Origin of the sequence: Sphingomonas sp. LaA6.9 (genome assembly GCF_022601895.1) — a bacterium.
Lineage (GTDB): Bacteria > Pseudomonadota > Alphaproteobacteria > Sphingomonadales > Sphingomonadaceae > Sphingobium_A.
In genome coordinates, this window is sequence record NZ_JAKVIO010000003.1 from 54,809 (window position 1) to 111,191 (window position 56,383).

Genomic DNA, 56,383 nt, shown 5'->3' on the forward strand with positions numbered 1-56,383 from the left:
TTGGGCGGCGCTGGATGACATCAAAACGGCTCCGAGAAAAAACAGGAAACGCATGGGGAGAACCTCCCGTTCGTGTTGGCCGTGCTCTTAGAGCACTTCCCGAAAAAGTGGGAACCGGTTTTTCGGTCGGGAAGTGCTCAAGATATTTGGTCGGGAGCCTTTCTGGTCCGGCAAGACGATTCCGGCTTCCCGGGAAAGGTTCTGCCAGAAAAGGGGGCGCCCTCAACACGCTATCGCCACGCGCATGTTACCGGCTATGTCGGAAATCAACGGCGGTAAAGACCGGGCAAGGGAGTGGCGAATGACGGGAGCGATCGAGGTCGAAGCAAGCAAGCCGCGCGGGCAGAGCGAGAGGCTGGTCATTCTCGCCTCGTCGCTCGGCACCGTATTCGAATGGTATGATTTTTACCTGTACGGGCTGCTTGCGACGATCATTTCGGCGCAGTTCTTCTCGGGTGTCAACGAGACGACGGGCTTCATCTTCGCGCTCGCCGCCTTTGCCGCGGGCTTCGCGGTCAGGCCCTTCGGCGCGCTCTTCTTCGGGCGGATCGGCGATCTTGTCGGCCGAAAGAACACCTTTCTGGTCACAATGGGGATCATGGGGCTTTCGACCTTCGTCGTTGGGCTGTTGCCCAGCTACGCCGCGATCGGGGTTGCAGCGCCGATCATGCTCGTGCTGCTGCGGCTCCTCCAGGGGCTGGCGCTCGGCGGCGAATATGGCGGAGCGGCCACCTATGTCGCTGAACATGCCCCCGCGAACCGGCGCGGCCTCTTCACCAGCTTCATCCAGACCACGGCGACGCTGGGGTTGTTCGCGGCGCTGCTGGTCGTGATTGGTACGCGCACATGGCTGGGAGAGGCCGCCTTTGCGGACTGGGGCTGGCGCATTCCCTTCCTGATTTCGGTGGTGCTGCTGGGCGTATCGCTGTGGATCAGGCTCCAGCTCGAGGAGAGCCCGGTTTTTCTCGCGATGAAGGAGGAAGGCAAGCAATCAAAGGCGCCGCTCACAGAAGCCTTTGCGCGCTGGGGCAATCTCAGGATCGTGCTGATCGCGCTGTTCGGCGCAGTGGCCGGACAGGCGGTGGTCTGGTATGCGGGGCAATTCTATGCGCTCTTCTTTCTGGAAAAGACGCTCAAGGTCGATGGCGCGACCGCCAATATCCTGATCGCGATCGCGCTGGCGATCGGTACTCCTGCCTTCATCTTCTTCGGCTGGCTGTCGGATCGCGTGGGCCGCAAGCCGATCATCCTCATCGGGTGCACGCTCGCGGCACTCACCTATTTTCCGCTGTTCGATGCACTTGCAAAGGCCGCCAATCCGGCACTCCATGCGGCGCAGCGAATGGCGCCAGCGATGGTGATCGCCGATCCTGACACGTGCTCATTCCAGTTCGACCCAATCGGGCGCAACAGGTTCGAAAGCTCGGGCTGTGACGTCGCCAAATCGTGGCTGGCGCGCGCCGGGGTCAGCTATGCCAACAGCGAGGCACCGGGCAGCGAGGCGCGCGTCGTCATCGGCGAGGAGTCGATCGCCTATGCCGGCGATCCCAGGGCATTCCGGCAGGAGCTGGACGGCGCGCTTGCGCGCGCGGGCTATCCCGCCAGCGCCGACAAGGATGCGATCAACAAGCCGCTGGTGGTGGCGATCCTCACCATCCTCGTGCTCTATGTGACGATGGTCTATGGCCCGATCGCGGCGCTGCTCGTGGAGCTGTTCCCGACGCGGATCCGCTATACGTCGATGTCGCTGCCCTATCATATCGGCAATGGCTGGTTTGGTGGTTTCCTGCCCACCACGGCCTTTGCGATGGTCGCCGCGACAGGGGATATCTATTACGGGCTGTGGTATCCCGTCGTCATCGCCGCGCTCACGGTGGCAATCGGCCTGCTACTTCTACCGGAGACCTTCCGGCGCGCGATCGACGAATGAGCGAGATCGGGGTGGTGGCCGGAACCCTTTGAGGCCGATCAGCAGCCGGAAACCGGGGATTGCGCGCCCGATCCGGTAGAAGATCCAGCATCCCGCGACCGTCGCGACGACCAGCAGTGCGAACTGTATCGATGGCGCAAGGTGCGCGGGGATCATCCACCAGCCGACAAGCACGATGATCGTCTGGTGGATGATGTAGAAGGGAAACACGGCTTCGGTCAGCATCGGGCGCGCGGGGTGGTCGCGATTGAGGAAACGGTCGGCCAGCCCGATCAGGGCGATGATGGTGCACCAGGCCTGGACGATCCGGGCGACCTCGATCGCCATGTCGAGCATCTCGGGACGCGAACTGCCAGCGGGCCCGTCGAACAGGATCGTAACGACCACGGCGTAGCTGAGGATCGCGAGGAGCCCGGCCGCCTTCCAATGGCTGCGGATCGCGCGCCAGAGCGTGTCGCTCTGCGCGAGGAGATAACCGAACAGGAAGATCGGGAAATAGGCGGCGTGCGCCCCCCAGTCGTCCACCAGCGCGTGCGTCTCGTCTGCACCGGGAAACAGCACGAATGCGCGCAGCGCAAGTAGCAGCAGGGGGACGATCAGGATACGTCTGCCCGACAGCAGCGATTCCGCGCCGTGCACGGCGGCGTTACGGACGCGCGCAGGTGCCAGCAGGATGAGCGCGAGCAGCATCGAATAGGCCCAGAGATAGACGACGAACCAGAGATGATTCCAGGTCGGCAGAATGATGCCGTGGAGCGCGCCGAGGCGGAAATAGTCCTGCATCCAGAAATATGTGAAGCCATGCGCATAGCCATGCTTGAACATCAGCTCCACCCACGCCTGGGGCGGTACGATAACCGTGACGCCGAAAATGAGCGGAACCAGCAAACGCGCGGTGCGCGATGCGGCGAAGCCGCCCGGGCCACTCAGCTTGGTCATCAGCTTGCAGCTCGCATAGCCCGAGACCGCGAAGAGCAGCGCGAGCCGCCAGGGATTGACCGCCATCATCGGCAGCGTCGCCCCGTCGATGGGGTGCGCGGTCTTCACATGCCAGTCCCAGGGCACGAAAAACATGCCGATATGGTATAAGATGAGCAGGCCGAAGGCGCCGATGCGCAGCCAGTCCACCCCGTAGTGCCGATCCGTCATCCCACCATGTCTATCCGGCTTGCGATTACGGAGCCAGCCGTCCTGGTTACCGAACCGCCTAGGTTGCGGATGCAATGATGGCCGGGCGAATCCGGGACCTGGCGTTCAGGCCGATCAGCGGGCGCACCACGCCTATCTGTGCGCCTATGGCGTAAAAGACGCCGCATGAAATAACCGTCCCCGCAAACATGAGGATGAACTGCGTCGTGTTCGACAGCCCCGAAGGCAGCAGCCACCATCCGATCACGACGATCATCGTCTGGTGGAGGATGTAGACGGGAAAGACCGCTTCGCTCAGGGGCGCGCGCCATCGTGCATCGCGGTTGAGCCATGTGTTGGCGGCGTGGAGCAGCACGAGCGTCATCGACCACATCATCGCCATCATGGCGGCGCGATCGAGCGCCATCATGTCGTGTGGCGGAATGGCCTTGCCGGGGTAAAGCGCCTCGACCCATGCGAGCACCGCATAGGCGGCGAAGGCAAGCACCAGCGAAGGCTTCCAAAGCCGGGCAATTGCGGGCCACAGCGCGGGAGTTCGTGCGAACCCGAAACCGAAAAGAAAGGCAGGGATATACATGGCATCGCCGGTCCAGTCGTCGAACAGGCCGTGCGCCTCGCTGACGGTGAAGGTCATCGCGACGCGGACGCAGATGAAGAAGGCCAGCGGTATCCAGAGCAGGCGCCACCCCTGCGCCAGCGTCTCGAACCGACGTGCGATCTCAGCGACCAACTGCGCGGGCAGCCATGCGACCGCGCCCGTCAGCAGCATGGTATAGGCCCAGAGATAGGCCACGAACCAGAGATGCTCCCATTCCGGAAGCGCGATGCCGTGCAGCGTGCCGAAGCGGAAATAATCGCTCAGCCAGAAATGCAGAAAAGGGCCGTCATGGAGCCCCAGAACCTTCAGCCTTATCCAGCTCTGCGGCGGGATGATGACCGCCATGGCAAAAGCGAGCGGCACCAGCAGACGGAGGCTGCGCATCCGCGCGAAGGCTCCGGGGCTGACAAGCTTGTCGAGCATGGCGTGCGAGGCATAGCCCGACACGACGAAGAGCAATGTGAGCCGCCACGGTGTCACGAACAGCATCGGATATGACACCCAGCCCACCGGCTCCGCGCTTTTCACCAGCCAGTTCCACGGCGAGAAATACAGGCCGATATGATACAGGATGAGCAGCAGGAAGGCGCCGATCCGCAGCCAATCGAGTCCGTAATGCCGGGAGATGCCGGCAGCCCTTGCCACGCCTATATTGCCTTCTATCGGTGAGCGCCCGTCGGCGCTATAAGCCGGGCCGGCTGATAATCGCAGAGTAGTTAAGAATGTCCGTTCGTCCCTGGCGCGATATCGCGCGCCGCCAGTCGCGTCAGATCATGGTGGGCAACGTCCCCGTCGGCGGTGATGCGCCCGTCAGCGTTCAAACGATGACCAATACGCTCACGTCCGACGCGAAGGCGACGATCGACCAGATCCGCCGCTGCGAGGATGCGGGCGTGGACATCATCCGCGTGTCGTGTCCCGACGAGCAATCGACCGCGGCGCTGAAGCAGATCGTGCGCGCGGCGCGCGTACCGATCGTCGCGGACATCCATTTCCACTACAAGCGCGCACTGGAGGCCGCCGACGCCGGCGCGGCCTGTCTGCGCATCAATCCGGGCAATATCGGCTCCGAAGCGCGCGTGAAGGAGGTTGTCGACGCGGCCAAGGCCAATGGCTGCGCGATCCGCATCGGCGTGAACGCGGGCAGCCTCGAAAAGGACCTGCTCGAAAAATATGGCGAGCCCTGCCCCGAGGCGCTGGTCGAAAGCGCGCTCGACCATATCAAGCTGCTCCAGGACCAGGACTTTCACGAATACAAGGTCGCGGTGAAGGCGTCCGACGTCTTCCTTGCAGTCTCGGCCTATATGGGGCTGGCCGAAGCCGTGGATTGTCCGCTGCATCTGGGCATCACCGAGGCGGGTGGGCTGATCGGCGGCACCGTGAAATCCGCGATCGGCATCGGCAATCTGCTCTGGGCGGGGATCGGCGACACGATCCGCGTCTCGCTCTCGGCTGAGCCCGAGGAAGAGGTGCGCGTCGGCTATGAGATCCTGAAATCGCTGGGTATCCGGTCGCGCGGCGTGCGCGTCGTATCATGCCCGAGTTGCGCGCGACAGGGCTTCGACGTGATCCGCACCGTCCAGGCGCTCGAAGAGCGCCTCCAGCACATTCACACGCCGCTTTCGCTTTCGGTACTCGGCTGCGTGGTCAACGGCCCCGGTGAGGCGCGGGAGACCGACATCGGCATCACCGGCGGCGGCAACGGGAAACACATGGTCTATCTGTCGGGCGTGACCGATCATCATGTGCAGGACGCCGACATGATCGAGCACATTGTCAGGCTCGTGGAGGCCAAGGCGGCCGAGATCGAGGCAGCGAACACCGACGCGACGCTTGCCGCCGAATGAAGCAAGCCTCTCCGGCAACCGCCTTCGGCGTGGCAACGCTTGGTATCGCCGTGTTCTCGGCGATGGACGCGATCATGAAGGGACTGTCGATCGAGATCGGCGCCTATAACGCGATGCTCTGGCGCTGCATTTTCGGGCTTGCGATCGGAGTTCCCATGTTCGTGCTGATGCGCAAGCGCTGGCCAGCACGGCCCGTGCTCGTGCTGCATTTCTGGCGCGGCGTAACCGCGGGCGGATCGGTGCTGCTGTTCTTCTGGGGGCTGGCGCGCGTGCCCATCGCGCAGGGTGTCGCGCTCAGCTTCGTCGCGCCGCTCGTAGCGCTTTTCCTTGCCGCCGTGGTGCTCAAGGAAAAGGTCGGGCGCGCCGCAATATCGGCCTCGGTGATCGCCTTTGCGGGCGTGCTCGTCATCCTTGCGGGGCAGGCAGAGGCGGATATGGGGCCTGATGCGTTTCGCGGCGCTATCGCGATACTGATCGCCGCGGTGCTCTATGCCTTCAACCTCGTCGTGGCGCGGCGCCAGTCGCTCGTCGCCGATCCGGTCGAGGTTGCGCTGTTCTTCAATATCGTCGCCGGTGCCCTCTACGCCTTCGCCGCACCATGGCTCGCGCTTGTTCCCAGCGCGGAGCAATTGCCGTTGCTCGCGGTCTCCGCGCTCTTCGCCTTCGTCTCGATGATGCTGCTCGCCTGGGCATATGCGCGCGCCGAGGCGCAATATCTTCTGCCCGTCGAGTATACCGCGTTCATCTGGGCGGCGCTGCTTGGCTGGTGGTTCTTCGACGAAAGCGTGTCCGCGCTCACCATCATCGGCGCGCTGATGATCGTGGCCGGGTGCCTGCTAGCGGCGCGCAAGCGCCCCGAACCCGTCACCCATGCGGAGGCCGCGTTATGATCGAGGAAATCAACTGGCACGTGAAACAGGCGCTCTACAAGCGGCTGTGCCGGCCGGTGCTGGCAACCCCGCCGATCCGGCCCGCCGATGACGGCGTGGTGCTGTTCTCCATGATGGGCTCCGCGGTGCTCATACCCTATCTGGTCGCGGTCAAGTCGCTCCACCATCATCTCGGGCGCGGGCGCGTCATGCTGCTCGATGACGGCACGCTCACGGCTGACGATCGGGCCATCCTCAAGGCGCATCTGGGCGATCCCGAAATCCTCTCGATCCATGATGTCGATGTCGGCCCATGCCCCAACGGCGGGACGTGGGAAAGGTTGCTGACCTTGCTCGATCTGAGCGCCGGCAACTACATGATCCAGCTCGATTCGGACACGGTGACGGTGGGGCCGGTGCCTGAACTGATCGAGGCGATCGATACCAATCGCAGCTTCACGCTGCTCGGCGAATCCGACATCGCGCCCGCGGTGCTTCCCGCGCCCGAATTCGTGCGCGAGAATTTCCCGCAGGGCACCGGAGCCGTTTCGCTGAGCGGGAGCCATGTCCAGCGCGCCACCGAGTCGGTGATGGATCGGCTCGCAATACCCGGGCTGGCATCGCCGCGCTATGTCCGCGGCTGCGCGGGCTTCGCTGGCTTTGCACGCGGCGGCGATCGGGGGCTGGCCACCCGTTTTTCGCAAGCCGCCGAAGCCGCCGTGGGGCGCTCGAAATGGTACCAATGGGGCAGCGAGCAGGTGGCGTCGAACTTTGTCGTCGCGAACGCGCCCGATCCGCTGCTGTTGCCCGCGGACCGTTACGTCAATCACTGGAACATGCCGCTTCCCGAGGATTCGCGGATGATCCATTTCATCGGCACCTATCGCTTTCACGGCATGGAATATCTCGCACGATCGCGCGCCGCGATCCGCGCGCTGAACGAAAGCGTCGCGGCATGAGTGTTGCCATTCGCGCTGCCACCCGCCCCGACCTGCCGGTCATTCACGGCTTCATCGTGGCGCTCGCGGAATATGAGAAGCTCGCGCATGAGGTCCGCGCCGACGCGGCCCTGCTTGAACGCAATCTCTTCGGGCCGCACCCCCATGCCGAGGTTCTGATCGCCGAGATCGACGATGCGCCTGTGGGATTTGCGCTGTTCTTCCACAATTTCTCGACCTTCGAGGGCAAGCCCGGCGTCTATCTCGAAGACCTCTTCGTTGCGCCCGAGGCGCGCGGGGCAGGGGCAGGGCGCGCTTTGCTCGCGCGACTTGCCGCGATAGCGATCGAGCGCGACTGTGCGCGTCTCGAATGGTCGGTGCTTGACTGGAACGCACCCGCGATCGGCTTTTATCGTGCGATCGGCGCGCGGGCGATGGATGAATGGACCGTCCAGCGGCTCGATGGCGACGCGCTCCGGGCGCTGGCCGCCCCGTGATCGTAAGGGCGATGGCGTCCTGACGTCATTCGCGCTTCCAGTCGGTGGACAGTGGCGTCTATAGGGCGAACGGCATAATTGGAGTTCATCATGTTCCGGCGGATTGACGACAGCTTTTCGGTGGCCCCGCAGATCACGCCCGATCAGGTCGCGGCGGCGAAGGCGGACGGGGTGACGATGATCATCAACAACCGCCCCGACGACGAAGAGGCGGGCCAGACCAACGGCGCCGAAATCGCAGCCGCCGCCGAAGCCGCGGGTATCGGCTATCGTGCGATTCCCGTCACCCATGCGGGCTTTTCGGCGAATCAGCTCGACGAGATGAATGCTGCGCTCGACGCCGCGGGCGGGCAGGTGCTCGCCTATTGCCGTTCGGGCACGCGCTCGACCTATCTCTGGGCATTGGCGCGTGCGCAGCGCGGTGACGCGCCCGATATGCTCGCCGAAAAGGCTGCGGCTGCGGGCTATGACCTGTTGTCGATCCGGCCGATGCTAGACGCGCTCAGCGGAGGCCGATGAACTGGCTTTTGCTGGCGGGATCGCTGGCCGGGGTATTGGGGCTCGCGTTCGTTGCGCGGCTGCTCGGGCTGGGTGAGGAAGCGCGGATCGTCAATCCGGAACACGCCCTCGCGGTGGCGGACGAAGTCGACAGCGGCTTCGAGCCCGTCGCCGTGGTCGTTGATCGCGCCGGCTATGCCGCGCTGCTGCGTGATCGCGAGGGGCGATTGCTGCTCATACGCGCCCATGGGGCGCATTTCGTCGGGCGGCGGCTGACACCGTCGGTGGAAGCGCGGCTTGATCGCAACCAATTGACGCTGATCCCCGATGATCCGATGTTCGGTTCTGTGACGCTCAATCTGGGTTCGCAAGCGGCGGAGTGGGCCAGCCGCATGCGCGATCTGGTCAATGTGGGAACGATGACCGATGCCTGATCTGCCCGATCCGGTGAACCTTGCGGTTCCCGCGTTCATTGCGCTGGTGCTTGTCGAGATGCTCGCCGCACGCATCCGCGGACGGCATCGCTACGATCCCAAGGATACGCTGACCTCGCTCTCGCTGGGGCTAGGCAGTACGATCGCGGGCGTGCTCAGCGCGGGCGCAGTGATTGGCATGGCCTGGTGGTTCTGGAACCATCGGTTGTTCGACATCCCCTATGTCTGGTGGGCATGGGGCCTGTGCTTCGTGCTCGACGACCTGGCCTATTACGCTTTTCATCGCTCGGCGCACCGCGTCCGCTGGTTCTGGGCGAGCCATGTCATCCATCATTCGAGCCAGCATTATAATCTTTCAACCGCGCTGCGGCAGACCTGGACAGGCTTCCTCAGCCTTGCCTTCATCTTTCGCCTGCCGTTGTTTCTGATCGGCTTTCCGCCGGCGATGGTGCTGTTCTGCGGCGGCATCAACCTGATCTACCAGTTCTGGATCCATACCGAAATGATCGGACGGATGCCGCGCTGGTTCGAGGCGGTGATGAACACGCCCTCGCATCACCGCGTCCATCACGCGACCAACCCGCGCTATCTCGACAAGAATTACGCGGGAGTCTTCATCATCTGGGATCGCATGTTCGGCTCCTTCGTCCGCGAACGCGACGACGATCGTCCGCGCTATGGCATCGTCCGGAATCTGGGCAGCTACAACCTGCTCTGGGCGGCGTTCCACGAATGGGTAGGCATCGCGAAGGACGTATGGAAGGCGCCGGGGCTCGGCAACAAGCTGCGCTACATGATCGCGCCGCCGGGCTGGAGCCACGACGGATCGCGCGATTCGAGCGAGACGATCCGCGCGCGCTGGATGGCGCGGCAAACCGTTCCCGAACCCGCCGAGTAATCAGGCCGTCATTTCCAGCACGTCGGCCAGCAGCGCTTGCCAAGTCCTCGTATGACGTTAACGTAAACGTCCAATGCCGGGTACATGGCGCGAGCGGAGGGGCTGATGGACGAAGTCGATATCGTGGTGATTGGCGGCGGTTCGGGTGGCAGCGCGGTCGCGGGACGGCTTGCCGAGGGCGGCCGCTTTTCGGTCGCGCTGCTGGAGGCGGGCGGCACCAACGACAACTGGCGGGTCAAGGCGCCGGGCATGATGCCCTTTCTGCCCGACGCTTCGAACTGGCGTTTCGAAACCGTGCCCCAGCTCGGCCTCAACGGTCGCGCGGGCTATCAGCCGCGCGGGCGGGGGCTTGGCGGGTCGAGCGCCATCAACGCGATGATCTATATCCGCGGCAATGCCTGGGACTATGACAATTGGGCGGCGTTGGGTTGCGATGGCTGGTCCTGGGCCGATGTGCTCCCCGTGTTCCGGGCATGCGAGGATAACGAGCGCGGCGCAGACGCATGGCACGGCGCTGGCGGACCGCTTTCGGTCAGCGACCAGCACAGCCCCAATCCGGGAAGCCTCGCCTTCGTCGAGTCCGCTGCAAGCCTGCAATTGCCGCGTACCTCAGACTTCAACGGCGCGCAGTTCGAGGGTGTCGGCATCTATCAGGTGACGCAGCGCGGCGGCGAACGCTGGAGTGCGGCACGCGCCTTTGTCGAGCCCAATCGCGCGCGGATCGACGTACGCACGAATGCGCTTGTGGAACGCGTACTGATTGAGAACGGTCGGGCGACGGGCGTCGTCTATCGTCAGGGCGGGGCGACGCGAACGGTGCGGGCACGCGGCGCGGTGGTTCTGGCGGGCGGCGCCTTCGGATCGCCCCAGACGCTGATGCTGTCGGGAATCGGTCCTGCGGGACATCTGCGCGACCTGGGCATCGATGTCGTGCTCGACCGGCCTGCAGTGGGCGCCGACCTGCAGGACCATATCGATTATGTCGCGGGCTATGAGACCGCCGGGGCGCCGTTCATGGGCCAGTCGCTAGCGGGCATGCTCGGCGCTCTCAAGGGCATGGTGCAATGGTTCCGGCATCGTTCGGGGCCCTTCACCACGCCCTATGCCGAGGCCGGCGGCTTTGCGAAGACGCGTCCCGACCTGCCCATCCCCGACATACAGTTCCATTTCGTGCCTGCGTTGCTTGAGGATCATGGGCGCACCAAGGTGAAGGGGCACGGCTTTTCCTGCCATGTCTGCGTGCTCAGGCCCGAGAGCCGCGGAAACGTGCGGCTCGCCACGCCCGATGCCGCAGCAGCGCCCGCGATCGACCCGGGCTTCCTGACCGACGATCGCGACGTGCAGACGCTGCTCGCGGGCGTGAAGCTGATGCGCCGCATCCTCGAAGCGCCGCCGCTGTCGGACTATGCAGGACGCGACCGATACATGGCAGGGGTGAGCGACGATGCGGCGATGATCGAGATCATCCGCAGCCGCGCCGATACCGTCTATCACCCGGTCGGCACATGCAGAATGGGTGCGGATGAAGCGTCCGTCGTGGACACGAGTCTCCGCGTACGCGGCGTGGATGGCCTTTATATCGCCGATGCGTCGATCATGCCGCGGCTGGTCAGCGGCAATACCAATGCGCCATCGATCATGATCGGGGCTCGCTGCGCCGATTTCGTGAGCGCCGATCTGGAGCCTGATCGTTTGAGGTGGAAGCGCGACGCGCTTCCGCCGAAAGCGTGAATCAGGCTCTATTTCAACAGGCGAGACCTTGATCGTTTCAAGCTGATTCAGCCTGAAAGTCTGGCGGCATGAAATAGGGCCGGCGCCTTTCAGCGCCGGCCCTCCTCCCCCAGAGTGTGTTCAGAAGCCCTTGCGGACGGTGAGCCCGATCGTGCGGGGCTGGCCCACCTGGAAGCCCAGGCGCGCGCGGCCGCCGCGCTCGCGGTCGAACGACAGCAGCGCGCTCTCGTCGAGCAGGTTGTTGACATAGAGCGTGATCCCGAGCTCGTTGTCGAACTCGAGGCCCGCGCTCAGATTGATGAGCTGGTAGTCGGGCAGCTTGAGGTCGAGCGTTGTTGCCGCAGTTGCGGGCATGCCCGCAAATGCAAGATTGTGGACGAAGGTGCGCGGGTTGTTCTCCTGATCGCCCGGCTGCGTGAAACGGCTGCCGACATGCTGGAACGACGCCGAGACGAAGGCCTCGTTGCCGTCATTGTCGATCGGGAAGCTGTAGGTCGCCGCGGCCGCCATCTGGAATTTGGGCACGGTCGGCAGGCGGTTGCCCTCGCGGATGCCGGTGTTTGTGGCAAATGGTTCGGGCAGCGAGGAATCGAATTCGGCTTCCACCCAGCTTCCGGAAAGCGACAGGTCCAACCCGGTGATCGGGGTCGCCGAGAGTTCGGCTTCGAGCCCCATGGTGTGCGCCTTGGGCACGTTGAACACGATGCGCGAGGAGCAGGACCCCGCATCAACCGTTACCTGAAGGTTCTTGATGTCGGTGTAGAAGCCTGCCGCGTTGAAGGTGAGGATGCCGGTTTGCGCTTTCACGCCCGCTTCGTAGTTCCACAAGGTTTCGTCGTCATAATCCTGGAAACCGCCGAAGATATCGCGGTCTGCGGGCGTACAAAGCGGTACGTTGAGCGGATCGTTGACGCCGCCGAGGCGGAAGCCCTTCGATACCTGTGCGTTGAGCGTGACATCGTCCGATGCCTCGTAGCTCAACAGAAAACGCGGCGTGATGCCGGTCGACGAGGTCTTGTCGCGACGGTTGTCCTGCCCGGAGAAGACGCCGCCCGAAATGAAGCGCCGTTCTTCATTGTATGTATAGTAACGGGCACCGGCGGTGGCCGTGAGAGCGCCGAACTCGTAGCTGGCCTCGCCGAAGATCGCCAGCTGTTGGAGGGTGTAGGGCAGGTTGGCGTTGTACGGTGAATCGGCGCCAAAGCCGTTGGCCGCGGCGGCAGAGTCGCCGGGGTTGTTGGCGGCGTCGTAGAACGCGTCATAGCCGGGCGTTGGCAGCCGCTGCAGATAGTCGCGATTGGCGTCGGTGTAGAAGCCGCCGATCAGCCACTGGAAGGGGCCCGTACCGTTGGAGGCAAGGCGCAATTCCTGCGAAATCTGCTCGAGACCCGTCGTGTCGAGAAGATTTGACGGAAGCAGGACCGCCGCATTGGGCAGGCCGAAGTCGATCGTGATGCTGCCCGTGAGCGCGCTCGCGTCGCGGCTGACGACAATGTCGCGATTGATGTAGCTTGTGATCGAGGTGATATCGACCGGCCCCGCGCTGACGTTCATCGTCAGGTCGGCAAGCAGGAATTCGTCTTCGAACTCTTCCTTGAGCAGCAGATATTGCTGCCGCTTGTCGAAGATCACCTGGGGGCGCGTCGTCGTGAACTGGTTGGCGTAGAGGTTGTAGACCTCCTGACGGTTGAAGCCGTCGGTCGCGATCTTCTGATATACGATGCGGGGTACGATCGTGAAATCGTCGCTCGGCTGGATCAGGAAGGAAAGCCGCCCACCCGCGCGCCAGCCGTCATTGACGTTCTGCACCTCGCTGTCGCCTTCGCGCAGCGCGTCGATGAAGCCCGCATATTGGGTGTAATAGCCCACGGCGCGGACCGCGAAGCCGTCGACGATGGGCAGGTTGATGGCGCCCTTGATATGGCCGCCGAAATCGTCCTCATCGACCATGTTCACATTGGCTTCGACCTTGCCTTCGACCACGTCCAGCTTGGGCTGGTTCGTGATATAGCGCAGCGTACCGCCCACCGAGCCCGAGCCGAACAGCGTGCCCTGCGGGCCGCGCAGCGTCTCGACGCGGTTGAGGTCGAACAGATCGACGTCGGGGGTGAACAGCGAGAGCGAGATGACCGATTCATCGAGATAGATGCCCACCTGCTCCTTCACGCCGGGCTGGTCGCGCACGATCTGGCCCGCCGAGACGCCGCGTACCGACACCTGGCTCTGGCCGGGACCGAGATTCTGGATGGTGAGGCCCGCGACGTTGCGCGACAGATCCTCGATCGTGCTGGCATTGGCGCGTTCGATATCGGCTTCGGTCTGCGCGTTGATCGAAAAGGGAACATCCTGGATCGTCGAGGCGCGTTTGGTGGCGGTGACGATGATATCGCTGCCCTGATCGGCGGCTTGGGGCTGGGGATCCTGCGCTGCTGCCGGCGTGGCCGCGACGGCCAGCGCAATTGCACAACTTCCTGCAAAAAGAAGATATTTTGCAAAAGTATCGGCCTGCGATGCAGACATAGTCATCCTCCCTGTGCTTATTTTGTTGTCTTGTAATAAAATTATGCCGGCGCGGTCACAAGTTGGCCGCACCGATTTTGGCCGGGCGTTGCATTTGTGCACCAAATAAAAAAGGGCCGGTGTGTCGCCACACCGGCCCAGTCAGTTCGCAGGAGGAACTCCTTGAGGAAGGCGGCCCGGGGAATAAGTGGGCCGCCCTCCAAACTTGTCAGTAGTTGTAGGCGCGTTCGTTGTGCGACGAGAGGTCGAGCCCTTCGCGCTCGGCTTCTTCGCTCGGGCGCAGACCCAGCGTCTTGTCGACGATGAAGTAGAGGATCGCGGAGCCCACGCCGGACCAGACGAGCGTCAGCGCCACTGCCTTGATCTGCGTGATGACCTGTGCGCCCATGTCATAGGTGCCGACGACTGCGGGCATTACGGTATAGTCGAAGAAGCCCTGGCCGCCGAGTGCCGGGTCGGCGACGATGCCAGTGCCGATAGCGCCGATGATGCCGCCGATGCAGTGAATGCCGAACACGTCGAGCGTATCGTCATAGCCAAGCTTGTTCTTCACGGTCGACACGAAGAAGAAGCAGATCGGCGAAACGATCAGGCCGAGCAGGATCGAGGTCATCGGTGCGGCGAAGCCCGAGGCCGGAGTGATCGCGACAAGGCCGGCAACCGCACCTGACACTGCGCCGAGCAGCGAGGGGCGGCCATGCTTGATTTGCTCGACGATGGCCCAGCTCACCGCAGCGGCGGCCGTGGCGACGAAGGTGTTGATGAAGGCGACCGCGGTCACGCCATTGGCTTCGAGATTGGAGCCGGCGTTGAAGCCGAACCAGCCCACCCACAGCAGCGAGGCGCCGATCATGGTCATGGTGAGCGAGTGCGGCGGTGTTGCTTCCTTGCCGAAGCCGATGCGCTTGCCGATCATGAGGCAGCCGACAAGACCAGCGATGCCTGCATTGATGTGGACGACGGTGCCGCCGGCGAAGTCGAGTGCGCCCCAGCCCCAGAGCAGGCCGGTGTCGGTCGGTGCGTCCTTCAGGAAGTCCGGACCCGCCCAGTACCAGACCATATGCGCGATCGGGAAGTAGACGACGGTCAGCCAGAGCACCGTGAAGATCATCAGCGAGGAGAATTTCACGCGTTCGGCAAAGGCGCCGACGATGAGCGCTGGCGTGATGCACGCAAACGTCATCTGGAACACGACGAACGCATATTCGGGTATGTAGACGCCGTTGGAGAAGGTGGCGGCAAGGGTCGTGCCGTCAACACCCTGAAGGAAGAGCTTGCTCAGGCCGCCGATGAAGCTGTTGCCGCTGGTGAAAGCGAGGCTGTAGCCCCAGCTGACCCAGACGAGCGCGGCGATCGAAACGATCATGAAAACCTGCATCAGCACCGAGAGCATGTTCTTGGTGCGGACGAGGCCGCCATAGAAGAGCGCGAGGCCCGGGATCGACATCATCAGCACGAGTACCGAGGAAACCAGCATCCAGGCGGTGTCGCCCTTGTTGACCATCTCCGCGGTCGGCACGAAGGCAGCGGCTGCGGCCGGTGCGGCCTCGGTGGCCGCTGCCGCGGCATTGCCCGCGGCTTCTGCTACATTGGCCACCGCGGTGTTCGCCCAGGCGGGCAATGCGGCGAGGAACGACGCGCCGATCGCGCCCGCACCCGCCACTATCTTTCTGGAAGTCGTCATCTTTCCCCCTTTGTGATTAGAGCGCGGTCTCGTCGGTCTCGCCGGTGCGGATGCGCACCGCCTGCCCGACATCGAGCACGAAGATCTTGCCGTCGCCGATCGCGCCGGTGTTGGCGGATGCCTGTACGGCTTCGACGACGCGATCGGCCAAGTCGGAGGTGCAGACCACCTCGATCTTGATCTTGGGAACCATGTTGGTGCTGTATTCAGCGCCGCGATAGATTTCGGTCTGGCCCTTCTGGCGGCCAAAACCCTTTACCTCGGTGACGGTCATGCCCGCCACACCAAGCTCGGAAAGTGCTTCGCGCACCTCGTCGAGCTTGAAGGGTTTAATGATGGCTATGACGAGTTTCATTCGGCCCCCTTCTGAATGTGTCCGGAATATTACTCCGCAAGGGGTGTGCCAGATTCGAAAATTGCCCGAAATCAGCCGTGACGCACAAATAGTGCGCGCAAGCGTGGCGGGAACGGTTCTATTTATTGTGCAGTTGCGAAGTGATGCCTAAAAATCAGGCAATATCTTGGAGCAGCAGCCGACCGCGCTCCGCATCGTCCTCATCGACCATCAGCCGCGCCGGGGTCATCATGCCCAGACCCAGGCTCGCCATCCCGCCATCGAACAGATAGGCGGGGATTCCCGCGGACTTGAGCTGGAGCAAGGCGAGATCTGCGGCGATGCCGTCCGGAAATTCGGCGATGGTGATCAGGGCCATCGGTCGCTCATTCTCGCATCGTGCGCGAAATGATTGACCGACATCGGGCCAACCTGCGGCCAAGTCCCGTAGCCGTTGCGCGTCACGCCGCGGTGCCGCCGACCGTCAGGCCGTCGACGAGCAGGCTCGGCTGTCCCACGCCCGCGGGGACCGATTGGCCGCCCTTGCCGCACATGCCAATGCCCTCGTCGAGCGCGAAGTCGTTGCCGATGCCCGTCACCCTGGTGAGCACGGTCGGTCCGTCGCCGATCAGCGTCGCGCCCTTGATCGGCCCGCCCAATCGGCCGTTCTCGATCAGATAGGCCTCGGTGCACGAGAAGACGAACTTGCCCGAAACGATGTCGACCTGCCCGCCGCCGAAGCTCTTGGCGAAGATGCCTTTCTTCACGCGGCCCAGCAGCTCGGCGGGATCGTCATTGCCCCCCTTCATGAAGGTATTGGTCATGCGCGGCATGGGCGCGTGCGCATAGGACTGGCGTCGGCCATTGCCTGTGGGTTCGACCCCCATCAGCCGCGCATTGAGCCGATCCTGCATATAGCCCTTCAGGATGCCGTCCTCGATCAGCACGGTCTCGGCGGTGGGCGTGCCTTCGTCATCGATCGAGAGCGAGCCGCGCCGCCCGCCGATCGAGCCGTCGTCGACCACCGTCACGCCCGGCGCCCCGACGCGCTCGCCGATCCGCCCCGAAAAGGCGCTGGTGCCCTTGCGGTTGAAATCGCCCTCGAGCCCGTGGCCAATCGCCTCGTGAAGCAGGATGCCCGGCCAGCCGGGGCCGAGCAGCACCGTCATCTCGCCCGCGGGAGCTGCGACCGACTCCAGGTTGACCAGCGCCTGCGCCAGCGCCTCGTCGATCGCGCGGTTCCAGACAGTTTCATCAAACATGCGGTCGTAGAGCTCGCGCCCGCCAATGCCGAAACTGCCCGTTTCGCGCCGGCCATTCTGCTCGGCGACGATCGAGACATTGAGGCGGACGAGCGGGCGGATATCGGTGGCGGTGAAGCCGTCGGCACGGACGATCTCGACCACGTTCCAAGACCCCGAAAGGCCGACCGATACCTGCGCGACGCGCGGATCGCGCGCGCGCGCCGCCGCGTCGATCATCTGGCACAGCGCGACCTTTTTCGCGAAAGGGACAAGGCTCAGCGGATCGGCATCGGTGTAGAGGTGGCGATTGGTGCGCTGTGGCGGCGTTGCTGGCTGCCCCTTCGCGGGGTCGAGCAGCGTCATTGTTTCCGCGGCGCGGCGAATGGCCGACTCGCTCAGTTCGTTGGCGTGCGCGAAGGCCGTCGTCTCGCCGCTCACGCCGCGCAGACCGAATCCCGATTCGCTCGAATAATCGGCGGTCTTCAGCCGGCCGTCGTCAAAGCCGAAGCTCTCCGAGGCGCTGTATTGAAGATAGAGCTCACCATCGTCGCAGCCCTTGAGCGCGTCGGCAGTGAGCGAGCGGGCGGCGTCGGGATCGAGGCCGTCGGGGCGGTACAGGAAGCTGCGGGGATCGGTCTGCATGCGACCGATATAGGCATGTCCCGAGCAAAGTCGAAGGGGCGATCAGACCGGGCTGGAACCTTCTTGCGTGTCGGCGGGGCCGCCGATCAGCACAAAACGCTTGTCGCAATAGCCACAGTCGACGAAGCCCTTCTCGTCGATCTCGAGGAAGACGCGCGGGTGGCCGAGCGAGGCGCCCCCGGGGATTTCACTGGCGCCGTCGCAGGCGACGCGGGCGGTGCTGACGCGGATGGTTTCGGGCGGTGCGATCATGACGGCGCGCATAGCAAGGCCCGTTTGGCCATGCAACGGCGTGCGCGATCAGAAGTAGTTGACGGTCAGCGTGAACTGCCCTGCATAGCTGCCCGCGGCCTGGTTGGCACCGACATTCAGCTGTCCGCCGACATGGAATGTGTGAGGCCCCGTGCCCGGAAACAGGCGCCATCCGGTGCCGCCATCGACCTCGAGGGCAGTCGACATCGTGCCACCACCCGCACGCACCAGCGTCGGTGACGCACTGATCTGGACGTTGAGCGCGATGCCAAGCTGCGATGCGCCGAGGAAGGTCGCCCGTGACGGGGCGCCGCCGCTGGCTATCGCGCCGCCGGTGGTGGTTCTCGCGCCCGTGGCGGGGTTGATCCGCACCGTACCTGGCGTCGGGCCTGCAGAGATGATTCCGAAATCCAGATCTTCGGTTTTGATTAAGGTGAGCGGTCGGACCATCGTCGCGCTCGCGTCGCCCGGTGTCTGCGCCGCAAAGGCGAGCCCCGGAATGCCGGCAAGCGTCAGCAGCAATGTCGTGCGCAACGCCAGGCCAAGCGCATTTTCGAGCGGGCTCGGGCATTGGGCGGAACGGCATGAGAGCAGGGAAACGGCATAGGCCGAATCCCTGCTGGTCCCCGGATGCGTCCCCCCACAGGCTGCCTCCGGTCGCCGCGACAGGCCCCCCGCCCGTCGCCACATTCGATGAAATGATCTGGTCCCCACATGCCATCCACTAGGCGCGATTGGTTAAAACTCTCCCAATCGCGCGGGTTAATTTGCGTTGAAATGCGTTGGCCGTCTTTGCGCGCGCACCGCAAGCCGTTATGCGCTTGGGAAATGAGCGACGCAGCAATCGAGATCGTCGGGCTTGAGAAAGTCTATGCAGGTGGCAAGCGCGCGCTGGCAGGCGTCAGTTTCGACGTGCCGCGCGGGCAGATTTTCGGGCTGCTCGGCCCCAATGGCGCGGGCAAGTCGACGCTGATCAACATCCTGGCAGGGCTGGTCAACAAGACCGCGGGCAGCGCGTCGATCTGGGGCTTCGACATTGATCGCCATCCGCGCAATGCCAAGGCGTCGATCGGCATCGTCAACCAGGAGATCGTCTTCGACCCCTTCTTCACCCCCTTCGAGACGCTCGAGATCCAGGCGGGGCTGTTCGGCATTCCCAGGGGCAAGCGGCGCTCGATGGAATTGCTGCGCGCGATGCATCTCGAAGACAAGGCAAGCGCCTATTCGCGGACGCTGTCGGGCGGCATGAAGCGGCGGCTCATGGTGGCAAAGGCGATGGTTCACGCCCCCCCCGTGCTCGTCCTCGACGAGCCCACCGCGGGCGTCGATATCGAGCTTCGCCAGCAGCTCTGGGCCTATGTGCGCGGACTGAACGAGCGTGGCGTGACCGTGGTGCTCACCACCCATTATCTCGAGGAAGCCGAGGAACTGTGCGATCGCATCGCGATCATCAACCACGGCAAGCTCATCGCCAATGAACCCACGCGCGCGCTCGTCGGCATGGCGCAGGAAAAGGCGGTGGAGGTCACGGTCGACCGCGACGTGCCGACGCTGCCGTCCAACCCCTGTTTCCAGAAGATCGAGCTGAAGGGCAGCCGCACGCTCGCCATTACCTATTCCAAGGACAAGGTGAATGCCGGGCAGGTTCTCGATGCCGTGCAGGCACAGGGTTACGGCATTATCGACGTCGTCACGCGCGAGGCCGATCTGGAGGACGTCTTCCTCAACCTGACGCGGGCGAGCGCCAATGGCTGAGCACACATATGACGTCATCGTCATCGGTTCGGGCGCCGCCGGGCTGACCGCGGCGATCAACCTGGCCGAGCATTGCCGCGTGGCGGTAATCGCCAAGGGCGCGCTGTCCGACGGATCGACCGCCTGGGCACAGGGCGGCATCGCGGCTGTGCTCGAGCCAGGCGACACTTTCGATAGCCATATCGAGGATACGATGGTCGCGGGCGCGGGGCTCAATAACCGCGCGACGGTCGAGTTCGTCGTCGAGAATGCGCCCGCCGCGATCGAGCGACTCGCCGCACTTGGCGTGCCCTTCAATCCTGGCGGCGAGGACGAACGCTGGCACCTTACGCGCGAGGGCGGGCACAGCCACAGGCGGATCGTCCATGTCGACGATGCGACGGGCTGGGCGGTGCAGCAGGCACTTGAAGCCGCGGCCAAGGCCAATCCCAATATCACACTGATTCCCGACATGGTCGTGATCGACCTCGTTACCGGGCGTCATGGCGAGCGTTATTCGGGCGAGGGACATGTCTGGGGCGTCTATGCCTGCAATCGTCGCACCGGACGCGTCGAACTGTTCACCGGCCGCGCCACCATCCTGGCGACGGGAGGGGCGGGGCGCACCTATCTTTATTCGACCGCACCGCGCGGCGCCACGGGCGACGGAATCGCGATGGCCTGGCGCGCGGGTTGCCGCATCTCCAACATGGAGTTCATGCAGTTCCACCCGACCTGCCTCTACAATCTGGAGGTCAAGAATTTCCTGATCACCGAGGCGGTGCGCGGCGAGGGCGGGCATCTGTTGATACCGGAGACGGGCCACCGCTTCATGCCCGATTTTGACAGTCGTGCCGAACTCGCGCCGCGCGACGTCGTTGCGCGCGCGATCGACCATGAGATCAAGCGGCTGGGGCTCGACTATGTCCATCTCGACATCAGTCACAGGCCCGAGGAGTTCGTGAAGGAGCATTTCCCGAACATCTACGAAAAGCTGCTCGGCCTCGGCATCGACATGACGAAGGAGCCTATCCCCGTCGTTCCCGCGCAGCACTATACCTGTGGCGGCGTGGTCGTGGATCTCGACGGACGCACCGACCTGCCCGGGCTTTATGCCGCCGGCGAGGTAACGCAATCGGGACTGCACGGCGCCAATCGCCTTGCGTCCAACTCGCTGCTCGAATGCTTCGTTTTCGGTGAGGCGGCCGCGCGCCACATTATCGCCAACTGGGAGGATCTCCCCGAGCCGCCGCCGATCCGGCCCTGGGACGAGAGCCGCGTCACCGATTCCGACGAGGAGGTCATCGTCGCCCACAACTGGCGCGAGATCCGCCGTTTCATGTGGGACTATGTCGGGATTGTGCGCACGACCAAGCGGCTCGAGCGCGCGGCGCACCGCGTGCAACTGCTCCGCCAGGAGGTCGAGGACTATTACGGCAATTTCCGCGTGGCGCCCGACCTGATCGAGCTCCGCAACCTGATCGAGGTCGCCAACCTCATCGTCCGCTCGGCGTTGCACCGCAAGGAAAGCCGCGGGCTGCACTATACGCTCGACTATCCGACAACCTTGCCGCAGGCGATCGATACCATTCTGGTACCTTAAATTTCGCCTCGCCGATTTTGCGGCGCAACAATTGGCTCCCGGTGGCGTTCAGCTACGTCGTCACTCGGGGAGCCCAAGCCATGTCCAGCCTCATCACCCGCCGGCAGCTTGTCGCAGCAGGCCTTGTCATGCCCATGGCTGCGCGTGCCGCGCCGACGCGGCGGATCATCGAGGGACAGCGTTTCACGGGGACGCGTCCGCTCGTGAATGACGGCTGGCTCGACGGCGGCACCGCGCTTCTGGCCGAATCCTACACCACCATCCGTAATTGCACCTTCGACAATTACGGTAACGGTGCGATCCGTGCGGCACAGGGCGGCGTCGACGGGCTGGTGGTCGAGGATTGCAGCGGCAGCAATTTATTCCGATTCTTCGAGAATTCGACCTGGGACAGTTCGCCCGCGACGGTTCTCAGCAATTTCGTCTTCCGCCGCATCACTGCGCAGAAGATCGATCGCGGCATGATCCAGCTCAAATATGGCTCCAATAAGGGACTGATCGAGGATTGCATCGCGCTCGCCGCGGACGACGCGGTCACCTATTCGGTCGGCTTCGCGCTCGTTGGCGAGGCCAGCGACATCCAGTACCGCCGCTGCGAGTCGCATCGCTTCTTCGAGGTCGGCCGCAAGGCGAGCCAATATTGGAATGGCGACGGCTTTTCGGACGAGCGCGGCAATGCGCGCATCCGCTATCATGGCTGTGTCGCGACGCAGAATGCCGATGGCGGTTTCGATACCAAATCGGAAGGCGTCTACCTCGCCGAATGCAAGGCGCGCGGCAACAAGCGCAACTATCGGCTCTGGAACACCGGGCGGCTCGAACATTGCCAGAGCGAGACCCCTGTATCGCGCGGCGGCATCGGCGGCACCGCCCATTTTTCGTTCCATGGCGGCGCCGGCTCGCACTATGTCATCAGCCGGCCTTATGTCCGTGCGACTGCGACGAATGCGTCGCCGGTCTTTCTGTTCGAGACCACCGAGCCCGTCGTCGTCGATATCTATGATGCCGACATCAAGGCGCTCGGCGCCCCCCTGATCGTCGTCAATGGCCCTGAGCCTGTCATCAACTGGTATCCCGCGCGTGCCAGCCAGAAGATTTTCGTCAAGACCGAGCGCGGATAGGACGACCTTCTCGGAACATTTCGCGGGGACGGCTGGTTGGTCCTCAGCCTACGAATGGAGGACGCGTCATGGTATCGAGAAAACTTGCTCTTCTGGCGGCAGTTCCGCTGGTGATTTCCAGTTTCCCCGCGATTGCCCAGAGCAACGCCGCGCAAAGACTGAGCGTGACCAACCACCCCTCGGTAGCGAAGAACGTCCGCTCTGGCGCTGCCCTTGATCGCAAGAGTTCGGTCGCGGGCGGCGACGCCATGCTCTATGTGATCGGAGCTGTTGTGGCCGGTGCCTTTATCTGGGGTGCAATCGAACTGATCGGCGGGGACGACGACAACGAGCCCGCCAGCCCCTGACCAATTGACCGAAGCCGCGGCTCAACCGTCGCGACAGGCGACCGGATCGGCCGTCTACGTTTCGGTCGGGCACAGTGGCCGGAGCGATGTTGCCGCGCCGCACGACTGATCGTCGTCCCCGGGGTCGAACCAGTGACGAACTGGTATTCGCGTCGTAACCGCATGCGGTGGCGGCTGACGAGGCGCTGGCCCGGTGGAGCGCCAGGCGCTAGGACATCCGATCCAGTATCGGAGTGTCCGCATGATCGCCATCACAACCAGGCATCGCAACGCCGCGATCGCCTTCATCATGGTGACCGCGGTTCTCGACATCATGTCGATGGGGATCGTCATCCCCGTGCTCCCCTCGCTGATCGAGGAATTTTCGGGTTCCAATGCCAGCGCCGGCGTCTGGAACGGCGTGTTCGTCGCGCTCTGGGCAGCGATGCAGTTCGTCTGTTCCCCGATCATCGGGTCGCTTTCGGATCAATATGGCAGGCGTCCCGTCATTCTGCTCTCGACTGCGGGGCTTGCCGCCGATTTCGTGCTGATGGCGCTGGCTCCCGGCCTGTGGTGGCTGGCGCTCGGCCGCGCAATCGGGGGAATGACCTCGTCCAGCTTTACCACGGTCTTTGCCTATATGGCCGACATTACCGAGCCCGAGAAACGCGCGCGCGCCTATGGCCTCATCGGTGCGGCCTTTTCAGGGGGCTTCGTCGCCGGCCCCTTTATTGGTGGGCTCCTTGGCGAAATTTCGCCGCGTCTGCCATTCTGGGCCGCGGCCGGGCTCTGCGGGCTCGCCTTTCTCTACGGCCTGTTCGTGCTGCCGGAATCGCTGAAGCCTGAAAACCGGATGCCGTTCTCGTGGCGGCGCGCCAATCCCTTCGGTGCGCTCCGGCTGCTGCGTTCGCATCCCGAACTGTCGGGGCTCACCGTCGTCAATTTCCTGCTCTATTTTGCGCACCACGTCTTTTCGGCGGTATTCGTGCTTTATGCCGCCTATCGCTACGGCTGGAGCCCGTTGGAGGTCGGCGTGCTGCTCGCCTTTGTCGGCGTGCTCGACATGATCGTTCAGGGCGTCGTCGTCGGTCCGGTGGTCAAGCAGCTAGGCGATCGTCGCACCATGGCGCTGGGCCTGTTCGGCGGCGCAATCGGCATTGCGTGCATGGGGCTTGCGCCGACGGGGCTGCTCTTCACGCTCGCGATGCTGCCCAATGCGTTGTGGGGACTCGCCATGCCGACGATCCAGTCGCTGATGACGCAGCGTGTCTCCGAATCCGAACAGGGCCAGCTCCAGGGCGCCAATAACAGCGTCGCCAGTATCGCGGGTGTCGCGTCGCCGCTGTTTTTCGGGGTCGTCTATTCGATGTCCGTGGGCGATACGCCGGTGCTTCCGCATGTCGGCAGCGCCTTCCTGATCGCGGCGCTCGTGCTGCTTCTGGCTGCAATTATCGGCCGCTTCGTCGCGCTCCGCGCCGAAGCTGCGGAGACCGCAGCCGTCTGAGTCCTCAGAAATGCGACAGATAGCCGCCGTCGACTGCGAGCGTCTGGCCAGTCACGTAGCTCGCTGCTTCAGAGGCGAAGAACAGCACCGCACCCGCGATTTCGCGCGGTTCGCCCCAGCGTCCGAGCGAGGTGCGTCGCGCCAGCCATTCGGCGGTTCCGGGATCGGCCACCATCTCTGCATTGGCCTCGGTGGCGAAATAGCCCGGTGCGACTGCGTTGACCGTGATCCCGCACGGCCCCAGCTCGGCCGCAAGTGCGCGCGTCAGCGCGTCGAGCCCGCCCTTGGCCGCTGTATAGGCGGCGTCGCCCGCGCGCGCGATGGGGCCCGCGATCGAGGTGATGTTGATGATACGTCCGCCGGGACGCATCATCGGAGCGGCGCGTCGGCACAGCTCGAAGGGCGCGACGAGATCTGCATCGAGCAAGCGCCGGATCGCAGGGGGATCGAGTGCGTCGAGCGGCCGGCGATCGCGCGCGCCCGCATTGTTCACCAGAATATCCAGCCGGCCATGCGTCGTGCCGATCATCTGGAACGCCGCGGCGATGGCATCGTCGTCGACCAGGTCAAAGGCAAATGCTTCCGCCGATGCGCCTCGGGCGCGGAGTGCTTCCGCAGCGGTCTCGATTCGCGCCCGCTCGCGGCCATGCACGATGACATGCGCGCCCGCATCACCGAGCGCCTCCGCAATGGCGCGGCCAAGGCCCTGTGCCGAACCCGTGACGAAGGCTATCTTACCGGAAAACATGGCAACGTCTCTGCGACGCGCCGGGCGATCTGGCAACCGCTTCAATGTCTCGATGTGAGTCGGATGTTCCGTTTCAGGTCAGAAACGGATAACTTTATTCAAATAAATATTCATAAATTACAATAGATAAATAAGATATGTAAGATATTGTCGTTTCTGTCCTAGACAGAGCAACGTTCATTTGCCATTACGCGCGCACTAACCCGTTCGCCTGAGCGTTCGTTCTGGGTCACGACGCGCGGCGTTGGTCGGGTGGGAGCTTCGCCAGCCGTTCAGTGCACCAGAACTCCCGGCCGAGATGCAAGCAAGATGCGGGCGTGCCAGATCACTCCTAAACAAAAGGCTCGCCCGCGGCTTCCGGCGGCGATCACTGTTTGAAAGCCGCCGTTCACGGAGTGCGCCGCGCAGATATCGGCGCCTCAGGGAAAAGCAGGACGATCAGATGCAGACCTCAATTCTTCGCACGTGCGGCGCCACCGCGCTCGTGGCCTCGACACTATTCATCGCTTCGCCCCTGTTCGCGGGACAGGCGGACGCACCAATTGTTTCCACCGCAAAATCGATCCCGGGAGACGGCATCAGGTCCGTGGCCGTCAGCTACGCCGATCTCAACCTGCGCTCGGACGGTGGCGTGGAACGGCTCAACGGTCGCGTGCACCGCGCGGCGCAATTCGTCTGTGATCTTGGCACGCGGGTCGAAGCCGTCGAGCAACGTCAGGATGGGCGCAATTGCTACAAGGGCGCAATGGGCCGGGCCAGCCGCGACATTGCGGTGATCGTGGCCGAGGCGCGCAGCACAGACCAGCTTGCCAGCCGTGGCAGCGGGCGCGCGATCCGGATCAGCAGTCGGTAACCGCAGCGTCACCGGGCAGCGGGCAGGAATGCCTTCAGTTCGGCGTTAAAGCGCCGGGGCTGGTCGAGCATGATCATGTGCCCGCTACCCGGAATACGCGTCAATTTTGCGTGCTTCGTGGCAGCGTAGCCGCTGCGATAGGCGCGGTCGACCGTGGCCGTGTCGAATTGCGCGCCGGGCACGGTGGCATAGAGGACGGCCAGTGGCGTCGTGATGTGGGGCAGTTCCGATGTCAGGTCGGTCACCGCGATGTCGTGCATCGCGCGCGCGACGACGTCGGCATCACTCTTGCGCGCGCTCTGCTCGGGCGGGCCGAACATGCCGATCAACGACTCGAGCGTGCGGCGTCCCTCGGGCGTCCGTGTCAGCGAGTCGCGCAATCCGTCGACCAGTGGGCGCAGCCCCGCGACGGACATGCCGAGACCCGCAGCCGGAGCGGGGAGCATGTCGACGACCATGGTGCGTCCGGCGCGCGTAGGCCAGCGCGCGGCGATCATCAGCGCTATCAATCCGCCCATCGAGTGGCCGACGAGCGTTGGGGCCTTGAGGCCGTTCGCGATGATGTAGCGCACGATCTCCTGAGCGAGGGGTGCGACGACCGGCCCGGATGCATTGCCGCGCGCGGGATCGCCCGCGAAGCCCGCGACCTGCACCAGATGGAAGCGATAGCCGGGAAGCGCTGCGACGGTGCTGTTCCACATCTCGCGCGAGGCGGTGAGGCCGGGGATCAGGATCACGTCGGGGCCATTGCCGCGGACCACGACTGAGAGTCGGGTGGACGTGAAGGCGCCCGCCGCCAGGAGCGAGCGCGGCAGCACGCCAATGCCCGCCGCGGCCGCGCCCGATATCAGCATGGTCCTGCGCGTAATCATGCCCTCGCGCCTAGCGCGCCGTGGCTGAACAGTCGATGACCCCGCTGATTTCGCGACGGCGTATCAAACGACCTTTGTGGCGAGGCACGGCCCTGCTATCCCGCGCGCATGTCCTCGCACAAGCATCTCTATCTCGTCGACGGCTCGGGCTATATCTTCCGGGCCTATCATCGGCTTCCGCCGCTCACCAACATCCGCGGAGAGCCCGTCGGCGCAGTCTATGGCTATACGACCATGCTCTGGAAGCTCGCCGATGCGCTGCACAAGGCGGATGGCCCTACACATCTCGCGGTGATCCTCGACAAGTCGGCCAAGTCGTTCCGCAATGACCTCTACGACCAGTACAAGGCGCATCGGCCGCCCGCGCCCGAGGACCTGGTGCCGCAATTCCCGATGATCCGCGATGCGACGCGCGCCTTCTCGCTGCCGTGCATCGAGGAAGAGGGTTTCGAGGCCGACGACATCATCGCCTCATACGCCAAGGCGGCGCTGCGCGAGGGGTGGCAGGTCACGATCGTGTCTTCGGACAAGGATCTCATGCAGCTTATCGAGCCCGGCCTCGACCTGCTCGACACGATGAAGAATGAACGGCTTGGTCCCGACCATGTGGTCGAGAAGTTCGGCGTGCTCCCCGAAAAGCTCGGCGAGGTGCTCGCGCTGATGGGCGACAGCGTCGACAATGTCCCCGGAGTTCCCGGCATCGGTCCCAAGACCGCGTCAAAGCTCATCAACGAATTCGGTGATGTCGAGGCGGTACTCGCCGCGACTCCGGCGATGAAGCCTTCGAAGATGCGCGACAATCTGATCGAGCATGCGGATATGGCGCGGCTGTCGCGCGTGCTTGTCGCGCTCAAGGAAGATGTTCCGTTGCCCGATCCGCTCGAAGATCTGGAGATGAAGGGCATTCCCGAAGCACCACTGCGTGCCTTTCTCGAGCATCACGGTTTTCGCTCGCTGCTCAACCGGTTGGGCACCGTCGCCGATGCGCCCGCGCCGCCGCCGAGCGCCGAGGCGATTTTGCCCGAGGATCCGCCGTGCGACGTCCACGCCTATGAGACAGTGGACACGCTTGGGGCGCTCGATCGCTGGATTGGCGAGGCGACCGCGCAGGGCTTTGTCGCCTTCGATACCGAAACGGACAGCCTGGGCCCCCGCTCCGGATTGGTCGGGATCAGTCTCGCGCTCGCGCCCAACAAGGCCTGCTACATCCCGCTTGCGCATGTCGGCGGTGATCTGCTCTCGGACAATCCCGTCCAGCTGCCCTTCGACGCGGCGGTCGCGCGGCTGAAACCGCTGCTCGAGGATCCAGCAGTGCTCAAGATCGGGCACAACATCAAATACGACATCTGCATTCTCGCTGAACACGGCATCGCAGTCGCACCAATCGACGATTCGATGGTGATGAGCTTCAACCTCGATGCCGGCTTGCACGGGCACGGGATGGACGAGCTTGCCGCGACACACCTCGATCATAGCTGCATCGCCTTCAAGGACGTGGTCGGCACGGGCAAGAACCAGAAGGGCTTTCACCAGATCGCGCTCAAGGACGCGACGCGCTACGCAGCAGAGGACGCGGACGTTACGCTGCGGCTCTGGCGCCGCCTCAAGCCGCGGCTCGCGCCCGAACAGGCGACACGCGTCTACGAGATGGTCGATCGCCCCGTCATCACCGCGCTCGCCGCGATGGAACGCGAAGGTATCAAGGTCGACCGCGAGGAACTCGCACGGCTCTCCGCCGAGTTCGCAGGCCTGATCGTCGAGCTCGAAAAGGAAATCCACGGCATTGCCGGAACGCCCTTCACCATCGGCAGCCCCAAGCAGCTCGGCGAAATATTGTTCGAGCGTATGGGCCTGAAGGGCGGCCGCAAGGGCAAGTCGGGGGTCTATTCGACCGACGTCAACGAGATGGAGCGCATCGCCGCGATGAAGGATGGCGGTCCGGGTGTCGAGATGGCGCGCAAGGTGCTCGACTGGCGCCAGCTCTCCAAGCTCAAATCGACCTATACCGATGCGCTTCAGGCCGAGATCAATCCGAGGACAGGCCGCGTCCACACCAGCTATTCGCTGACCGGCGCCCAGACCGGACGATTGTCGTCCAACGACCCCAATCTCCAGAACATCCCCGTGCGCACCGAGGTCGGCCGGCGCATCCGCGACGCCTTTGTCGCCGAGCCCGGCAATGTCCTGCTCTCGGCCGACTATAGCCAGATCGAGCTGCGGCTTGCAGCGCACATGGCCGACGTGCCTCAGCTCCGCGAGGCGTTCCTGCGTGGCGACGACATCCACAACATGACCGCGCAGGAACTGTTCGGCGAGGTCAATCGCGACACGCGCGGGCGGGCAAAGACGATCAACTTCGCGATCCTTTATGGCATTTCGCGATGGGGGCTCGCGGGACGGCTGGAGATTACAGCGGACGAAGCGCAGGCGATGATCGACCGCTATTTCGATCGCTTCCCCGGCATTCGCAATTATATCCATGAAACGCTGAGCAGCGTGCGCGAAACGGGTTTCACGACCACACTGTTCGGACGAAAGACGCATTTCTCGCGGATCAAGTCGAGCGTCCAGCACGAGCGGCAGGGTGCCGAGCGCGCGGCGATCAACGCGCCGATCCAGGGCACCAGCGCCGACATCATCAAGCGGGCCATGGCCCGCATGCCGGGCGCGCTTGCTGCCGCGGGGCTTTCCAATGTCCGCATGCTGCTTCAGGTCCACGACGAACTCGTCTTCGAACTGCCCGAAGGTGATGTTGACGCAGCGAAACCGATCATCGAACGGGTGATGGCGAACGCCGCCGAACCCGCTATAAAACTCTCGGTTCCGCTCGGCGTCGAAATCGGAACAGGCAAAAGCTGGGGCGCCGCGCATTGAAGGCCGTTCGGTGAACGGTCGAACCGAGGGGAGCGCCATGCCGGCCGAGGGGGATCAGAACGGCGATATCGCTGCGCTTGCCAAGGGCGGGCGCACCAATTTCTTCGGCTTCCTGATGCGGCTCGCCGCGCGGCTGCCGTTCCTGTTCATCGCGGGCCGCTGGTATGGCGAGGAAGCGCTGGGACGCTTCGCATACGCCGTGCTTGTCGTCGAATTCGCGGCCCAGCTCGCGACATTGGGGCTGCGGCGCGGGCTTGCCGAGCAATTGTCCAAGACCGACCGGCCGCACGTCCATGTCGTGTGGGATGCGCTGCTCGTCGCGGGGCTAGCATCGGTGCTTGCGTGCGGGGTGCTGATGCTCTTCCCGCAGGCGATGTTCCCCAACAGCCAGATCAACGGGCTGGAGCTGCTGCTGCCGCTCGTGATCTTCGGGCTGGTAGGATCGGACCTGTCGCTTGCAGCGCTCGCCTATCGCTTCGACGTCGGCGCGACCGTGCGCGCGCGCGCGATCATCGAGCCCTGGACGATCAGCATCGCCGCATTCGGCTTTGCCTTTTATTCGACGCGCGACGGTTTGATCCTCGCCTATGCGGTGTCGATGGTCGCCGCGCTCGTCGCGTCGCTGATACCCTTGTTCAAGAGCTACGGCATGCCGCATGGCTGGCGTCCCCACCCCGCGGCGTTGTTCCGGCTCGCCAAGCGCAACATGCCGCTCGCCGCGGCTGACGCGATCGAATGGGGCTCGCGCCGGCTCGATCTCGCCATTCTCGGTCTCTTCGCCTCGCCCGCGATCGTTGGCATCTATTATGTCGCGCAGCAGGTCGCCTCGCTGCCGCAGAAGCTCAAGACCAGCTTCGATCCGATCCTCGGTCCGGTCATCACGCGCAATCTGGAAGCGGGCGACAAGGTGGCGGTGGCGAAGCAGATCAGCCAGGTCGGCTTCTGGATCATCGCTGCGCAGGCGGGCGTCGCGCTCGCGCTCGGCATTCCGGGTGAGGCGGTGATGGGACTCGTGGGTCCAACCTTCGTGGGCGGCGTCGGCGCATTGGCCTTCCTGCTCGCCGCCGAGGTTGTCGCTGCGACCGCAGTCGTCAGCGAATCCGCGCTCGTCTACGTGGCGCGTCATCGCAACCTGGTGATCTCTTTCGCGATGATCGCAGTGCAGGCGGTCCTGAGCATCGTCTTCATCGTCGCAATGCAGGACATGAGCCTGCCCCCGCTCTATGTCGCAGCGGGCCCGGCGGCAGCATTGTGCGTAGCCCTGGGGCTCGCCTCGATCGTCAAGGCGGGGCTGCTCTCCAGGCTGCTGGGCGCGCCCGTCAGCGGCTGGCGCTGGGCGCTGGTCTGGGCGGCGTCGGTGGCGACCGTGGTCGGCTATGTCGCGACGCAGGTGCCCGAATGGATGGAGCTGATCGTCGGCATCCCCGTCATCCTCGGCACCTATGGCTATGTGATCTGGCGCCGCGGTTTCGGGCCGGAGGACCGCGCGTTGTTCAAGATGAAGGGCGCGGCAGCCACATAGCCGCCGCGCCCTGCCATGATGCGCTGATGTTCCGAACGATCAGTGCCGGAAGTGGCGCATTCCGGTGAAGACCATCGCAAGGCCCGCCTCGTTGGCAGCCGCAATCACTTCCTCGTCGCGGATCGATCCGCCCGGCTGGATCACAGCGGTCGCGCCCGCCTCGACCGCGGCGAGCAGGCCGTCGGCAAAGGGGAAGAAGGCGTCCGAAGCGACCGCCGATCCGATCGTGCGCGGTTCGGCCCAGCCTGCCTTTTCGGCGGCGTCCTTTGCCTTCCACGCCGCGATGCGCGCGGATTCGAGGCGGTTCATCTGGCCTGCACCGATGCCTGCGGTGCTGCCGCCCTTGGCATAGACGATCGCGTTGGACTTGACGTGCTTGGCGACGGTCCACGCAAAGAGGCAGTCGGTCAGTTCCTGCTCGGTCGGCTGGCGCTTGGTGACGGCCTTGAGCATCTCGCGCGTCACGCCGCCATTGTCGCGCGACTGGACGAGATAGCCGCCCGCGATCGACTTGAGCATCATACCCGGGCGCGCGGGGTCGGGCAGTTCGCCTGTCAGCAGCAGGCGGAGATTCTTCTTCTTCGCGAAGATCTCGCGCGCGTCTTCATCGGCGTCGGGCGCAGCCACCACTTCGGTGAAGATGCCAGAGATCGCCTCGGCCGTCGGCCCGTCGAGCGGGCGGTTGACCGCGATGATGCCGCCAAAGGCCGAGACGCTGTCGCAGGCAAGGGCAGCCTGATACGCCTCGATCAGCGTATCGGCGCTGGCGACGCCGCAGGGATTGGCGTGCTTGACGATGACGACGGTCGGCGGGCCGTCGCGGAACTCGCTGACGAGTTCGAGCGCGGCGTCGGCGTCGTTATAGTTATTGTAGCTCAGTTCCTTGCCCTGGAGCTGCTCGGCCTGCGCGATGCCGCGCGCGTGCGGGCCACTGGGGATGTAGAGCGCCGCCTTCTGGTGCGGGTTCTCGCCATAGCGCAGTTCCTCGCGCCGGTTCGCGGTCACCGCGAGCAGGTCGGGGAACGTCTGCTGCTGGTCGGCAAAGGCGAACCACTGGCTGATCATCGCATCATAAGCCGCGGTCGCCGAATAGGCCTTGGCGGCAAGTCTCCGACGGAAGGCGAGGTCGGTCGCGCCGGCATTGGCGTCGAGTGCCTCGATCAGCTCGGCATAGTCGGAAGGATCGGTGACGATCGCGACGCTGGCATGGTTCTTCGCCGCCGAGCGGACCATGGAAGGGCCGCCAATATCGATATTCTCGATGATTTCGTCGCGGTCCGCACCCTTGGCGACGGTCGCGGCGAAGGGATAGAGGTTGACCACCACGAGGTCGATCAGCGCGATCGCATGCTCGTCCATCGACGCGACATGCTCTGGATTGTCGCGCACCGCGAGCAGCCCGCCATGCACCTTGGGGTGCAGCGTCTTCACGCGGCCGTCCATCATTTCAGGGAAACCGGTCAGATCGGAGATGTCGCGCACCGCGAGCCCCGCATCGCGCAGCGCCTTGGCGGTGCCGCCGGTCGAGACGAGATCGACGCCGTGGCGCGCGAGCGCCTGGCCCAGCTCGACGAGGCCGGTCTTGTCGGAAACGGAAAGCAGCGCGCGCGTGATCTTCACGGGCGAAATGTCGGTGGTCATGTCGATCCTTTGTCAGTCTGGATGCGGGCAAGCGGGAGACAAGCTGCGCGCCGAGTCTGCGCTGCCCCTTAATGGTTCCGCCCCGATGGGGAAAGACCGGGTATCAACCCGCGCGCTTTAGCACCCAGTTGACCGTCGCGCTGCCGGCGGCTTCGGCACTCACCACGAGCTGGACTGTGGGGTGGGGGCGCCCTTCGGCATCGACCCAAAGACTGTCTTCGACCGCAAGCATGCCGCCGCGGCAACGGAACTGCCATATCGGGCCATGCGCGATGCGGAGCACCGCACCGAGTCCATCGGCAGTCGACGAGACCTCGACGCCGGGCGCCAGGTGAAAGCGCACTGCAAAGGGCGTCTGCGCAGGGCGGCGGCGCACTGGCGCCGGATTCAATGTGTCCTCGCCCGCCAGCTCGCGGCCGTCGGCGCTGAGCGACAGCTTGCGCTTGTGGATCAGACCGAAACGTCGCGCATAACCGTCATGGCTCGAATCGAGCCTGCTGCCCGCATCGCTCTCCTGCCGGTGCATCTCGACCTCGGTCACCCCGCGGCCGAGCGATCCGTCATTGTGGATGGCGGTGCTGTTATTGTCGTGGACCACCAGCGTCGAATGCGCCGCGGTCGAGCGCAGGCCGTGCGCCAGCTTGGCGGGGATGTGCGCGCTCGTCTCGCGCGATCCGCCGCAGCTCACGATCAGGCGGTGCGCGCCGTCGGACATCTCGAAGGCCAGCGTCGAAGCGCACCCGCCGACATTGAGGCGGCTCAAGGGGGGCGGCGCTGCGTCGACGATGACGATGCTGTGCCCCGCGGCCATGCGCTGATAGCCCCAGTCGCGCGCCTGCGGCTGGGGACGCGTCCTGACGCCCGATGCCTCGATCACCGCCTGCACGCGCTCGGCGGGCCAGGGCGCGCTGCCCTGCCAGCTCGCGAGCCCGCCATCGCCGTGCGTGATGCCCAGCAACGCAGGCACCGCCTGCGCCAGCGCTGCCTCCAGCGCGACCGGTGACTGTTGGCGCCGCGCGTCATAGACCGCGCGCAGCATGGAGAGCAGCATGACCAGCTCGAGCTGGCCAGAAGGCGACCGGCAGATTACGCCGCCGTCACTCGACATGCCCGTGGTCAAGGCACGTGCGAGCCCGGCCTCGGCATTTTCCCTGCGCTTGCCATCGCCCGGTATCAGCAAGCCGGCGGCGGCGAGCCCCGCCCAGGCGGCGATCCGCGGCACGCCTTGCTCTGCCTTGTCGGCTCCCCGGTCGAGGTGCCGTGTGCCCCGCGCCAGCGAATTGAGCACGGTCGAGCGATAGACGAGGTCGCTGCTCGAAAGGATGAGCGGCGCGTGCGCGGTCCAGAACAGGATGCGCTTGCCCCACAGGCTCGGCCGCCATGCGAGGTCGCTCACCTGCTCGGCATGCCGTGCGGTCCATTTGCGCATCACGCGCTCGGCAATGGGAGCACCCTGTTCGCGCGTGGCGACGGTCGAAAGGTCGCGCAGCCACTGGAAGCTGTGGATGTAGCGCGCCATACCGTCCGAGGCGTCGAGCTTCGCGAAATCGAGTGTCTTCAGTTCGAGCTTTTCGCCGCGATACAGGAAATGGCCTGAGAGGAGCGCCTGTCCGGCCTTGACGTCTCCGACCACCGGATCGTCGGGCACCGCGAGCAGCTTGAGCGGATAGCGCCCCTTCAGCCGCAGCGCATGGAGCGGAGACCTCCAGGTCAGGCGCAGCAACCGGTTGGCGATGCGCTCTGCGAGCGACAGGCCCTTGTCTCCGCCAATCCGTACCAGCCGCTTCCCCTGCTCGATCCCGTCGGCCGCGGCATCGAGAGGCGACTCGATCGTCACTTTGTTCTCAGCGCCTCGATGTTCGCGGCATATTGCGAAGGGCCGCCGCGGAAGGTCGCAGTGCCGGCGACGAGCACGTCGGCGCCCGCCGCGATCGCGCGCGGCGCGGTGTTGACGTCGATCCCGCCGTCGACCTCGAGCCGGATGTCCTTGCCGAGCTTGTCGATGCGGTTGCGGATCGCCTCGATCTTGCGGAGCTGGCTCTCGATGAAGCTCTGGCCGCCGAAACCGGGGTTGACGCTCATCACCAGCACGAGGTCGATCTCCTCGAGCACATAGTCGAGCATCTTTGCCGGCGTGGCTGGATTGAGCGAGACGCCCGCCAGCTTGCCCAGCGCCTTGATGCGCTGGATCGTGCGGTGCAGGTGCGGCCCCGCCTCGGGATGGACAGTGATGATGTCCGCGCCCGCATTGGCGAAATCTTCAAGGAAATTGTCGATCGGCGAGATCATCAGGTGCACGTCGAAAGGCTTGGTGGTGTGCGGGCGAAGCGCCTTCACCACCGCGGGGCCGATTGTGATGTTGGGCACGAAATGCCCGTCCATCACATCGACATGGATCCAGTCGCAACCCGCGTCGTCGATCGCGCGCACCTCCTCGCCCAGTTTGGAAAAATCGGCGGAAAGGATCGAAGGCGCTATGCGGACGGGATGGTTCATGACCTGCTGCCTTAACCCCCGCTATCACGGGGGGCAAGCCGGCTCTTCGGTCAATCAGCCCTTACGAGTCAGACGCGCGATGAAGAACCCGTCGAGGCCGCCAGCGTCGGCCAACATGCCCGGCAGCGTACGGACCCAGCCCTGCGCGGTTTCGGGCACATTGGCGGGCAGATCCGCTGCAGTGATCGGCGTCAGGGCGATATCGTCGCGGTTCCGCAACAATTTTTCGATTTGCGCTTCCCCCTCTGCGGGTTCGAGCGAGCAGGTGGCGTAGACGAGCGTCCCGCCGGGGATCAGCCAGTCGACCGCACGCGCCAGCATAGCGCCCTGCAGCTCGGCCATCTCGGCGATGTCGCGCGGCCTCACGCGGTGGAGTACATCGGGGTGACGGCGGAAGATGCCGGTGGCGCTGCACGGCGCGTCGAGCAGGATCGCGCCAACCGGGGCCTCGGGCGCCCAGCGCATAACATCGGCCTCGCGGACATCGAGCGGAAGACCCGTCCGCCCGGCATTTTCGCGCACGCGCTCGAGCCGCTGTGCGCTGCGGTCGAGCGCTGTGACCTTCCACCCCGCCGCCGCGAGCTGGAGCGCCTTGCCTCCCGGTGCGGCGCAGAGGTCGAGCGCGGTCCCGTCGCCTCTCCCGAGCAGCCGCGCGGGGAGCGAGGCAGCGAGATCCTGAACCCACCAGCGCCCCTGCTCGAAGCCGGGAAGGCTCGTGACAGGACCCGCATCGGTCAGCCGGACATGGCCGGGCATCAGGCTGGTGCCGCCGAGTTCGGCCACCCAATGCTGGGTTTCGGCCGCGTCGACGAGCGTCAGGTCCAGCGGCGGGGGTGCGGCGATGGCTGAAGCGGCGCCCGCCACCATCTCGGCGCCCCAATCGGCTTCCCAGCGCGCAGCCACGTCGGGAAGCAGCTGCGGCACTTCGGGCAGGCTCACGCCCTTGCGCAGCAGGCTGCCGAATACGCCATGCACGAGCCGGCGGGGGCCGCCATCGACGAGTGGCAAGACCGTTGCGATCGCGGCATGGCCCGGTGTGCCCAGCGCGAGCGCCTGGACGAGCGCGATCCTCAGCGCAAAGCGCGCCTTGGCGTCCTCGGGCAGCGGCTTGGCCGTCGCGCTGTCGATCAGCGCGTCGAGATCAGGAAGCCGGCGCAGTGTCTCGGCCGCGATGGCATGCGCCAGCGCGCGGTCATCCGGCCGCGATATGCCTTGCGTCGCGGCGCCCAGCGCCGCCTCGAGCGGCTGACCGCGACGGATCACCGCATCGAGCAGCTTCAATGCCGCGCGACGCGCGGGCATGCCGGGGGGAGGGGCGGGGTAGCGCGCCTTCTGGCGATCGGATGGAATTTGCGGCATTGCGCCGCTGCTAGTCGTTCCGGCCCAGCGGGTCCAGTGCGCTGCCGCGACGCCGGCGCGCCGAGGAAGGCACTGCCGCCGCAATGCCGCGCGTCGGAGCCAATGGGGGCGGGCTGTGCAGCCCCATCTCGTCGGCAATCGCCTCGAGCTCGGCGATCCGCCTTTCGGTCGCAGGATGCGTCGAGAACATCTCGCTGATGTGCGTCGGCACAATATAGAGCTGCGCCGCCGCGGGATTGCGCTCGGCAACGGGGCTGGGGATGCGCGCCGCGCCCTGCGCCAGCTTGGCAAGCGCCGAGGCGAGCGCGCGCGGATTGCCCGAAATCTCCGCGCCGCCCCGGTCCGCGCCAAATTCGCGTGTGCGGCTGATCGCCATCTGCACGATCATCGCCGCAAAGGGCGCGACGATTACCGCGAGGATCATAGCGAGCATGTTGGAGCGGTTGTCGTCCGAGCGGAAGAACATCCCGAAATTGGCGAGCATGGAGATCGCGCCCGCAATCGTCGCGACCATGGTCATGATCAGCGTGTCGCGGTTCTTCACATGCGCCAGTTCGTGCGCCATCACGCCCGCAATCTCGTCGCGGGTGAGCATATTGAGCAGCCCCGTGGTCGCTGCGACCGCCGCGTTCTCAGGATTGCGGCCCGTCGCGAAGGCGTTGGGGTGCGGGCTGTCGATGATATAGACTTTGGGGGCAGGCAGGCCCGCGCGCGTGGCGAGCTGCTGCACGAGCCCATAGAATTCGGGCGCGGACCGGTCATCGACCTCGCGCGCGCGGTGCATCTTCAGCACGATCTTGTCGGCGTTCCAGAAGGTGAACAGGTTCATGCCCGCCGCAAAGAGCAGCGCGATTACAGCGCCGCCGCTGCCTCCCAGCGTATAGCCCAGCCCCATGAACAGCGCGGTCAGCGCCGCGAGCAACATCGTGGTCTTGAGACCGTTCACTTGCACTTTCTCCTTTGGTCCCCAATGTGGGAGAAAGCCAGGTGCTCTTCAATATCGCAAAGGATGATTCCGATGACCGGTGGCCGCCGCCCGCCCCATGTCAAGGCGCCCGACTATCTGTCCAAAAGCCCGCCGGTGCCCAAGCCCGCGCCTTTGCCCAAAAAGGCCGACACCGACGATCCACTCGGCCTCAATCCCGTGCGCTATGGCGACTGGGAGCTGAAGGGCGTCGCGGTCGACTTCTGATCCCGGGGCGCGCTACCGCGTGTGGACGAGGCGGATCGGCGTGGTGCCGACCAGATAGTTGACGCGCTGTATCACCGCGTCGAGCTGCGCGCCCGCTTCCAGCGCCTCGGCCTTGTCCAGCAATATCAATGCCTGCGCCATCAGCGCCTGCGCATCGGCGAGCGTTCTGGCTCGTTTCGACATGGTCATGTCAAGATCCCCACAGATCTGATCAATGGCCCGATCCGACGCTGCCGATCGCGAAAAATACGCCACAGGATACGAACACGCATCTGCAGGCTGTCCCACATTTCCGCGATCCTCAAGGGATCGGTTGCACATGCCATACCGGCTTTCGCGGCCGCTGACAAAGGCTGAAAAGCGTGGTCCCGACGCTGTCCCGGAATGCGTCAGTTTACCGGTCGTTAACTTCGATGGTCCATAGATTTCAGCCGAAACTCGTGGATGGGCCCACAATGAAGCCTGGTCTCAACAATGCCGCGCTCCAGCGCTCCAGCCAGGGCACACGCGTCCATGCCGCGATCAGCCGCGCGGCCGAGCGGACGGGCGTCGACTTCGACTATCTGTGGAACCAGGCGCGCGTCGAAAGCAGCCTCGATCCGGTCGCGAAGGCGCCGACTTCCTCCGCTTCGGGCCTCTATCAGTTCATCGAGCAGAGCTGGCTTGGCGTCATCAACAAGCATGGCGCGACGCATGGCTATGGTTGGGCGGCGGACCAGATCACGCAGCGCGGCGATGGCCGCTATGTCGTGGCCGATCCCGATGCGCGCCGGGCGATCCTTGCGCTGCGTCAGGACCCCGATGCAGCAGCCGTGATGGCGGGCGAGTTCGCGGCCGACAATGCCAATGCGCTTGCGGGTGCGCTCGGGCGCCAGCCCAATGCCACTGACCTCTATTTCGCGCATTTCCTGGGGGCCGGGGGCGCATCGCGCTTCCTGCGCGCGGCGGGCGAAAATCCTGAGGCGAGCGCGGCAGCGCTGTTCCCGCGCGAGGCTGCGGCCAATCGTTCGATCTTCTATAACCGCACGGGCGAAGCGCGCAGTCTTGGCGAAGTCTATGCGCTGATGGCGCGCAAGCTTGGCAGCGGCGATGCGCCCGCCGCGATCGCGCCCATGGGGGAGCCGGGACTGCGGCTCACCAAGATGCTGCCCGAAAGCCAGGACGCTGAGGGTGAGCGGCGCATCGATGACATTTCCGCACCGCTGATGACCGCGATGGCCGAGCGCAAGCCGTTCGATCCGCTTCGCCCGAGCCCTCAGGCCGCGCGCCTTGCCTATATGATGGTGGTGTCGTCGCTCGACGGTTGAATTCCAACGCGAACGAGCCGTCGGTATAGCCTCTCATTCCCCACGCACGCGCGGCGGTCGGTAATCGCGGACTGTCATATTTCTTCCAACAAGAGGAGGCATGACGTGGCGAGTAGCGTGGTGAATGAAGGATTCTGCGATACATAAGGTCGCTGCCCTGCCTTATCGTCTGACGCCCGAAGGCGTCATGTCAGTACTGCTCGTTACGTCGCGGCGATCCCGGCGTTGGATCGTCCCCAAGGGCCATCTCGAGACGGGATATACGCCGTGGGACATGGCGGCGCGCGAAGCCTATGAGGAGGCCGGCGTGATGGGCACGATAAGTTCCCGTCTCCTTGGCTGCTTCACCTATCGCAAGGTGCTGGAGAGCGGCGCGATATCAACGAGCAGCGTCCAGCTCTTCGCACTCGCCGTCGGCAGGGAGCTTGAGGACTGGCCCGAGCGCGACAGCAGAAGACGCCAATGGTTCAAGGTGGTCGATGCCATCGCCGCCGTTGAGCAGGAAGATCTGCGCGAGATCATGCTGGCTTTTGCAGGCCGCGTCGCAGACGGGCGTTTTGCCTATTAGCGTGGGTCGTATCGAACCACCCGCCGATCGCTTGTCGCGGCCGTGTGGCAAGATGCCAAATCACGCGCACGCGCATTGCCCGATGGTCGCGCCTGCGCAACCGGCTGACCAATCAGGAGCAGTGCGGGCGCGTCGGGCAAAGTCGCCGTCGCGGCGATCGGCAACAGATCGAGGCGTGTCCGGAGCAACTGTTCATCGGGCAGGCTGATATTGGCGGCGACGAGCACTGGCGTTTCGGGCGGCAGTCCGTGCGCGATCAGTTGCTCGGAAAGGTCGCGCGCCGCGGATCGCCCCATATAGATTGCAAGCATCGCGTCGGGATCGGCGAGTGCCTGCCAGTCGAGCGACAGCGGCTCGTCCGCGCGCAGATGCGCGGTGACGAATTGCAGCCGCCGCGCCAGCCCTCTGAGCGTAAGCGAAATGCCCGCATTGGCGGCCGCCGCGCTCGCAGCGGTAATCCCCGGGCAGACGCGCACGGCGATTCCATGATCCGCAAGGCTCGCCATCTCCTCCGCCGAGCGCCCGAAGATCGACGGATCGCCGCCCTTGAGGCGAACGACGCGTTCACCGTCGAGCGCAGCTTCCACGAGCAGATCGTTGATCGTGCCCTGATCCCTGGAATGCCGCCCCGAGCGCTTGCCGACCGCGACGATGCGGACATGATCGGGCACCAGTGCGAGCACGCCGGGCCCGACCAGAGCATCGTAGAAGACGACGCTCGCCGCACGGATCAGCTTCTCGGCCTTGCGAGTCAGCAGATCGGGGTCGCCGGGGCCAGCGCCGACAAGCCACACCTCACCGGGGGCGATCAGTGCGTCAGCCATTGGCGACCTCCTTCGTCTCGACGATGAGCTTCTGGATCGCGGGGCGGCACGATCCGCAATTGGTGCCCGCGCTGAGCGCCGCGCCCACCGCCTCGACGCTGGTCAGCGCCTGATCGGTGATCGCGGCCATGATCTGCTTCATGCCGACATCGAAGCAGACGCAGATGATCGGGCCGCGATCGGGTGCGGGCTTCGCGGGGCGTCCCGCGAGCAGCGCCATCGCGGATTCGGCTTTGGCCGCCTCAAGCTGACCGATCAGCCAGTCGCGCTGCGGCAGCGCGCCGGTGCGGGAGATGTAGAGTGCGGCGACGAGCCGGCCCTGATCGAGCACCGCGGCGCGCATCTGCCCGCGCGCGGGATCGCTCGCCTCGATATATTCGCCCTTGGGAAGCAGCGACCTGACCAGTGTGGCGGTGTCGCCATTGCCGGAAAACTCGATCAACCAGCCCTGCGGCACGCGCACACGCGTCGCATAGGCGGAATCGATCTTCGATGGCGCCGTGCGTGTGACGATGAAGCCGCGCCATTCGACCACGAATTTCTCCACGCGCACCGGGGTCGACTTGAAGCCCGGCTGCCCCGAATGCGGATCGACAAGCGGACGGGGAAGCAGGCCGGTGCGCCCGCCCGTCGATTGCTGGTCGGTCCAGTGGATCGGCGCGAACACCTCGCCGCGTCGCTGGCCGTCCGCCAGTCCGACACGGAAGACGCTCGCCCCCTGCGCGGTTTCGACCCGCGCCAGATCGCCCTCGATCAGCCCAAGTTCCTCCGCATCCTTCGGATGGATCTCGATCAGCGGCTCCTGCCGGTGCCGCGCCAGCCGCGGCGACAGGCCGCTGCGTGTCATGGTGTGCCACTGGTCGCGATAGCGCCCGGTGTTGAGCGTCATCGGCCAGCGTTCGAGCGGCGCGGCAACCGGCCCCTGCTCGACCTTCACCAGCCGCGCCTTGCCGTCGACGGTCGGGAAGCGGCCATCGGCAAAGGGCGTACCACCCCAACGCCACGGTTCCATCGCGTCATAGGCGGCATTGCCGATCGCGGCATGATGGCCGATGTCGAACAGCCGCGCGCCGCCATTTTGATACGCCGAGAGCCGAGCATGTTCGCGATAGATGTCGGCGGGGCGCTCATAGGAAAAGGCGGTCTTCCAGCCCATGCGGCGCGCGACCTCGGTCATGATCCACCAGTCGGGCTTCGCTTCGCCGGGGGGGGCGAGGATCGGGCGCTGACGGCTGATCGTGCGGTCCGAATTGGTGACGGTGCCGTCTTTCTCGCCCCAGCCCGAAGCGGGGAGTTTCACATGCGCGAACGCCGAAGTATCGGTCTGGGCGATGCAGTCCGAGACCACGACGAAGGGGCAGGCGGCCAGCGCCTCGCGCACCATATTGGCATCAGGCAGGCTGACCGCGGGATTGGTCGCCATTACCCAGAGCGCCTTGACCCTCCCCTCGCGGATCGAACGGAACAGGTCGACCGCCTTCAGCCCCGGCTTCGCCGCGACATTCTTCACGCCCCAGAAGCGCGCGACGCGCGCGACATTTTCAGGCGCGAAATCCATGTGCGCGGCAAGCGTCGAGGCAAGCCCGCCCACCTCGCGCCCGCCCATCGCATTGGGCTGGCCGGTGATCGAGAAGGGCGCCGCGCCGGGCTTGCCGATCCGCCCCGTCGCAAGATGGAGGTTGAGGATCGCATTGACCTGATCGGTCCCGCGCAGCGACTGGTTGATCCCCTGGCTGAACAAGGTGATCGTGCGCGGGTGCGCGGCGAACAGGTCGTAAAAGCGCTGGAGGTCGGCGGGGGACACGTCGCAGGTCTTCGCGACCGACCAGAGATCAGTGCCCGCATCGAGCGCATCCCAGAAACCCTCGGGCACGTTGACGCTTTCGTCGACAAAGGCCTGATCGACCAGCCCGCGCTGCCTGCAATGTGCGAGCAGACCGTTCATCAGCGCAACATCGGTGCCGGGCCTGAGCGCGAGATGCAGGTCGGCATCCTCGCAGGTCTCGGTGCGGCGCGGGTCGATGACGACGAGCTTGCTGCCGCGGGTCGCGCGCGCAGCCTGGATGCGCTGGTAAACGATCGGGTGGCACCATGCCGTATTGGAGCCGACGAGCACGATCAGGTCGGCCTCATCGAAATCGTCATAGCTTGCGGGAACGACATCCTCGCCAAAGCCGCGGATATGCCCCGCAACCGCGCTCGACATGCACAGCCTTGAATTGGTGTCGATATTGGACGAGCCGACAAACCCCTTCATCAGCTTGTTGGCGACGTAGTAATCCTCGGTGAGCAACTGGCCAGAGACGTACAAGGCGACGCTGTCGGGGCCGTGGCGCGCGATGGTTTCCTCAAAACGCCGCGCGACGAGATCGAGCGCCTTGCCCCAGCTCGCCTGCTTGCCGCCGATTTCGGGATGGAGCAACCGGCCTTCGAGGCTGACGGTCTCGCCCAGATGCGTGCCCTTGGAACAGAGCCGCCCGCGATTGGCGGGGTGTTCGGGATCGCCCCTGATCTCGACCTGACGCTCGCCCGTCACCGTCGCGGAAATGCCGCAGCCAACGCCGCAATAGGCGCAGGTGGTGCGGATCGCGCCCATATCAGGCCGCCTGCCTCAAGGTGCTCTCACGGCAGATGAGCACACGCCCGCTTCGCACCTCAACCGGAATGGTCGGCGTGCAGCCGACATCGGCGCCCTGCGCCTCACCCGTCGAAAGCGAGATCACCCAGTTGTGGAGCGGGCACGCCACGCTGTCGCCGTGGACGATACCCTGGCTGAGCGGGCCTTTCTTGTGCGGGCATTTGTTGACGAGCGCATAGACGCGATTGGCGCCCGTGCGGAACACCGCAATCTCCTCGCCACCCTCGACGGGCACCGTCCGCGCGCCGCGCAGCGGAATGTCGTCGAGCGCGCCCACGTCGAGCCAATCTCCGTTCATGCGTCTGCTCCTTCGAGTGTCGGGATGGGGCGGACCTCGGCCAGCGGCCGGTGCAAGAGGTCGCGCTCGACGCCTGCCGCGCGTTCGGCCCAGGGGTCGTCCTGCATGAACTGCTGGCTGTACCAGAAGCGCGCGGCGAGTTCGTCGCGCAGCGCCGCATCATCGACGATGCGTTCCTTCACATAGGCCAGCCCGACGCGCTCGATCCATGGTGCGGTGCGCTCGAGATAGCGCGCCTCCTCGCGGTAGAGCTGGACGAAGGCGGCGGCGTAATGCAGCGCCTCCTGCTCGGTGTCGACCTTCCCGAGAAGGTCGGTCGCGCGGACATGGATGCCGCCATTGCCGCCGACATGAAGCTCGTAGCCCGAGTCCACGCAGACAACGCCGAAGTCCTTGATTGTCGCCTCGGCGCAATTCCGCGGGCAACCCGATACCGCCATCTTGAACTTGTGCGGCATCCAGCTTCCCCAGAAGCCGCGTTCGAGCTTGACGCCGAGCCCCGTCGAATCCTGCGTGCCGAAGCGGCACCATTCGGAGCCGACGCACGTCTTCACGGTCCTGAGCGCCTTGCCATAGGCATGGCCCGAGACCATGCCCGCGGCGCCCAGGTCCGCCCAGACCGCGGGCAGATCCTCCTTTTTGATCCCGAAGATGTCGAGCCGCTGTCCGCCCGTCACCTTGACCATCGGCGCGTTATATTTCTCGACGACGTCGGCGATCGCGCGCAGCTCCTGCGGGGTGGTGAGCCCGCCCCACATCCGCGGCACGACCGAATAGGTGCCATCCTTCTGGATATTGGCGTGCATCCGCTCGTTGACGAAGCGGCTCTGCTGGTCATCGACATAGTCGCCGGGCCAGGCGCAGAGCAGATAGTAATTGAGCGCGGGGCGGCATGAGGAGCAGCCATCGGGGGTGCTCCAGTGCAGTTCCTGCATCACCTGCGGGATCGCCTTGAGCGCTTTCTCGACGATCAACTTGCGCACCTCGTCATGACCGAAGCTCGTGCACTTGCACATCGTCCTGGTTGCGCGTTCGCCCGAATAATGATGGCCGAGCGTCACCGCGAGCAGCGTCTCGACGAGGCCCGTGCACGATCCGCACGATGCCGACGCCTTGCAGGTGCCGCGCACCGCATCGAGCGTCGTGTTGCCTGCGGCGATGCAGGCGACGACCTTGCCCTTGGAAACGCCGTTGCAGCCGCAGATTTCCGCATCGTCGGAAAGCGCCGCAACGGCCAGTTTAGGGTCCGCCGCGCCCCCTCCCTGGGCGAAAGCCTGGCCGAAGATCAGCGCATCGCGGATTTCCGCGATGTCTTCGCCCTTCTTCAGCAGATCGAAATACCAGTTGCCGTCGGCGGTATCGCCATAGAGCACCGCGCCGACGATGCGGTCGTCCTTGACGATCACGCGCTTGTAGACACCGCGCGATGCGTCGCGCAGCACAATGTCTTGGGCGCCGTCGCCGCCCGAAAAATCGCCCGCGGAGAACACGTCGAGCCCCGCGACCTTCAGCTTGGTCGACGTGACCGAACCCTTGTAGCCGCTGGGCGCAGAGGTCATCCCGTCGGCGAGTGCGCGGCACATGTCCCACAAGGGAGCGACCAGGCCATAGACCTGTCCATCATGTTCCACGCACTCGCCGACGGCGAGGATGTCGGGGTCTGAAGTGACCATATGATCATCCACATGGATGCCCCGCCCGACCGAAAGCCCTGACTCTCTTGCGAGCTTCACGTTCGGGCGGATGCCCACTGCCATCACCACCAGGCTTGCCGGGATCTCGCGTCCGTCCTTGAGCCTGATGCCCTCGACTTTCCCCTCTCCAAAGATTTCAGCCGTGTCCGCGCCGGTCAGGATCGTCTGGCCGCGCGCTTCCAGTGCCGATTTGAGAAGCCATCCCGCCGCTTCGTCGAGCTGGCGTTCCATCAGCGTCTGCATCAGGTGGATGACGGTGACCTTCATACCGCGGAGCGATAATCCGTGCGCGGCCTCAAGCCCCAGCAGCCCGCCGCCGATCACCACGGCATCGCCGCCGCCATCGGCCGCGCGCAGCATCGCATCGACATCGTCCATGTCGCGGAAACTGACCACGCCGGGCAGGTCATGGCCCGGTACGGGGATGATGAAGGGATCCGAGCCGGTGCTGATCAGCAGCTTGTCGAAATCGGTCACCGCGCCCGAGGCGGCGGTCACGGTCTTCGCGTCGCGGTCGATCGCGGCCACCGCATCGCCCGCCACCAGCGTGATGCCGTTGTCCTCGTACCAGGCGGTGTCATTGATGACGATGTCGTCAAAGCTCTTCTCGCCCGCGAGCAGCGGCGAAAGCATGATGCGGTTGTAATTCACACGCGGCTCGGCGCCGAAGATCGTGATCCGGTAGCGGCCGGGATCGCGCGCAAGGATTTCCTCGACCGCGCGGCAACCGGCCATGCCGTTGCCGATCACGACGAGATGCTCGCGCTTGATGGGGTGGGTCATCTCACTTCCTCACAGGACATAATCGAACTGGAGCCAGAGCTTGCGCGTATCGGTCGCGAAATCCTCGGCATCGTAATCGGCATATTTGAGCAGCACGGCGAGCTTCTTCGCGGGCTTGAAGCCGATCTGCGCGTTCCATTCGGTGCCGTAATCCTGGTCGAGCCGATCGCTTTCGAACCTGTGCCAGGCGATCAGCAGCGACAGGCCCTTCAGCGAGGGGGCGGCATAGCCAGCGCTGGCATAAAGGTCGCGAATGCCGTTGGGGGGCGTGGTCAGGAACTTGTCGGCCCAGCCCTGAAACTTGTGGAGCGTGGCGAGTGGTGTCTGGAAGCTGGTGAACGCGGCCCCCTCGTCTGCACCGAGCTCCTCATAGCCGCCGGTCAGCGTAAAGCCCTTCACGGCAATGCCCGCCTCGCCCAGCCAGTAATCGGCGGAATAGTCGTTGGGATTGTCCTGCCAGTCGGATTGATGCGCGTAGCTGGCCAGCAGGTTGAGCTTCGCCGTCTTGCCCAGCGGGATCGCACCAGCGGCCCGCGCGCCATAGGTCTGGCTTGAGAACTGCCTTCGCCCCGCCTCGTCCTGATCGATCAGATAGCCGAAGCCGTTGATCGTCACCGGCCCCAGCTTCACCCCGGCATTGGCGAGGATGTTGTCCCCCGAAATCGACTGGATTGCGCTGTCGACGCCGAAGATCGTCCGGTCCGACCAGGCGTAGCTGAGGTCGAGCGTGACGGGGCCAAGCGCCGAGGATTCGAGCCGCACCGCGTCGAAGGTCTGTTCGTTCTGCCTCCAGCCGACGCTGCCTACGAAGCGCTGATCGTCGAGGTTGATCCGCTGGCGGCCGAGCGTCACGACGGTCTTGGGTAGCCCGCGATACTGAATCTGAAGCCGGTTGAGCTCGACATTCTCGGGATCGGCGACCATCGGGAACTGCGTGCGCCCGTTGGTGCTGCTATTGTAATCGCCGACGATCGCGAGCGTCGCTTCGCTTTCAGCGAGCAGTGCGAAATCGCCTTGCGTCAGTTCGAAGCCCGCGCGCATCCGCGCGGTCACCGCATCAGCCTCGCGGGCGATGCCCTGCTGGTCGACATTCTCGTAGCGCAGACGGGCATCGACGATCGGCTTGAATTCCGGGCCGGTCCCGGCCGCCGCCGGGGTAGCGATGCACCCGGCGGCGAGGAGGAGGGCGCTGGGCGCGCGCATCAGATCCGCGCTCCTTCGAGCGTCGCGCCCCAGGTCGCGCGCCACTTCTGCTTGACCAGTGTCAGGCTGGCCAGCGCGGCGAGCGCGAGCCCCGCGAAGATCAGGAAACCCCATTGCGGACTGCCCGTGAGCTGCTTGGCGAGGCCGAGCGAGGAGGCGAGGTAAAAGCCGCCGACGCCACCCGCGAAGCCGACCAGCCCGGTCATCACGCCGATCTCGTCGCGGAAGCGCTGCGGCACGAGCTGGAACACCGCACCATTGCCCGCGCCCAGCGCCAGCATCGCGACGACGAACAACCCGAGCGCCATCGCCACCGTCGTCGGGCCGGTGCTGATCGCGGCGAGCGTGACCGCGGCGACCGCATAGACCAGCATCAGCGTGCGTGTCCCCCCGATCCGGTCGGCGAGCGCGCCGCCCATCGGCCGGACCATCGAACCCGCGAAGACGCAGGCCGCAGTGCAATAGCCAGCGACGACCGGGGTCAGTCCGAACTGATCGGTGAAGTAGATGCTCAAGGACGCGGCGAGCCCGACGAAACCGCCGAAGGTGACGCTGTAGAAGAACATGAGCCACCAGGCGTCGGCGTGCCTGAGCGGCGCGAGATAGGCTGCAAGCGGCTTGGGCGCGGGCGCATTGGGTGCGTCCTTCGCCAGCGCCATGTAGATCACGAAGGTGATCGCAAGCGGGATTACCGCAAGACCGAGCACCGCATTCCAGCCGAACAGCTTGGCAAGGCCGGGGGCGAAGAGCGCGGCGAGCACGGTGCCCGAATTGCCCATGCCCGCGATGCCGAGTGCGGTGCCCTGATGCTCGGCGGGATACCAGCGGCTCGCAAGCGGCAGCGCCACCGCGAAGCTCGCGCCCGCAAAGCCCAGGACGATGCCGAGCGCGATCGTGCCTTCAAAGCTGTTGACGCCGAAGCTCCACGCCGTGCTTAGCCCGGCGATCACGATCAACTGCCCGATCGCGCCGGTCATCTTGGGGCCGATCCGGTCCACGAGCAGTCCGTTGACGAGCCGCAGCACCGCGCCCGCAAGCGTCGGCACGGCGACCATGAAGCCCTTTTGCGCCGCGTTCAGGCCAAGGTCCTGCGAGATGAAGGGCGCGAGCGGCCCGAGCAGAACCCACACCATGAAGGCGAGGTCGAAATAGAGAAACGCGGCAAACAATGTTGGTCGGTGGCCAGCGGCCCAGAATCCCTTGTTCATCCCAATCCTCCGCAAGCCGATACGGGCGGCAGCGCGGTCAGGCGCGCCAGTCGTTCGGGCATGAAAAAAGCCGCCTCGAAGCACGGTCGTCGGGACCGGTTCGGGCGGCGTCGTTGCCTGCTCGCGAGCACCCAATGGCGGGCTTCGCGAAAGGTCGCGCCCGCCATTGGGCGCTACCTGTTATTTCGTATCCGCACATCGTCGTCCGGATGTAAAAAAGCTGTCACGATTCGCGCTGCAGCGCAAGATGATTTTTGCGCGGTGCAGCATATTTCTGGCGAGGCGTCATCCCTGCGCCAGATACTCCTCCGCCCGGTCGGGGTCGAAACGGCGTCCATCGAAGAAACGGTCGGGACCAAGGATCAGGCGGCCGCTCACCGAGGGCGCGCCCATGGGCTGCTCGATCGCGCCCTCCACCTTGGCGCTTGCCCCCGGCAGGATCGCATCGGTGCCCGCCAGCGCGGCGCGATAGATGTCGGGCCGGAAGACCGCGGCCGCGGCCTCAAACCCTTTTGAATCCAGCGTTGCATGTCCCCAGCGGACCATCTGCGAATAGAGCCACATCGCCTGGCTGCGCCACGGGAAGTTCGCGGCTTCGCGGTGAAGCACGAGGAAGTCGGCGATCGGGGTCGGCGCCTGTCCCGCGGCCAGCACCATCTGGTTGCACAATGCGTGCTCGATAAGCGCTGCGGGCTGATCGATATAGGCGTGGCGCGCAAGCAGTTCGGCAACCCCCTTGCGCTGCACGGGGTCCGAAACCGCCTTGCCCGCGGCGTGCAGCGCGCGGATCAGCGCCGCGACCTCCTCGCCTCGCTCGTCCAGCGTCTGGCGCCGGAAGGCGAGCAGCTTCTCGACGCCACGGCTCCAGATCCGCGCGGTTGCGGCGATGATGACGCCGACCCCGCGCTCGACCGCGACGCTGTTCCACGGCTCGCCCACGCACGATCCGTCGATTTCGCCCGATGCCAGCGCATCGGCGACGAAGGGCGGCGGCACGACCACGATCTCGACATCGGTGTCGGGGTCGCAGCCCGATGCTGAAAGCCAGTAACGCAGCATGTAATTGTGGCTCGAGTAGCGATGGACCACCGCGAAGCGCAGCTTGCGTCCGGCGGCCGATTCCTTGCGCGCCACCCCGGCCAGCGCGCGCCCCGTCGCGGCGACATCGTCGATGCCCATATTTCCGATCAGCGCAGCGATCCGCCTGCTGACCGTCACTGCATTGCCGTTCAGCCCCAGCATGAAGGGCGCGCCCAGCGGCACCGCGGGCCGGTCGAGCCCAAGCGAGGTCGCGATCGCGAGCGGCGCGAGCAGATGCGCGGCGTCGGTCTGGCCATAGATCAGCCGGTCGCGCACCGTCGCCCAACTCGGGTCCCTGACCAGCTCGATCGCGATACCCTCGGCATTTGCGAGCCCGAATTCGTGCGCCACGATCGGCAATACCGAATCGACCAGCGGCAGGAAGCCGATCCTGAAGACACTCATGAATCGCCTCCCAGCAATTTGTCGGCGGTCACCAGCGCCTCGGCGATGTCCGCGATCCTGCGCCCGCTGTCCATCGCCTGCTTGCGCAGCAACGCATAGGCTGCGGGCTCGTCGATCCCGCGTCGTTTCATCAGCAGCGTTTTTGCGCGGTCGACCGTCTTGCGCTCCGCCAGCGCGGACTGCGCCTCGGCAAGCTCGGTCTGCAGGCGCGTGAACGCCTTGAAGCGCCGCACCGCAAGTTCAAGGATGGGCTTGATCCGGTCCTTGCGCATCCCGTCGACGACATAGGCGGAAATGCCCGCATCGACCGCCTCGGCGATCGACTGTTCGTCGGACTGGTCGACGAACATCGCGATCGGACGTGCCAGCGCGCGTGACAGCGCGAAGCTCTCCTCGAGCATGTCGCGCCCCGGATTCTCCAGGTTGATGAGCACGACATCGGGCGCCAGCCCCTCGAGTCGCGCGACGAGCCCGCGCCGCTCGACAAGGATCGAAATGTCGCTGAGCCCCGCTTCGCGCAGCCCTTCCTCGATCACGGCCGCACGCGCAGGGCTTTCGTCCACGATCGCGATCTTCAGCCCGGCCTCCTGTTGCAGCGCGGCAAAACTATGGAGCGGGAAGCCAAAGTCAATTGGTGAGACGATCGCGCGATTTCGTCCGCAATCGGCAGGTCGGTTTACCGTGCCGCCAGCGCCATGCCCGCACTGGCCTTCGCGCCCGCTTCGTCATATTTGAGCCAGGCGAGCGTGATCGACATGCGGCGATTGCGTGGGTCGTAGATATCCGTGGGAACGAAGGGTTCGCGGTCGGCTACGCCCTCGATCCGTGCGAAACGGTCGATCGGCACGCCATTGTCGCCCAGCGTCTGCCGCGTGGTCTCTGCGCGCGAGCTCGACAGCAGCCAGTTGTTGTCGGTGCGGCCCGATGCATAGGGAAGCGCGTCGGTGTGGCCGCGCACGATCACGTCATTGGGCACGCCTTCGATCACGGTCGCGACCTCTCCGATCAGCTTGCGCGCGTCGGGCAGCAGTGTCGCGGTACCGAGCGAGAACATCGCGAAATCGGCCTCGTCGACCAGGTCGATGCGCAGCCCCTCGCGCGTCTCGGTAAAGCGGACATTCTTCTGCAGCTTCGCAAGCCGGCGATCACGCTTCATCCGGTCAATCAGCGCTTGGCGCAGCATCATGAACCTTTTGCGATCGCGCATCTTCTGCTCGCCCGCGCCCTCCTTGTCGCCACCCGTCGCGTCCTTGGGGATGGTCAGGCTCTTGGACCCCGTCTGCGCGGCCTTGTGCGGATAATTGTCCTTGGAAACGATCGAATCGCCGCCGAACGGGCCGTTGGAACCCGCACTTTTCTGCCGCATCTCGACCAGCGTCGGCGTGAAATAGTCAGCGATGCCGCGACGCTGCTTCTCGGTGGTCGCGCCGAGGATCCAGAGCAGCATGAAGAACGCCATCATCGCGGTCACGAAGTCGGCATAGGCCACCTTCCACGCGCCGCCATGATGGCCGCCATGTCCCGCCTCGACGATCTTCTTGACGATGATCGGGCGCGGCTCGGGCTCGTTCCTGCCGCGCTTTTTGGTGTCGCTCGCCATCGCTCAGCGGCCGCGCATGCCGTCGAACACATCGGCAAAGGCCGGCTGGTTCGAATGGCTGATCCCCGAACGCGCGGCCTCGATCACCAGCGGGATCGGGTGGCCGTGGAGCGAGGCGATGATCATCTGCTTGACGACGTCGTAGATCGCGGCGTCGGCCTCGATCACCTGGCGCGCGCGATTGGCGAAGGGGTTGACCATTCCGTAAGCCAGCAGCACGCCGAGAAAGGTGCCGACGAGCGCTGATCCGATCATCGCGCCCAGCACCGCGGGCGGCTTGTCGATCGAGCCCATCGTCTTCACCACGCCGAGCACCGCCGCGACGATTCCCAGCGCGGGGAGCGCGTCGCCCAGCGTCTGGAGCTGCTCGGCGGGGCGGATCGCATCGTGGTGGTGCGTCTTGATGCCGTTGTCCATCACCTCTTCGACGGCGTGCGGGTCGAGCGTGCCCGACGAGACGACGACGAGGCGCAGCGTGTCGGTGATGAGGTGGACCAGCGTCTGGTCCTTCATCAGCTTGGGATATTGCGTGAAGATCGTCGAGGCCTGCGGCTCTTCGATGTGCGGCTCGAGCGCGACGGGGCCTTCCTGGCGCAGCAGCTTCATCAGCGTCGAGATCAGCAGGATCACGTCGAGGAAATCCTGCTTCTTGTACTTCGGGCCCTTGAAGATCTTGGTGAAGCCGCCGCCGAGTTGCTTCAGCTCCTTGCCCGAATTGCCGATGATGAGCGCGCCAGCGGCGGCGCCGCCGATGATCAGCATTTCGTGGGGGAGTGCGTGCAGCACAGCACCCAGGTCGCCGCCCGTCAGCATGAAGCCGCCGAACACCATCACCAGAAGCACGACCAGGCCGATCGCAGGAAACATGGACAACCCCCGAAGCAAGCAGAAAACCGTCGTCGGAAGCTGGCCTTCGTCGGGCTTGGCCTCCTGTAACCGTTAACGGCTCAGGAGGCGCAGATTTAAGCGCGAATTTGCATCAACCGAGCAGGTCGAACAGCGTCTTGCGGTTGATGCGGGCGAACGCCGCCTGCGCGGCTTCGAGCGTCAGCATCTGCGCGTTCATCCGCGCCACGGTTTCGGGAATGTCGGTCGCCTCGATGCCCAGCCGCTCCTCCGACAGCGCCAGCTTGGAGTTGGTCAGCCGTTCGAGCGCCGAGTCGATCAGCGTCATGCGCGCGCCTTGTTCGCTGCGCGCGTCGATGGCGCGGCCAGTAGCGTCCTGGAGCCGGGTGAGCGCGGTTGCGGTCGCTGCATTGCGCGTGGCGTCGTCGACGATCGCGAGCGCTGCGGCCGCGTCATCCATGATCGTCGCAAGGTCCGTCGCGCCGGTGCCGAAGACGCGGTCGAGCTGGAGCGTCCCGCTCAGCTCAAGGCTCTTCCCGACCGGGATCGCGAGCGGCGCGGTTAGCGGAAAGACCGCCTGACCGCGCGGATCGGTCTGCGCCATCTGTGCGCGGATATCGGCGGCAAGTCCCTGAAGCTCTATGGCATAGGCCTGACGATCTTCGGCGTTCACGGTGCCCGTGCGCGCCAGCGTGATCAGCTCGACCGAGCGCGTCGCGGCTGTAACGACGCTGTCCAGCGCGGAATCCGCGCGCGCCGCGAGCGCAGCGGCGGCGTCGGCATTGGCCGCCCATACGGCCTCGTTCGACTGTGAGCGCTGGATCTGGCCGACGCGCGCATAGCCCGCCGGGTCGTCCGACGGCGCGAGGATGCGCTTCTGGCCCGAGATCTCGACCTGCGATCGCGCGATCGCCTCGGCAAGCCGCGTCTGGCGGGCGATTTCTGCGCTGATCCGGTTGCGGCCGCCAATGATCATGGTCTCAAATCCCTGTTAGAATATCGCGAGAATGGATTGGAGCGTCTCGCGCGCGACCTGGATGATCTTGGACGAGGCGTCATAGGCTTGCTGGTAGCGGATCAGTTCGGCCGCCTCGCGGTCGAGGTCGACACCCGACACATCCTCGCGCGCGGCAAAGGCGTTGTCGCGCCGCGTCGTGAGCGCTGCATCCTGCGTCTTTGCCGAGGCGAGCTGCTGCGCCAGGATGTTGATCATGTTGGACATCCGCGCTTCGGGCCCGGTGTCGCTTCGCTGCGCCTGGAGCGCGAGCAGGTTGCCGTTCTCGGTGCCGGCGCCTGCAGCAGCAATGCCGTCGGGGTTGGTCATCACGACTTGCAGAGTCGCCGCAGTTGCGCCCGAAAGCATCGCAGCGCCCGGATTGCCCGCCTTGTCGGTGCCAGCAGCCGACCAGGCATTGAGCTGGGTGGCGAAATCGGCGGCGAGTGCGTCGAGTTCCTGCCGGCGGCCCGCAACCGCGTTTGAGGCGTCGATCAGTCCCGCCATCGATCCGGCCATCACGGGCAGGGGATCGGTGCTGCCCTCGGCGGTAATCATCAGCGAAAGCCGGCCGTCGACGGCGGTCTGGAGCATGACGATGCCCGCATCGGGACCGGCGACCAGATTGGGTGTCGTCGTACCGCGCGCGCGCACCGTCGCCTCGCCCTTGGCGCTGATCTCATAGTCGATCTGGATCTTGGTCGAGAGGCTGTCGAGCAGCCGGTCGCGCTCGTCCTCAAGGCTCGCGCGTCCCGAGCCACCGGGCTGCGATCGCGCGATCGCGACGTTGACATCGGCCAGTGCCTTGAGTTCGTTGTTTACCGCCGCGACCGATGTCTGCGCCTCGGTCGCGATACCTTCGGCGGCACGCGCCAGACCGTCTGCACTGGTATGGAAGGCGTTGGCGACATCCTGCAGCGCCGCGAGCATCGCGCGCCGCGGCGCCGCGCCGCCCGGATCACCTGCTAGTGCGTCGGCGGCGTTGTAAAAAGCGGTCAGCCTCTGACCGATACCCGCAGGACCATCGTCGAGCGCAACCTCGGTTGCGCTCAGCCAGCGCAGCCGCGTTTGGGACTGCGCCGAATCTGAATTGCTGAGCCGTGCGTCGGCGGCGCGAAACGCGTCCCAGCTTCGCTCGATCGAGGTGACGCGCACGCCACCCACGGTGAACTTGTCGTTGTAGAAGGGCTGGCCCGCACCGAGGATCCCCGTTTCGCGCAGCTTGATGTCGCGGCGCGAATAGCCCTCGCTCTGCGCATTGGCGACATTGTCGCCGACCGTCGTCAGCGCGTTGCGATAGACCGACACGCCCATCGCGCCGATGCGCAGCAGATCGCTCATTTCGCGGCTCCCTCATCCCCGGGCAAATGCTTGCCGAGCTGCCCGATCAGCATCTCGGCGATACCGAACGCGCCCTTTTCAGCCATCGAGTCGGCCAGTCGCGCATCGGACATTTCGCGGAACTGGCTGGTCGCCTCGCTCCCGAACAGGTCGTCGCCAAAGCTCGCCTGACGCATCGATCCGATCATCTGGCGCAGGAAAACGGCTTCGAAGGCCTGCGCGGCCTTTTTCAGCTCGGCACGCTGCTGCGTGGCGGCGGACGGGCGCGCGCCTGTCGAGGCGATGGGCGTCGTCACAGGATCACCAGCTCCGCCTTCATCGCGCCCGCCTGCTTCAAGGCCTCGAGGATGGCGACGAGATCGGCGGGAGAGGCACCGATGGCATTGACCGTCTTGACGATGTCCGCAAGCGAAGCGGTTTCCTGCACCTGGAACATCGGGCGCATCTCTTCCTCCACGGTGATGTCGCTCGAAGGCTCGAGCGCGGTCTGTCCGCGCGAGAAGGGCGCGGGCTGGACGACCGTCGGGTTCTCGTCGACGCGGACGGTGAGCTTGCCGTGGCTGACCGCCGCGGGGCGGATGCGGACCGCTCCGTTGATGACGACCGTGCCCGTGCGCGCATTGACGATCACGCGCGCGGGTGCCTGTGCCGGATCGACATCGAGATTTTCGATCTGGCTCATCAGCATCGTGCGCGCCTCAACGCCCTGCGGCGCGTCGATCGCGATCGAGACCGCGTCTACCGCGCGTGCGCGGCCCATGCCGAGCGAGCCATTGATCGCCGCGGCAACGCGCAGCGCAGTGGTCACATCGGCTTCGGCCAGGTTGAAGGTGAGGTGGGGGGTCGTGCCGAAGCCCGTATCGACCGCCTGCTCGATCGTCGCGCCCGAGGGGATGCGGCCCGCCGAGGGCACATTGACCGACAGCTTGGACCCGTCCTGCGCGTTCACGCCGAGGCCGCCCACCGCAAGGCTGCCCTGTGCCATGGCATAGATCTGGCCGTCCGCACCGCGCAGCGGCGTCATGATCAGCGTGCCGCCGCGCAGCGACTTCGCCTTGCCCAGCGCCGAGACGGTGACGTCGAGCCGCTGGCCCGGCTTGGCCATGGCGGGAAGCTCGGCGGTGATCATGACCGCGGCGCTGTTCTTGAGCTGCGGGTTCACGCCCGGCGGCAGCGTCAGGCCGAAGCGCGCCGTAACGCCCTTCATGCCTTGCGTCGCATATTCGAGGCTGTCGTCGCCCGTTCCCGCAAGCCCGACGACGATGCCATAGCCGATGACCTGGTTGGCGCGCAGGCCCTGGAACTGGCCGAGATCCTTTACGCGCTCTGCCTGTGCGGGCGAAGCTGCAAGGCCGAGGAGAAGGGCGGCGAAGGTGAAAAGGCGCTTCATCGATCGGATCCCCATGCTCAGAACGGGCTGAATCTGGAGAAGAACCGCTGCAGCCAGCCTTGTTGGCTGGCGCGGGCGACTTCCCCCTTGCCGGTATAGTTGATGCGCGCATCGGCGACGCGCGTCGAAAGCACGCGGTTGTCGGCGCTGATGTCCGTCGGCCGGACCAGCCCCGAAAACTGCACAAATTCGTCGCCCCGGTTCAGCCGCACAAGCTTTTCCCCGCGCACCAGCATGGTTCCGTTGGGGTAGACCTCCGCAACCGTCACGCTGATCTCCCCCTGGAGCGCGTTC

At 65.1% G+C, this 56,383-nt stretch carries 53 protein-coding genes (2 of these 53 cut by a window edge); 20 read left to right on the forward strand and 33 right to left on the reverse strand.

Annotation, left to right across the window (positions count from 1 at the left end; all coding sequences use genetic code 11):
- Positions 1-21, reverse strand: partial view of an isoaspartyl peptidase/L-asparaginase family protein gene (locus MKI88_RS02495; RefSeq protein WP_241629265.1) — the beginning only. It extends 927 nt beyond the left edge of the window; 21 of the gene's 948 nt are visible here — the first part of the coding sequence; it begins with the start codon at positions 19-21; the stop codon falls past the left edge of the window.
- A 280-nt stretch (positions 22-301) separates the two neighbouring features.
- On the opposite strand from MKI88_RS02495, the gene MKI88_RS02500 reads away from it, so the two are divergent.
- Complete coding sequence (locus MKI88_RS02500) at positions 302-1,930, forward strand: MFS transporter (protein ID WP_241629268.1); 1,629 nt, start codon at positions 302-304, stop codon at positions 1,928-1,930.
- Here MKI88_RS02500 and MKI88_RS02505 read toward each other — a convergent pair.
- Both MKI88_RS02505 and MKI88_RS02510 read right to left on the reverse strand, forming a co-directional pair.
- Positions 1,895-3,079: an acyltransferase family protein gene (locus tag MKI88_RS02505; RefSeq protein ID WP_241629271.1), complete on the reverse strand. Its 1,185-nt coding sequence runs from the start codon at positions 3,077-3,079 to the stop codon at positions 1,895-1,897. The genes MKI88_RS02500 and MKI88_RS02505 overlap by 36 nt on opposite strands.
- 58 nt (positions 3,080-3,137) lie before the next feature.
- A complete protein-coding gene (locus MKI88_RS02510; RefSeq protein ID WP_241629273.1) occupies positions 3,138-4,322 on the reverse strand; it encodes an acyltransferase family protein in 1,185 nt (394 codons plus the stop codon).
- 77 nt (positions 4,323-4,399) lie between these two features.
- Here MKI88_RS02510 and ispG point away from each other — a divergent pair, with 77 nt between their 5' ends.
- The 8 genes from ispG (at position 4,400) to MKI88_RS02550 (ending at position 11,389) form a co-directional block, all read left to right on the forward strand.
- Positions 4,400-5,524 carry a flavodoxin-dependent (E)-4-hydroxy-3-methylbut-2-enyl-diphosphate synthase gene (gene ispG, locus MKI88_RS02515; RefSeq protein WP_241629276.1) on the forward strand — a complete coding sequence of 375 codons (1,125 nt, stop codon included), beginning with the start codon at positions 4,400-4,402 and terminating at the stop codon, positions 5,522-5,524.
- On the forward strand, positions 5,521-6,414 hold the full coding sequence (locus tag MKI88_RS02520) for a DMT family transporter (RefSeq protein WP_241629278.1): 894 nt from the start codon (positions 5,521-5,523) through the stop codon (positions 6,412-6,414). Before ispG ends, MKI88_RS02520 begins: the two co-directional genes overlap by 4 nt.
- Complete coding sequence (locus MKI88_RS02525) at positions 6,411-7,352, forward strand: hypothetical protein (RefSeq protein WP_241629280.1); 942 nt, start codon at positions 6,411-6,413, stop codon at positions 7,350-7,352. Before MKI88_RS02520 ends, MKI88_RS02525 begins: the two co-directional genes overlap by 4 nt.
- On the forward strand, positions 7,349-7,828 hold the full coding sequence (locus MKI88_RS02530) for a GNAT family N-acetyltransferase (protein WP_241629282.1): 480 nt from the start codon (positions 7,349-7,351) through the stop codon (positions 7,826-7,828). Before MKI88_RS02525 ends, MKI88_RS02530 begins: the two co-directional genes overlap by 4 nt.
- Positions 7,829-7,918: 90 nt before the next feature.
- Positions 7,919-8,347: a TIGR01244 family sulfur transferase gene (locus MKI88_RS02535; RefSeq protein WP_241629284.1), complete on the forward strand. Its 429-nt coding sequence runs from the start codon at positions 7,919-7,921 to the stop codon at positions 8,345-8,347.
- The gene (locus MKI88_RS02540; RefSeq protein WP_241629287.1) at positions 8,344-8,760 is read left to right on the forward strand and encodes a hypothetical protein; all 417 of its coding nucleotides are present in this window, start codon (positions 8,344-8,346) and stop codon (positions 8,758-8,760) included. The genes MKI88_RS02535 and MKI88_RS02540 overlap by 4 nt, the downstream gene beginning before the upstream one ends.
- On the forward strand, positions 8,753-9,658 hold the full coding sequence (locus MKI88_RS02545; protein ID WP_241629289.1) for a sterol desaturase family protein: 906 nt from the start codon (positions 8,753-8,755) through the stop codon (positions 9,656-9,658). The genes MKI88_RS02540 and MKI88_RS02545 overlap by 8 nt, the downstream gene beginning before the upstream one ends.
- 105 nt (positions 9,659-9,763) lie before the next feature.
- A complete protein-coding gene (locus tag MKI88_RS02550) occupies positions 9,764-11,389 on the forward strand; it encodes a GMC family oxidoreductase (RefSeq protein ID WP_241629292.1) in 1,626 nt (541 codons plus the stop codon).
- Between the two features lie 120 nt (positions 11,390-11,509).
- Here the strand turns inward: MKI88_RS02550 and MKI88_RS02555 are convergent, their stop codons facing one another.
- From MKI88_RS02555 to MKI88_RS02585, 7 genes are all read right to left on the reverse strand, one after another.
- Positions 11,510-13,915, reverse strand: coding sequence for a TonB-dependent receptor (locus MKI88_RS02555; RefSeq protein WP_241629294.1), 2,406 nt, complete (start codon positions 13,913-13,915; stop codon positions 11,510-11,512).
- A gap of 202 nt (positions 13,916-14,117) precedes the next feature.
- Complete coding sequence (locus MKI88_RS02560; RefSeq protein ID WP_241629296.1) at positions 14,118-15,593, reverse strand: ammonium transporter; 1,476 nt, start codon at positions 15,591-15,593, stop codon at positions 14,118-14,120.
- Positions 15,594-15,609: 16 nt separating this feature from the next.
- Positions 15,610-15,948: a P-II family nitrogen regulator gene (locus tag MKI88_RS02565; RefSeq protein ID WP_241629298.1), complete on the reverse strand. Its 339-nt coding sequence runs from the start codon at positions 15,946-15,948 to the stop codon at positions 15,610-15,612.
- 154 nt (positions 15,949-16,102) lie between these two features.
- Positions 16,103-16,306 (reverse strand): DUF2007 domain-containing protein, encoded by a 204-nt coding sequence (locus MKI88_RS02570; protein WP_241629300.1) that lies wholly within the window; start codon positions 16,304-16,306, stop codon positions 16,103-16,105.
- Positions 16,307-16,388: 82 nt separating this feature from the next.
- On the reverse strand, positions 16,389-17,813 hold the full coding sequence (gene tldD / locus MKI88_RS02575) for a metalloprotease TldD (RefSeq protein ID WP_241629302.1): 1,425 nt from the start codon (positions 17,811-17,813) through the stop codon (positions 16,389-16,391).
- Between the two features lie 42 nt (positions 17,814-17,855).
- Positions 17,856-18,065, reverse strand: a complete 210-nt coding sequence (locus MKI88_RS02580; RefSeq protein ID WP_241629304.1) for a zinc-finger domain-containing protein — start codon at positions 18,063-18,065, stop codon at positions 17,856-17,858.
- Between the two features lie 48 nt (positions 18,066-18,113).
- Positions 18,114-18,599, reverse strand: a complete 486-nt coding sequence (locus tag MKI88_RS02585) for a DUF4402 domain-containing protein (protein ID WP_241629307.1) — start codon at positions 18,597-18,599, stop codon at positions 18,114-18,116.
- A gap of 294 nt (positions 18,600-18,893) precedes the next feature.
- Between MKI88_RS02585 and MKI88_RS02590 the strand changes: the two genes are divergently transcribed.
- The 5 genes from MKI88_RS02590 (at position 18,894) to MKI88_RS02610 (ending at position 24,353) form a co-directional block, all read left to right on the forward strand.
- Entirely contained in the window at positions 18,894-19,820 is a 927-nt protein-coding gene (locus MKI88_RS02590) for an ABC transporter ATP-binding protein (RefSeq protein ID WP_241629308.1), read from the forward strand.
- Complete coding sequence (gene nadB / locus MKI88_RS02595) at positions 19,813-21,402, forward strand: L-aspartate oxidase (protein ID WP_241629310.1); 1,590 nt, start codon at positions 19,813-19,815, stop codon at positions 21,400-21,402. The genes MKI88_RS02590 and nadB overlap by 8 nt, the downstream gene beginning before the upstream one ends.
- A gap of 80 nt (positions 21,403-21,482) precedes the next feature.
- The gene (locus tag MKI88_RS02600) at positions 21,483-22,523 is read left to right on the forward strand and encodes a right-handed parallel beta-helix repeat-containing protein (protein ID WP_241629312.1); all 1,041 of its coding nucleotides are present in this window, start codon (positions 21,483-21,485) and stop codon (positions 22,521-22,523) included.
- Between the two features lie 68 nt (positions 22,524-22,591).
- Positions 22,592-22,870, forward strand: a complete 279-nt coding sequence (locus tag MKI88_RS02605; protein WP_241629314.1) for a hypothetical protein — start codon at positions 22,592-22,594, stop codon at positions 22,868-22,870.
- 241 nt (positions 22,871-23,111) lie between these two features.
- Entirely contained in the window at positions 23,112-24,353 is a 1,242-nt protein-coding gene (locus tag MKI88_RS02610) for a TCR/Tet family MFS transporter (protein ID WP_241629316.1), read from the forward strand.
- Positions 24,354-24,357: 4 nt separating this feature from the next.
- On the opposite strand, the gene MKI88_RS02615 is transcribed toward MKI88_RS02610, so the two are convergent.
- Positions 24,358-25,101 (reverse strand): SDR family oxidoreductase, encoded by a 744-nt coding sequence (locus tag MKI88_RS02615; protein WP_241629318.1) that lies wholly within the window; start codon positions 25,099-25,101, stop codon positions 24,358-24,360.
- Positions 25,102-25,543: 442 nt separating this feature from the next.
- On the opposite strand from MKI88_RS02615, the gene MKI88_RS02620 reads away from it, so the two are divergent.
- Positions 25,544-25,954, forward strand: a complete 411-nt coding sequence (locus MKI88_RS02620; RefSeq protein ID WP_241629320.1) for a UrcA family protein — start codon at positions 25,544-25,546, stop codon at positions 25,952-25,954.
- Positions 25,955-25,962: 8 nt separating this feature from the next.
- Here MKI88_RS02620 and MKI88_RS02625 read toward each other — a convergent pair whose 3' ends face one another.
- On the reverse strand, positions 25,963-26,826 hold the full coding sequence (locus MKI88_RS02625; protein WP_241629321.1) for an alpha/beta fold hydrolase: 864 nt from the start codon (positions 26,824-26,826) through the stop codon (positions 25,963-25,965).
- Between the two features lie 108 nt (positions 26,827-26,934).
- Between MKI88_RS02625 and polA the strand changes: the two genes are divergently transcribed.
- Together polA and MKI88_RS02635 are read left to right on the forward strand one after the other, a co-directional pair.
- On the forward strand, positions 26,935-29,700 hold the full coding sequence (gene polA / locus MKI88_RS02630; RefSeq protein WP_241629324.1) for a DNA polymerase I: 2,766 nt from the start codon (positions 26,935-26,937) through the stop codon (positions 29,698-29,700).
- A 37-nt stretch (positions 29,701-29,737) separates the two neighbouring features.
- Positions 29,738-31,222 (forward strand): lipopolysaccharide biosynthesis protein, encoded by a 1,485-nt coding sequence (locus MKI88_RS02635; RefSeq protein ID WP_241629326.1) that lies wholly within the window; start codon positions 29,738-29,740, stop codon positions 31,220-31,222.
- A gap of 39 nt (positions 31,223-31,261) precedes the next feature.
- On the opposite strand, the gene purH is transcribed toward MKI88_RS02635, so the two are convergent.
- The 5 genes from purH to htpX form a co-directional block, all read right to left on the reverse strand.
- Entirely contained in the window at positions 31,262-32,863 is a 1,602-nt protein-coding gene (gene purH / locus MKI88_RS02640) for a bifunctional phosphoribosylaminoimidazolecarboxamide formyltransferase/IMP cyclohydrolase (protein ID WP_241629329.1), read from the reverse strand.
- A gap of 103 nt (positions 32,864-32,966) precedes the next feature.
- Positions 32,967-34,700: a heparinase II/III family protein gene (locus tag MKI88_RS02645; protein ID WP_241629331.1), complete on the reverse strand. Its 1,734-nt coding sequence runs from the start codon at positions 34,698-34,700 to the stop codon at positions 32,967-32,969.
- Positions 34,697-35,359 carry a ribulose-phosphate 3-epimerase gene (gene rpe, locus MKI88_RS02650; RefSeq protein WP_241629332.1) on the reverse strand — a complete coding sequence of 221 codons (663 nt, stop codon included), beginning with the start codon at positions 35,357-35,359 and terminating at the stop codon, positions 34,697-34,699. Before rpe ends, MKI88_RS02645 begins: the two co-directional genes overlap by 4 nt.
- 54 nt (positions 35,360-35,413) lie before the next feature.
- A complete protein-coding gene (locus tag MKI88_RS02655) occupies positions 35,414-36,718 on the reverse strand; it encodes an RsmB/NOP family class I SAM-dependent RNA methyltransferase (protein ID WP_241629334.1) in 1,305 nt (434 codons plus the stop codon).
- A 10-nt stretch (positions 36,719-36,728) separates the two neighbouring features.
- Complete coding sequence (htpX, locus tag MKI88_RS02660; RefSeq protein WP_241629336.1) at positions 36,729-37,664, reverse strand: zinc metalloprotease HtpX; 936 nt, start codon at positions 37,662-37,664, stop codon at positions 36,729-36,731.
- 72 nt (positions 37,665-37,736) lie between these two features.
- On the opposite strand from htpX, the gene MKI88_RS02665 reads away from it, so the two are divergent.
- Entirely contained in the window at positions 37,737-37,910 is a 174-nt protein-coding gene (locus MKI88_RS02665) for a DUF1674 domain-containing protein (protein WP_241629338.1), read from the forward strand.
- Between the two features lie 12 nt (positions 37,911-37,922).
- On the opposite strand, the gene MKI88_RS02670 is transcribed toward MKI88_RS02665, so the two are convergent.
- Entirely contained in the window at positions 37,923-38,099 is a 177-nt protein-coding gene (locus MKI88_RS02670; protein ID WP_241629340.1) for a hypothetical protein, read from the reverse strand.
- 266 nt (positions 38,100-38,365) lie between these two features.
- Between MKI88_RS02670 and MKI88_RS02675 the strand changes: the two genes are divergently transcribed.
- Entirely contained in the window at positions 38,366-39,217 is an 852-nt protein-coding gene (locus MKI88_RS02675) for a hypothetical protein (RefSeq protein WP_241629342.1), read from the forward strand.
- 124 nt (positions 39,218-39,341) lie between these two features.
- The gene (locus tag MKI88_RS02680; protein ID WP_241629344.1) at positions 39,342-39,785 is read left to right on the forward strand and encodes an NUDIX hydrolase; all 444 of its coding nucleotides are present in this window, start codon (positions 39,342-39,344) and stop codon (positions 39,783-39,785) included.
- Here MKI88_RS02680 and cobA read toward each other — a convergent pair.
- The 15 genes from cobA to MKI88_RS02755 all read right to left on the reverse strand — a co-directional run.
- Positions 39,782-40,609, reverse strand: a complete 828-nt coding sequence (cobA, locus tag MKI88_RS02685) for a uroporphyrinogen-III C-methyltransferase (RefSeq protein ID WP_241629346.1) — start codon at positions 40,607-40,609, stop codon at positions 39,782-39,784. The genes MKI88_RS02680 and cobA overlap by 4 nt on opposite strands.
- The gene (locus tag MKI88_RS02690) at positions 40,602-43,205 is read right to left on the reverse strand and encodes a nitrate reductase (RefSeq protein ID WP_241629349.1); all 2,604 of its coding nucleotides are present in this window, start codon (positions 43,203-43,205) and stop codon (positions 40,602-40,604) included. Before MKI88_RS02690 ends, cobA begins: the two co-directional genes overlap by 8 nt.
- 1 nt (position 43,206) lies before the next feature.
- The gene (nirD, locus tag MKI88_RS02695) at positions 43,207-43,545 is read right to left on the reverse strand and encodes a nitrite reductase small subunit NirD (protein WP_241629351.1); all 339 of its coding nucleotides are present in this window, start codon (positions 43,543-43,545) and stop codon (positions 43,207-43,209) included.
- Positions 43,542-46,022 (reverse strand): nitrite reductase large subunit NirB, encoded by a 2,481-nt coding sequence (nirB, locus tag MKI88_RS02700; protein ID WP_241629353.1) that lies wholly within the window; start codon positions 46,020-46,022, stop codon positions 43,542-43,544. Before nirB ends, nirD begins: the two co-directional genes overlap by 4 nt.
- 9 nt (positions 46,023-46,031) lie before the next feature.
- A complete protein-coding gene (locus MKI88_RS02705; protein ID WP_241629356.1) occupies positions 46,032-47,225 on the reverse strand; it encodes an alginate export family protein in 1,194 nt (397 codons plus the stop codon).
- Positions 47,225-48,433 (reverse strand): nitrate/nitrite transporter, encoded by a 1,209-nt coding sequence (locus tag MKI88_RS02710; protein WP_241629357.1) that lies wholly within the window; start codon positions 48,431-48,433, stop codon positions 47,225-47,227. Before MKI88_RS02710 ends, MKI88_RS02705 begins: the two co-directional genes overlap by 1 nt.
- Positions 48,434-48,718: 285 nt before the next feature.
- A complete protein-coding gene (locus MKI88_RS02715) occupies positions 48,719-49,918 on the reverse strand; it encodes a CmpA/NrtA family ABC transporter substrate-binding protein (protein WP_241629359.1) in 1,200 nt (399 codons plus the stop codon).
- Positions 49,915-50,496 carry an ANTAR domain-containing response regulator gene (locus MKI88_RS02720; RefSeq protein ID WP_241629495.1) on the reverse strand — a complete coding sequence of 194 codons (582 nt, stop codon included), beginning with the start codon at positions 50,494-50,496 and terminating at the stop codon, positions 49,915-49,917. The genes MKI88_RS02715 and MKI88_RS02720 overlap by 4 nt, the downstream gene beginning before the upstream one ends.
- A 98-nt stretch (positions 50,497-50,594) precedes the next feature.
- Positions 50,595-51,518, reverse strand: a complete 924-nt coding sequence (locus tag MKI88_RS02725) for a flagellar motor protein MotB (protein WP_241629361.1) — start codon at positions 51,516-51,518, stop codon at positions 50,595-50,597.
- A gap of 3 nt (positions 51,519-51,521) precedes the next feature.
- Positions 51,522-52,385, reverse strand: coding sequence for a flagellar motor stator protein MotA (motA, locus tag MKI88_RS02730; RefSeq protein ID WP_241629363.1), 864 nt, complete (start codon positions 52,383-52,385; stop codon positions 51,522-51,524).
- A 112-nt stretch (positions 52,386-52,497) separates the two neighbouring features.
- Positions 52,498-53,340 carry a flagellin gene (locus tag MKI88_RS02735; protein WP_241629365.1) on the reverse strand — a complete coding sequence of 281 codons (843 nt, stop codon included), beginning with the start codon at positions 53,338-53,340 and terminating at the stop codon, positions 52,498-52,500.
- Between the two features lie 15 nt (positions 53,341-53,355).
- Positions 53,356-54,699 (reverse strand): flagellar hook-associated protein FlgK, encoded by a 1,344-nt coding sequence (gene flgK, locus MKI88_RS02740; RefSeq protein ID WP_241629367.1) that lies wholly within the window; start codon positions 54,697-54,699, stop codon positions 53,356-53,358.
- The gene (locus MKI88_RS02745) at positions 54,696-54,995 is read right to left on the reverse strand and encodes a rod-binding protein (protein ID WP_241629369.1); all 300 of its coding nucleotides are present in this window, start codon (positions 54,993-54,995) and stop codon (positions 54,696-54,698) included. The genes flgK and MKI88_RS02745 overlap by 4 nt, the downstream gene beginning before the upstream one ends.
- Positions 54,992-56,089, reverse strand: coding sequence for a flagellar basal body P-ring protein FlgI (locus tag MKI88_RS02750; protein ID WP_241629371.1), 1,098 nt, complete (start codon positions 56,087-56,089; stop codon positions 54,992-54,994). The genes MKI88_RS02745 and MKI88_RS02750 overlap by 4 nt, the downstream gene beginning before the upstream one ends.
- Before the next feature lie 17 nt (positions 56,090-56,106).
- A protein-coding gene (locus MKI88_RS02755; RefSeq protein WP_241629373.1) for a flagellar basal body L-ring protein FlgH crosses the window boundary here: on the reverse strand, positions 56,107-56,383 show its 3' end. 413 nt of this gene lie beyond the right edge of the window; 277 of the gene's 690 nt are visible here — the last part of the coding sequence; the start codon falls outside the window, past its right edge — the gene reads right to left on this strand; its stop codon occupies positions 56,107-56,109.

What these genes read in the sequence shown, in the direction of transcription:
- MKI88_RS02505 (WP_241629271.1), bottom strand. Translation starts at nt 3,079, where the DNA reads ATGACGGATCGGCACTACGGGGTGGACTGGCTGCGCATCGGCGCCTTC.
- motA (WP_241629363.1), bottom strand. Translation starts at nt 52,385, where the DNA reads ATGTTTCCTGCGATCGGCCTGGTCGTGCTTCTGGTGATGGTGTTCGGC.
- MKI88_RS02550 (WP_241629292.1), top strand. Translation starts at nt 9,764, where the DNA reads ATGGACGAAGTCGATATCGTGGTGATTGGCGGCGGTTCGGGTGGCAGC.
- MKI88_RS02610 (WP_241629316.1), top strand. Translation starts at nt 23,112, where the DNA reads ATGATCGCCATCACAACCAGGCATCGCAACGCCGCGATCGCCTTCATC.
- cobA (WP_241629346.1), bottom strand. Translation starts at nt 40,609, where the DNA reads ATGGCTGACGCACTGATCGCCCCCGGTGAGGTGTGGCTTGTCGGCGCT.
- MKI88_RS02710 (WP_241629357.1), bottom strand. Translation starts at nt 48,433, where the DNA reads ATGAACAAGGGATTCTGGGCCGCTGGCCACCGACCAACATTGTTTGCC.
- MKI88_RS02675 (WP_241629342.1), top strand. Translation starts at nt 38,366, where the DNA reads ATGAAGCCTGGTCTCAACAATGCCGCGCTCCAGCGCTCCAGCCAGGGC.
- MKI88_RS02670 (WP_241629340.1), bottom strand. Translation starts at nt 38,099, where the DNA reads ATGACCATGTCGAAACGAGCCAGAACGCTCGCCGATGCGCAGGCGCTG.
- purH (WP_241629329.1), bottom strand. Translation starts at nt 32,863, where the DNA reads ATGACCACCGACATTTCGCCCGTGAAGATCACGCGCGCGCTGCTTTCC.
- MKI88_RS02635 (WP_241629326.1), top strand. Translation starts at nt 29,738, where the DNA reads ATGCCGGCCGAGGGGGATCAGAACGGCGATATCGCTGCGCTTGCCAAG.
- MKI88_RS02725 (WP_241629361.1), bottom strand. Translation starts at nt 51,518, where the DNA reads ATGGCGAGCGACACCAAAAAGCGCGGCAGGAACGAGCCCGAGCCGCGC.
- MKI88_RS02525 (WP_241629280.1), top strand. Translation starts at nt 6,411, where the DNA reads ATGATCGAGGAAATCAACTGGCACGTGAAACAGGCGCTCTACAAGCGG.
- MKI88_RS02600 (WP_241629312.1), top strand. Translation starts at nt 21,483, where the DNA reads ATGTCCAGCCTCATCACCCGCCGGCAGCTTGTCGCAGCAGGCCTTGTC.
- flgK (WP_241629367.1), bottom strand. Translation starts at nt 54,699, where the DNA reads ATGAGCGATCTGCTGCGCATCGGCGCGATGGGCGTGTCGGTCTATCGC.
- MKI88_RS02735 (WP_241629365.1), bottom strand. Translation starts at nt 53,340, where the DNA reads ATGATCATTGGCGGCCGCAACCGGATCAGCGCAGAAATCGCCCGCCAG.
- polA (WP_241629324.1), top strand. Translation starts at nt 26,935, where the DNA reads ATGTCCTCGCACAAGCATCTCTATCTCGTCGACGGCTCGGGCTATATC.
- MKI88_RS02570 (WP_241629300.1), bottom strand. Translation starts at nt 16,306, where the DNA reads ATGGCCCTGATCACCATCGCCGAATTTCCGGACGGCATCGCCGCAGAT.
- MKI88_RS02625 (WP_241629321.1), bottom strand. Translation starts at nt 26,826, where the DNA reads ATGATTACGCGCAGGACCATGCTGATATCGGGCGCGGCCGCGGCGGGC.
- tldD (WP_241629302.1), bottom strand. Translation starts at nt 17,813, where the DNA reads ATGCAGACCGATCCCCGCAGCTTCCTGTACCGCCCCGACGGCCTCGAT.
- nirB (WP_241629353.1), bottom strand. Translation starts at nt 46,022, where the DNA reads ATGACCCACCCCATCAAGCGCGAGCATCTCGTCGTGATCGGCAACGGC.
- MKI88_RS02555 (WP_241629294.1), bottom strand. Translation starts at nt 13,915, where the DNA reads ATGACTATGTCTGCATCGCAGGCCGATACTTTTGCAAAATATCTTCTT.
- MKI88_RS02620 (WP_241629320.1), top strand. Translation starts at nt 25,544, where the DNA reads ATGCAGACCTCAATTCTTCGCACGTGCGGCGCCACCGCGCTCGTGGCC.
- MKI88_RS02665 (WP_241629338.1), top strand. Translation starts at nt 37,737, where the DNA reads ATGACCGGTGGCCGCCGCCCGCCCCATGTCAAGGCGCCCGACTATCTG.
- MKI88_RS02715 (WP_241629359.1), bottom strand. Translation starts at nt 49,918, where the DNA reads ATGAGTGTCTTCAGGATCGGCTTCCTGCCGCTGGTCGATTCGGTATTG.
- MKI88_RS02615 (WP_241629318.1), bottom strand. Translation starts at nt 25,101, where the DNA reads ATGTTTTCCGGTAAGATAGCCTTCGTCACGGGTTCGGCACAGGGCCTT.
- MKI88_RS02655 (WP_241629334.1), bottom strand. Translation starts at nt 36,718, where the DNA reads ATGCCGCAAATTCCATCCGATCGCCAGAAGGCGCGCTACCCCGCCCCT.
- MKI88_RS02520 (WP_241629278.1), top strand. Translation starts at nt 5,521, where the DNA reads ATGAAGCAAGCCTCTCCGGCAACCGCCTTCGGCGTGGCAACGCTTGGT.
- MKI88_RS02750 (WP_241629371.1), bottom strand. Translation starts at nt 56,089, where the DNA reads ATGAAGCGCCTTTTCACCTTCGCCGCCCTTCTCCTCGGCCTTGCAGCT.
- ispG (WP_241629276.1), top strand. Translation starts at nt 4,400, where the DNA reads ATGTCCGTTCGTCCCTGGCGCGATATCGCGCGCCGCCAGTCGCGTCAG.
- MKI88_RS02590 (WP_241629308.1), top strand. Translation starts at nt 18,894, where the DNA reads ATGAGCGACGCAGCAATCGAGATCGTCGGGCTTGAGAAAGTCTATGCA.
- MKI88_RS02690 (WP_241629349.1), bottom strand. Translation starts at nt 43,205, where the DNA reads ATGGGCGCGATCCGCACCACCTGCGCCTATTGCGGCGTTGGCTGCGGC.
- MKI88_RS02565 (WP_241629298.1), bottom strand. Translation starts at nt 15,948, where the DNA reads ATGAAACTCGTCATAGCCATCATTAAACCCTTCAAGCTCGACGAGGTG.
- MKI88_RS02605 (WP_241629314.1), top strand. Translation starts at nt 22,592, where the DNA reads ATGGTATCGAGAAAACTTGCTCTTCTGGCGGCAGTTCCGCTGGTGATT.
- MKI88_RS02545 (WP_241629289.1), top strand. Translation starts at nt 8,753, where the DNA reads ATGCCTGATCTGCCCGATCCGGTGAACCTTGCGGTTCCCGCGTTCATT.
- MKI88_RS02560 (WP_241629296.1), bottom strand. Translation starts at nt 15,593, where the DNA reads ATGACGACTTCCAGAAAGATAGTGGCGGGTGCGGGCGCGATCGGCGCG.
- rpe (WP_241629332.1), bottom strand. Translation starts at nt 35,359, where the DNA reads ATGAACCATCCCGTCCGCATAGCGCCTTCGATCCTTTCCGCCGATTTT.
- MKI88_RS02535 (WP_241629284.1), top strand. Translation starts at nt 7,919, where the DNA reads ATGTTCCGGCGGATTGACGACAGCTTTTCGGTGGCCCCGCAGATCACG.
- MKI88_RS02530 (WP_241629282.1), top strand. Translation starts at nt 7,349, where the DNA reads ATGAGTGTTGCCATTCGCGCTGCCACCCGCCCCGACCTGCCGGTCATT.
- MKI88_RS02580 (WP_241629304.1), bottom strand. Translation starts at nt 18,065, where the DNA reads ATGATCGCACCGCCCGAAACCATCCGCGTCAGCACCGCCCGCGTCGCC.
- MKI88_RS02540 (WP_241629287.1), top strand. Translation starts at nt 8,344, where the DNA reads ATGAACTGGCTTTTGCTGGCGGGATCGCTGGCCGGGGTATTGGGGCTC.
- nadB (WP_241629310.1), top strand. Translation starts at nt 19,813, where the DNA reads ATGGCTGAGCACACATATGACGTCATCGTCATCGGTTCGGGCGCCGCC.
- nirD (WP_241629351.1), bottom strand. Translation starts at nt 43,545, where the DNA reads ATGAACGGAGATTGGCTCGACGTGGGCGCGCTCGACGACATTCCGCTG.
- MKI88_RS02680 (WP_241629344.1), top strand. Translation starts at nt 39,342, where the DNA reads ATGAAGGATTCTGCGATACATAAGGTCGCTGCCCTGCCTTATCGTCTG.
- MKI88_RS02500 (WP_241629268.1), top strand. Translation starts at nt 302, where the DNA reads ATGACGGGAGCGATCGAGGTCGAAGCAAGCAAGCCGCGCGGGCAGAGC.
- MKI88_RS02705 (WP_241629356.1), bottom strand. Translation starts at nt 47,225, where the DNA reads ATGCGCGCGCCCAGCGCCCTCCTCCTCGCCGCCGGGTGCATCGCTACC.